We start from the raw sequence: 57,671 nt of genomic DNA, 5'->3' as shown, positions 1-57,671 counted from the left end.
TCCACTTCTTTTTTGGGAACAACTAAAGTATGTCCTTTTACCAAAGGCATTGCATCCAGAAAAGCGATAAAGTTTTCATCCTCGGCAATTGTATATGAGGGAATTTCGCCATTGATGATCTTTGTGAATATTGTACTCATTTTCTTTGTGTTGAGATTGATTTTTTTTACTGAATTAAAGGGTAATTTCTAATACTTCAAAAGAAAGTTTATTGCCGTTAGGAAGTGTAATGTCTGCGGTTTCGCCAACAGCCTTACCTAAAAGCCCTTTTGCAATCGGGGTATTCACAGAAATTTTTCCGGCCTTAAGATCACTTTCATTATCAGGAACCAAAGTAAATACCTGTTCTTTTTTAGTGGCATTATTCATCAATCTTACTGTGGTAAGAATAGAAACTTTTGAAGTATCCAGCTGACTTTCATCTATGATTTTGGAAGTAGCAATAACATCTTTCAGCTTAGAAATTCTCATTTCAAGCATTCCCTGGGCTTCTTTCGCGGCATCATACTCTGCATTTTCAGACAGATCTCCCTTGTCTCTTGCCTCTGCAATCTGCTGGGTGATTTTTGGTCTTTCCACAGTTTCCAACTGTTCCAGCTCAGCTTTCATTTTGTCTAATCCCTCCTTTGTAACATAGCTTGCCATAATTTTCAAAATTTAGTTTTAGTATAAAAAAATAATCCGACATTTGCCGGACAATGTTTTCGAATTGTAATCGTTTAATTTCTACAAATATATAAAAATTTAAATTGAAATGAAAAAAACTTTTTCAATATTATCTTTAATAACATTATTGATTTTCAGCAATTTAGCAATAAAATCCTGTGGCAGCACCGAAGACACCGTAAGTTGCTTCCCGAATAACCCCATCAACCTTACGCTTAATCTTAATCTTCCTGCCTATTACCCGCTGAACCAGGTTGGCGGGTGGGTATACATCAATGAGCAACAATCCGGTACTAGAGGACTTATTATTGTAAGAGCTTCCGATACCACATTTAAAGTGTACGACCGTAATGCTCCGCACATTTGTCCCGACAGCAATACAACCTTAGAAGTACAGGATAATATCAGAATCGTTTGCCCGAAAGATAATGCCCAATGGATTTTATTAACCGGACAGCCTACCGCGGTAGCCAATGTACAGCCTAAAACGTATCTTTATAATTATGATCCTTCGGGGAAAATTTTAAGTGTTACATACTAATGAAAGCAGTCATTCAAAGAGTTTCAGAATCTCATGTAAAAGTTGACGGGAATATTGTGGGAGAAATCGGAAAAGGCCTTATGCTTCTTGTCGGAATTGATGAAAATGATACAAAAACCGATGCAGACTGGCTCGTTCAGAAGATTCTTAATTTACGGGTTTTCGGGGATGAGGACGGGAAGCTCAATCTTTCGGTACAGGATATTAAAGGTGAAATTCTCTGCATCAGTCAGTTCACCCTGATTGCCGATTATAAAAAAGGAAACCGCCCATCTTTCATTAAAGCTGCAAAGCCTGATAAAGCGATTCCTCTGTTTGATTATTTTAAACAAGAGCTCTCAAAATCCGGACTCAAAACCGAGAGCGGGGTCTTTGGTGCCGATATGAAAGTTTCATTAATCAATGACGGACCGGTAACAATTGTGATGGATTCCATTATAAAAGCTTAAATTCGCAAAAAAATATATTTATAATCAATGAAAAAAACATTATTTACGTTAGTTCTTTTAGCAGGAGCACAACTTGCATTTGCTCAGAAATCTTATACCGATGAGCAAAAAGCCTCTTATTATATCGGGCAAGACATCGCCGAAAACATGAAAAAACAAGGCTTTCCGGCAGATCCTGAACTGTTGGCGCAAGGATTCAAAGATGCTTTCGGAGAGAAGGCAAGTTTATTTCCTAAAGAAGAAATGGCTACTTTCATGCAGAATTTCATGCAGAAGCAGAACGAAAAAAAGCAGGCTGAAGCTAAATTAAAAGCAGAAGAAAATAAAAAGAAAGGTGCAGACTTTTTAGCAAAAAATAAGCTGAACAAGAATATTAAAACCACAGCAAGCGGCCTGCAGTATGAAGTTTTGAAAGAAGGTGACGGAAAAACAAAACCAACAGCAACCAATACAGCAACCGTAACGTATACCGGAAAACTTATGGATGGAACCGTATTCGATTCTACGGATAAAAACGGCGGACAACCAATCGAACTGAATCTTTCAGGAGTGATTAAAGGATGGACAGAAGGAATTCAGCTGATGTCGAAGGGAGCAAAATACCGGTTTTATATTCCATCTGACCTTGCTTACGGAGATAACGGAGCCGGCGGTGTGATTCCTCCGGGAGCAACACTTATTTTTGATGTTGAACTCGTTGACTTCAAATAGTTATAAAGTAGCATTCACAAAATAAAAACGTCTTTCAGTACCGAAAGACGTTTTTTTAATAAACTTTTATAAAAAATTAATTCGCAGGAATACTGCTGAAGTTAAGTGCTATCCTAAGGTTCATATCCGAGCTTGTCTGATTCTTCAGCTCATAAACTGTTCTTACGGTCACTCCCGTACTTTTTACTACTTCATCCAAAAACCCCGAATTTTCCAGATCAAGCGTAAGGCTTGAAGCATCCGTTGAAATATTAGTTCTTGAAGCAACCAATCTCTCGCCAGTTCCGCTGGATGAAATATATACTTTAATTGATTTAAAGGCACTTAGATTTCCTCCTGAAGGTGTCACAACAGAAACCTTAGCATCAGAAATTCGTACGTCTTTTATTTTGGCATTGTTATTTCCCCCGAACCAGGTCTGAACATTAGATGCCGTGGCGGTAGAAGAAACTTCTTTATCTGCAGGAACGCCGGTTGAAACCAAAACATTAGCTGTATAAGGAAATGTATTCTGAACCAACGACTGCACGGTGCCGCAGCTTACCAAAGCAAGTGAGGCTACTGCCGCTGTCAAAACGATATTTTTCATAATGATAAATTTTAAAAGTTGAAGCAGAAACTATACCAAATTGTTTAAATTATTCTAAGCTTACTGTAAAGCTTCCTTTTGTATTTCCTGAAGCCATATTGCTTTTTCCGATAATGAGCCAGACTTCACCTTTTTCTTTAATATCGTACGTAAGGTCACGCCCGAAAGGCCCGTCATAATCGCCATTCGGCAATTTTATCTGGTTAAATCTGATATTAAAATCCTTTTCTTTTGTAGAAATTTTCGCGTTTATTTTTGGCTGATTGAAGTTGATGATTTTAAGAACAAATTCCTGCCCGTCTTTTGTGAATTCTTCTCCCAAAGTAAGTGGAAACCGTTCTCCATCAACTGTTCTTATAATCTGTCCGTCCTTAACTTCTCTCATAACACCGGTACGCAAAACTTCTTTCGTTTTCGGGGCATTGTTGATCACAGAATCTTTCATTTTCAATACTGCAGAATCAGTTTTTTCTGTTGTAACCGGTTGCTGAACAGCAGCCAATGAATCTGTATTCTGTGTTTCAGTAATGGATGACTCTTTTTTACATGAAAATATAACAAGAGGAATAAGCAAAAATAATTTTTTCATAACAACTATTTTTTTGAATGGTAATAAGCCAGCGGCTTTTTAAAGTTTATTGAGAAGCGAAAATTGTTCCATTGATACATTATTTTAAAAGAGAAAAATCATGCTTTATTGATTTTTGGCAGCAACAGTTTGCCTGTCAATACTTTTTACAGATTTCATCATGAAATACATAAAATTAAGCATTACCCCCATGAATACAGTGACGCCCCAGGTTTGTGCATGGTTCATAGGATAAACAATTCTAACCAAAATGTCGTTAAAAAGACCAAAAGGATTATTGATAACATCCCAACTGTTCCATCGCAAAAATCTCCCCAGATAAACACCAAACCCGGTAAGGAATAAAAATGAAATGATGATGATCCTGATGGTTGATTGTTTAAAATAAGCTAAAAGTAATTTTTCAATATCGAAAAGACTTATAAAACCACAAAACAATCCTGTCCATGCATAAGAAAGAATAACTACCAAATCGTACCATACCGGTATGGAATTTCTGCTTTTCAGATGAAAAAGGTCTGTCAGAATATATGGTGAATTCGGAAAGAAAAGAATCCACACTGCTATTGCTGCAACAACAGACAGCTTACTTCTGATCTTAAAAAGCATTAGAAAACTGCTGATAACAAACGGGATCCACGCAAGAAACAAATTCCAGTTGAGAAACAAAAACACTTTCGTATCACTGATATAATATCTGAAAACTGAAAGACTAAAACAAAACAATGTCATTAAAGCCAACAAAAAAGTGATTTCAAATCTTTCGATTTCTTTTAATTTTCTAATCATTTTAAATTTGATTTAATTTGTAATACATCATCTGTCATTTAGAATTTTTTCAAAATTTATTTTAAACTCTGGTAATACAGAACTTTAGAAAGGAATTTTTCATTCTGCTGGAATTTTACTCTTTCCAGTTCCAAAATTTCAGATTTCAAAAGGTAATTCCTTTTTTCTCCGGCATATTTCAGGAGAGGCTTTTCGCTGAAGTTTATTTCCCTCAAATGGTATTCTGCATTGAAATCCTTACGTTTCATATTTTCGAAAGTGATTATTCCGCCCCAATTAATGTAACTGCAAACGAGGATCACCCCGTAAATATACCAGGCCATGGTGTTGAAAAGGAAAATATTTCTTTTTTGTTTCTGAATTTTAATAAATGTGGTAAATAACCCGATCAACGCTAAAATTAAAAATGCATAAACGCCCAACCTTTTATAGGTAAAACCATAATTCATAATATATTCAGAATTCTTCACCATAGCAGATATGACGAGAACAGCATTCAGAAAAATCCAGATTTTGGCTAAAATTTTCATAAGCCCGGCTTTCGGATCAAAATTGAAGCTGGACTTGAAGTAAAACATAATGACCAGAATCGACATGATGATGGATATAATTACGGCATTGACTCTTTCATGCGTTTCCTCGGAAAGTTTAACCGGTGTTTTTGTGAATTCGTAAAATTGTTCATAATTGTAAGTAACGATAAAAAACACCAGCAAAATATTCAGCGCGAATAAAGAAATAACTCCGCTCATTCTCTCTGCATCCAGATCAAGAAAGGAATAAGTCGCTTCCTGAATTTTATCTTTTTCTCCAAAATTATTATCCAGCAATCTGTTGCTTTTGTAGATAAATCGTTCAACAGCGAAATTCCAGTAATTGAAGGCAATAAAAAATCCCAAAACAATCATTGCCAAAAGTTGCCAGAAATTGATATCAAGCTCAATATTTGTAAACAGGCCGGCAAAATGATCGCTTCCTGCGGAATAAATTCCAAAGAAAACAGAAATCAGAATTAAAGGAATTATTACAAAAGCCAGTGTTTTCTGCCAAAGCCCGGAAACATTTCTTTTCGGAAGCCAGGCATCAAAATTTAAAATCCTGAAAAATTCGGTAAAACAATTCGTTACAAATACCGGAACAAGCAAAAGAATTTTCATCCTGCGGTTTCTTGAGCGGTAACCTAATAATAAAAGCGAAGTTGCCACCGCTAAAAAAGAAGGAAAATCTCCGTACCAGGCAAAAGCTGCACTCGAGAAAATGCTTGTTATAAAAAGAAAAACGAAGGTTTTGGTTCTGTTTCTTTTTGGTGTCCTGAAAAGTGTAAGTACGGCATAAATAATTCCGATAATTCCGAGATTAAGACCCACATTCTGGTCATAAAATACAACAATAAAAAGCAGTGTCGTGAGAAGTATATAGTGATGTGTTTTCATAGTTTAGTTTTAGTGTAGTACGGTTGTATTTTTCTGTTGGATAAAATCTTTCAGGTGCTCAAAATTCTGCCAGAGCAGTGCCTCGAAATCCCACTGGTGAAAAGGGCGCATGTTTTGTCCTTTTTTATACGCTTTGATGTAAATTTTATAATATTCCGGTAAGATGATGCTTCCCAAAACAATAGCCGCCAAAAGATGGGCATTCAGCTTTCCGTTTCCCAACAACAGGAACTGCATGGCGATTTCATCCTCGAAATTGGTTCCGCAGCCAGTAATCAGGTGATGAACGTCGTGGTTTTCCATTTTCGGGATCATAGAAAAACCGTGGTTTTGATAAAACTCGCCCAACTTTCGGCCCAGAGAATCTTCCTGAAATTCCAGCAGCTGCTTTTCGGTAAACTGCCACTGCCTTTTCTTTTTCTTAAAATATTTCCTGTAGAGTTTCTGGGTTTTATTGTAGACGAACAGAAGAAATTGTACGCGTATTTTTTTCATAGTTATGGGTTTAAAAAATTTGTGGAAACCAGTTGAATTCCTATAAAAATATAGATGATAGCGATCGGCACATTCATTAACATGATTGCAGAAGATTTAAGACAGGAATCAAGTTTACTGTTATGAAAAATGCCGTAGGTAATGAGAATAAATATCGCTCCAAGATTAATTAAGAATCCCCATTGAAGCACTAAGAATCCACCATTTACAAAGAATTTATTTCTGGTAAAAATATAACCGAATAGGCAAATGTTTCCTGATAAAAGTGAAGTCCAAAACAGAGTTTTTCCGACGGTTATGATTGTTTTTTCACTCATATTTTTCAATTTAATCTACTTTTAGATAATAATGATTCATATCTGCGTTCAAAATAATCTTTGTTTTTTCAAAAAGTTTATTCGAAAAATAAGTATTACCTAATGCTGGTTCTCCATCACTTATATAATGCAATATAATTCTGGAAACAATTCCATTACTTACCTCAAACCGTCCTTTCCCATAAAATTCACTTTCAAAATGTCCATCACGAAATAAAATTAAAGTATCAGGTTCATGAGGAGCTTCAACACAGCAAATCGGATTTTGGTAATTATAATTGGCATACCTTCCGTAAAGTTCTTTTTCTTTTAAAGGAAAATTTATATTTAAAATTATAATCACAAAGATTCCCAAAACTGCAAGTGATATTATTCGCTTCATCATTGATCAATTAACTTCCCGCGAACGGAGTTCCGAAAATCCCAACAGCCAGCTCGATCCAAACTAAAGCCAGCAGCAATAAAATAATGAAGCAGATTATCAGTTTCGTAAGCAAGGGCTTTTTTGACCGGATAACCAGATTAATAAAGAAAGCGGTCCCGAACAGTAAAACTGCAGCCATTGTAAAATCGAAAGGCGACCAGTTCCAGCCTTCTACAAAAAGATTTGCGAAAAAAGCTGTGATCATTAAAAGGATAGGCACAGCGAAAATGATTGTTGTTTTTTGTTTTTCTAAAGTCATAATTTTCATTTTAAATTATTAAAAGTACTTTGTATTTCAAAGTTTAAATTCAAAAAAATTTTATTTTCCCAGTAATTTTTCCAAAGCATTAATGTGTTCGGTAAAGGCTTCCCTTCCATTCTGGGTAACACGATAGGAAGTTTTCGGTTTCTTTCCGACGAATTCTTTTTTTACTTCTATATAACCTGACTTTTCAAGCGCATTGCTGTGGCTTGCCAGGTTGCCATCCGTAATTTCAAGCAGGCTTTTCATCTCGGAGAAATCAACCCAGTCGTTAACCATAAGAACAGACATAATGCCCAATCTTACACGGCTTTCAAATTCTTTATTGAGTTGATTTATTTTTATCATTTTAAATTATTTAAGATACAGCTCATCTGGCGCGCTATTTATTTTGTGAAAGCTAAAGCATAAAATCAATTGCATCATCTATACTTTTTATGCATAATCAATCCGTACACAATATGCAAAGCCCCAAAACCAACGGTCCAGAACAGCAGTCCCCATCCTAAAAAGAACAAAGAAATCAATCCTAAAATAATCTGGCAATATCCTAAATATTTTATATCCGTTAACGTATATCGTTCTGCACTTACCAGAGCCAGTCCGTAGAAAAGCAATGTTGCCGGAGCAATCAATACAAAAAGATGATGATAAAGCAGCGCCAGACAAAAGAAGCCTCCCGTTACTAAAGGAATTGCAAAGGTAACCAAAAGTCTTCTTGTAGTAGCATCCCATATTTTCAAGCCTTTTCTTTTACTTTTGTTGGCCGTAAAAATATATCCGCTGAGAATAGCAACTACCAGAATCGCAATTCCGATTGTTACCAGTTCTTTAACAAGAGAGGGTGAAAAAACATTCCGTTCGCCATCAAAATAATCAATCCCTTCTCTCTGAAATACAAAATAAACATATACCGCTCCTGCAATTGCAGCCAATCCTGCGACAACTCCGGACAAACCGCTCAAAGAAATAAAGCGGGAAGAACGCTCCATCATGGTGCGAATGTGTGATAAGTCTTCGTGATAGTTTTTTGATTCCATAAAAAGAACTTTGAATTACAAAGTTATTATTTATTTTCAATCTGCAAAATATTTTTTGAAATTATTTGCAGACAGATTAAGGCGTAAAAAAACCGCTGGGGAATCCGGCGGCATATATTGTTGTATAGAAGGACAGCTATTTCGCTCTCAGGCTTTCCTTAATAGATTCAATATTTTTCTTTGCAGAATCTTCAAGGATCAAACTAGCACTCATGTGAATTCTTGCCGGCATCAGCTCATTAAAATGATCGGTTCCTTCCCACGAAACTTTTTTAATCAAAGCTAATGCATCACTGCTTCTTGAAGCAAGAGTCTGGAGGAAGCTCTCCAGTTTAGCATCCATTTCTTCAATGGTTTCTGAAACGGAATGATAAATATTATGCTGTAGTGCCCATTCTGCCGATCTGAAATCTGCATCAATAGCCATTGCCGAAAATTGCGACTTTCCTATTTTTCTTTCTACATAAGGTCCGATTACGAAAGGTCCGATTCCTAAATTGATTTCCGTTAGAGCTAAGGCAGCATCCTTTACAGCAAAACAATAATCGGCTCCGCAGGCAATACCCACTCCTCCTCCTGTAGTTTTACCCTGTACTCTTACCACTACGATTTTTCCGCAGTTTCGCATTGCATTCAGAACTTTTGCAAAACCTCCGAAAAACCTGGTGGATTTTTCCAGTTCTTCAATTTCCAGCAATTCATCAAAACTTGCTCCTGCACAGAATGCTTTGCTGCCTTCACTTTTAATAAGGATGGCTTTTACTTCCTCTTTTGTTCCTTCCTCAAGAATGGTTTGTGCCAGTTTTTCAAGAATTGCCCCCGGAAGGGAGTTGCTTTTCGGGGTCCCGAAAGTAATTTCAGCAATATGGTTTTTAAGTTCAGATACTACAAATTCGCTCATTTTTAAATTTAATTGGATAAAAGCAAAAATACTAATACAAAGTGTTTTGGGAAAATAAATTTTTATAAAACTCTAAGGACATTTTATAAACGAATTGATTATAGCTAATTATCAATCATATAATATTTATTGACAAAATAAAGATGAGATAATACAGGTACCATATTATGAAAAGCAATCAATAAATTATTTATTTTTGCCGAAAATTTAACACTTCTCTATTATCCGTAGAAATACGTAATGTACAATTTGGTATTTTTTACTCTATAGGAAAAGATGCGATTGTTGTTAATTTGAACTCTAAATAAAGTATAATATTTAATTAAAGGCGGAAACCGAAAAGCCTGAACAGAGTAGGAAATTAATTAAAAAAATTAATAATCATAAACGAAAATTCCTGGGAATTTCGAAATCACACGACTTCAACTTCCCGATAATGTGAAATATTGTGCATTCATCAATCAAGTCATACCAATTCCTATCCGTATTAGTATCATTAGGAAGCCCAGCGCCCAAATTTGCTTTTTGATAATGCTCTTATTTTCCAATTATATATCAATATAATCATTTACCAACTAAAAAATACATATCAACCTTAAATTTAAAATTATGAAAAGTACTTTACTTTCTACCCTTTGCGGTCTGTTTGTTTCAATGCTTACATTTGGGCAAACCAGTACAGAACAATTTGAAACAGAATCCAATGGGAGCTCAAGCTTCACGGATAACGGAGTAATCTTCAATATCCTGTCTGTTGTAAACAGCTATAAGGTATCTGGCGCTAATCCTACTGCAGGATGGAACGGAACTTCTATCGACAACAGGTTTATTGATAATTCAGGAACGGGAAACCAGTCGGCGGGAACAGCATTCAGTATCAAAACAACTTCAAACCTTTTTAAGGTAAACAGATTCTGGGTTTCTGCAGCAGCTGCAAACGGCACATTGGGTGTAGCCGGTACAATTACCGTTACAGGAAAATTGTCTGGAGTAACGAAATTTACACAGACTAAAACCACTGGTTTTAACGGAACAACGGCTGTTACCAATGGTTACACATTAATTGACATGACCAACCTTAACGGCCAAAATTACAGCAATATTGTAATTGACCAACTGCAAATTACTGCCGGAGGAAACTTCCAGTATCTTAAATTTGATGCTTTCACATGGGTGAAAGACAGCGGAATTGTGTTGGCTGCCAATGAAGTAAAATCTTCTAAAAAAGAAACAAACATCTATCCAAATCCAACAAGCGGTCCCCTAACAATTAAAGCTGCTGAGAATACAAAGTTTGATATTTACAGCGAAGCCGGACAACTGGTAAAAACAATCGAAGCGAAAAAAGGCACAAACCAGGCAGATATCACAGAACTACCAAGAGGAGTTTATATGGTAAAATCTGCTTCAGAAGCTTACAAAATCATTAAACAATAAGATATTTATTATCTAAACTAATAACCATAACCAACTGTTAAATAACTTATTGTTTGTGTGACGGTTCTAATGCATAAGTGTGATTAATCCCTTGAATTTTTCGGGGGATTTATTATTTTAAATTAAATAGCAATTTTTACTTTGTCCATTTATACATATGCTCTATCCTCGCATCCTTATCTATTAAAGATTGAAATCTGAGTTTTAATAATACTTTTCTTCCAGCCGGCGTTCTGGTAAAAATAAGATCAGATGGACAAAAAGTTTTACTCCAGGTTTCACGGAAAAATTCCGCACTGTTTTTATTTTTTCCAAAAACTTCCGGAACAGAAAAATAAATATCCCTTTTAAATAATAAAAATCTATTTTTTTGTTTTAATAAATATCGAGGATTATCATTCTGCGAAATTATTTCTTGCAATGCCGATATAAATATTGATTTTTCAAACTTGCTGCCTCCCTCTAAATAACAAACAGAATTTTTGTAAAGATCATCTGAAGTGATAACTGTTAACTTCTTCTCAGAAGTTTTAATGATACTCTCCCTTATAAGAGATTTTAAAACTACATTTCCAATTAATTTAAGATATTTTGCTATATTTTTATACTTATAATATTGTCTGGCTGCCCTTATGAACTTACTACCGAAAGTAAAAATTCCTAAAATACCGATAACAACCAAAACTTTGAAAAGTTCTTCCATAGAATGAATATCATCATATGATTTCACAACTTCAGAAACCACTTCATAAAGAAAAAGTAAAAAGGTAGATACCAGGATTCCTAATAAATCTCCTAACATCTTTTTCAGATAGCCAAGCTTGATATCTTTGCTTTTCTGCATTTTTATTTCAGGGATTTTTATTTCTTCGATCAGAAAATTTCCTTTATTTAAAGCAATATTCCATTGGTTAGAAAGATTTTCACGGTCTTTAGCAATTGTATAGGTTTTGAAATTAATTAAAGCAAAATCTCTTTTATTTTCGTGGATTTTAATATTCAGTCGCTCAAAATTATTTTCGATTGTAGGATCATTACTGTGTGAAATTCCCACAAAAGTTTTAAATCTTTTTTTAAGAATATCAAAATCATACCCACCATTTTCGCTTTTATCATCAAAGCATACCAGATGCCAGATATTTCCCGTTTTATGGGGCGTATCTTTGTCAGTTCTTATTACTCTGCCTCTCATCTGATTGGAAAGCACAAATGAGCTTACAAAACTTGCAAGAATAAGAGTATTCATTTTTGGCGCGTCCCACCCTTCGCCTAATAGTGACTTTGTACCAATCAGTACATGGATTTCTCCAGACTGAAATATTTCCGTTACAATTGCAACAACAGCATGTCTTATTGCATCTGAAATAGTAACTAGCAGAAATTCATTATCATAAGAAAGCTCTGTAGTTGAAACAGCTGTCAGATTTTTTTTTAGACATAAAGAATTGAATATTTCTTCTGACGTTTTGGGAATGATAACAATATCTCCGGTAAGAACTCCCAATTTTTTTTTATCCGAATTTTCTCTCCGAAGTTTCTCAAAAATAGGAATAGCTCCAATTTTATCCGGCTCAACGTCATTTGGGTATTTGCCTGTTAAAAATTCTTTTTTGATAAAGTCGGTAAGGATAACCATTTTCAGATCATCTTTCAGTACAGAGAATTCAAAATCAACAATATCTTTTATTCCCTCAAGTTTTCCCATGCTTAAACTAAAGAACTGGTTTAGACTTTTGTTATCAAAAAAACTTATCCTTTTCTTTTCAAGAAATCCGTTTCTTCTCAATCTGCTTTCAAGATTCGTACGGTGTTCCCTAAAATCGCTAAAATAATTATCAAAAGTAAAAAAGTAAGAATACAGCAATTCTTCAAGCCAGAAAAAATTAAATGCCGGAACAATTTTTCGTTGATCATCAATTATTTCAAAATGGATATCTGCAATTTTTTTTTCTTTGAAATTTAAATAGGCCAAACCCGAAGTATATGATGAAAGATTTTCATAAATCCATTCAAGATGCATCTCAGGATTTTGATAGACAGGATGATTTTCAAAGGCATACAATAAAATCTTATCTGTTTTTAATTCCTCAAAAAAAATTCTCGCGGTTTCATAATACCTTTCAATAGCATATTTTTCTTTTTTAGTAGGAGTCGCGAAATATACCAAATCCTGATGCGGACAAAGATCTCCTTCAAGCATTAGCTCAGGAACCGATATTTCAATATCCACAGAACCATTCAGCTGAATATATCTTTCCCATTCCGGTCCGGAAACGTCAAAAGGAGGTGTTGCCGTGAGCGCAACGATAGTGGGTGAAATTATTTCTTTAATATCTGTAATACTCTTCCACCAAGAACTTTTCAGATGATGAGCTTCATCCAGAATAAAAGTCGAAATATTCTGCTTTTTCAGGATCTTAATTATTGACGAAATATCGAATTTAGGATCCGGATAATTCTTGTTGATAGTTTCGGTTTTGCTATTACATGCCGCATGAATTGCCTGATACGTGGTTACAGTAAGAAGACCCGGATTTTTAATATCTGTTGAAATCCATTCAGGTATTACTTGTTCATCAAGAAACAATTCACAGAATCTTTGTATCCATTGGCTTCGGATGGCTAAATTGGGTGTGACAATTAAAGCAGGTTTATTCAACCTTAACATGATTTCCAATCCCAAAACTGTTTTCCCAGAACCGGGAGGAGCAACAATATGAAGATGCTTATCTGGAAAATAATCATCAAGATGATCTAATAAGTTTTGCTGATACTTTCTCCAGCTATATTTAAATTGTATCCCTTGTGGAAATGAATTCATTAGGTATTTTTTAAAGCTAAAATATATTTATCAATATACAGTTGTTTCTCTTTTGATTTATATTGCTGAATATACCTGGGATGTTCCAGCACGGTCATTTTTCCAAAAAGTTGAGCTTCCTGATTAAGTTTCGAAATAAAGTCTGCATTTTTTTTACCCATGATAAAAACTTCGGACGTATCCAGGTTAAGGCTGATGTGTTTTTTTAAAGAATCAATCATAAAATCTTTAACATCATTAAATAGAGCTTTATCATCGTAGTAATTGGCATTAATCCAGCTACCTTTCGATTTTCTGACAATGGCCAACGGAAATGGTGAATTAATGTAAATTTCTTTATAAAATTCTTTTGCACCACCATATTCAGAAATCATATCATAGACAAAAACGGATGAAACTTCATGCGTATAAGCAGAAATCATTTTTATGCCGCAAACACTTTCCAGACGTTTGGTATCCGTGAAGGGCACACCGGTAACTCCGGCTCCATGGCGACTGGGATTGATTCCAACTAAAAATTTCCTTTGATGATTGTCACTATAATATTTATGATAAAACTCTTCCATCACCAGTAACGTTTCGGGATTATCAAGATAAGGATTCAGTACATGAAAATCATCGGGAAGATTTCCGTTATAGCTTAATTTTTTATTAAATTCTATGACTTTTTCTCCGAAGTTCTTCATAAGATATCAAAATTCCAAAGGTTTATAGTTTTTATATGTTCTGTAAAAATCTTCGTCATTACCAGTAAATATTTTTTCTTCGATAATTCTAAATTTCCCTGAAGAATCTTTTTCTTCAACTAAAATTTTGTCCGACACATCTACTCTTGCAAACTCATCTAAAGAATCTCCCTTAATTCTAAGAAAACTGGTAGTTGTAGATCCCGTTAAAATAAGAGAATTAATGCAGTTTAATGTTGAATTGTAGCTTAAGTTTGGAAAAGAATCTGAGTTTTTAATAAGAGTAAAATTTTTACTTTCGGGATTATAGATAAATAGTGTCTTGATAACATTTCCGCCTCTTGCTGCTATTCCGCTTTGAAAAGTAAAATCCTTAAACCCATCATTGTTGAAATCTGAAATTTCGGCATTTATTCCTGTAAGACCATCTTTATCGAAGTAGTAACAATGGGTTTGTTCCCAATGATGAAAATAACCATCTTTTGTTTCAACCCAGCTTTTTTTCAAATCATAAAAGACTACTAACACAAATGTATCTCTGGTTTTTAGATTGGTAAATTTTTTAACTTCAACTTTTGATTTTGATTGTCTGCCAATATGTACATTATCAACAAATTTCTCTTCTAAAATATATGAATCATTATATTCCTCTTTTCGACAAGAATTAAAAATGATTGTAATAAATAATGCCGCAAAAAAAGTCTTTATATGATTCATATTAAAATCCCTTCCAGAACAATGACTGAAAGGGTTTATAAATTTATTAATTATTTTCAATTAAATCAATCCAAACTGCTCAAAATGATGGGTAAAATGTTTTCTGTGCATTAATTCCCACATTTCTTTATTCAGTTTCCCGAACACGAAATTCATATGCTCAGCCTGTGGATTTTCTTTATAATAAATTATGAATCTCTTAAGATTGTCCAGGAATGATTGTTTAGCCGCTTCCAGATTTTTATGTCTTAATTCTAAAAGTTTTTCATCATCCGCTAAGAACGGAGCAGGGAAATCTTTCGGCATTTTCCGGTGATTGTACAGCGAATCCTGCCATTTTTCCAGATTTTCTTCAGGCGTGAAGCATTTATCAGCTTCCGGTTCTCCTAAACTTACTAATACGCCATGCTCCAGATGTTCGATCATTTGCTGAGGCGACATTTTCCCCCATTCCGGCTGAGTAGATTCCGTTAAACCATTTAATGCTTTCTGAATATTTTTCAGGTTTAACTCAATAAAAGGAGATTGTTTTGCTACTAATGTTAAAATTGTAGCCACACAAACAATTTCATCTCTTTGATTAACAACCTCAACCAGCCATTTTACAACACCAGATGGAATATTTCTTCCTTTTACGCCTCGGTTGATCTTTTCTTTCGCTGTTAAATACACCGTGATTGTATCTCCGGCATAAACAGGCTTGAAGAAAGAACAGTTTTCCAGTCCGTAATTCGCAATAACCGGCCCTTTTTTCCCGGAAACAAACAATCCTGCTGCCGCAGAAAGAATAAAATATCCGTGAGCAACCGTTTTATCGAAAATAGTTCCCGTTAAACTTGTAGCATCGGTGTGCGCATAAAAATGATCCCATGAAACATTGGAGAAATTTACGATATCCGCATCCGTTACGGTTCTTCCTGCGGTTTCTAAAGAATCTCCAACTTCAACTTCTTCAAAATATTTCCTGAAAGGATGTTTGTCTGAATATTTTTTCTCAGCACCCTGCTGATAAATTTTCGTAATTGCCGTTAAAATATCCGGAGAACCCTGAATTGCCGTTTTCTGAAGGAAAAAATGAAGACCGTTCAGTCCGCCCATTTCCTCACCGCCGCCTGCTCTTCCCGGGCCGCCATGCATTAAAGTCGGAAGCGGCGAACCGTGACCTGTACTTTCTTTCGCACTGTCTCTGTTCAACACAAAAATTCTTCCGTGCTGAGATGCCATTTTCCATGAGGTTTCTGCAACGAAGTTATTATCATAAGAAACGATGGAACCAACCAGACTTCCTTTTCCTCTTTTTGCCAACGCCGCAGCTTCTTCGGCATCTTTGTAAGGCATTAACGTAGAAACAGGACCAAAAGCTTCGACATCGTGAGAAATATTTTTCTCGAACGGTTTATCATTTAAAAACAGTTTCGGGCTCATGAAGGCTCCGTTTTCGTAATCGGCATCTACCAATTCATGTTTTCCGTCATAAATAAGCTCGGTTTCTGCTTTCAGCAAATTGATTTTTCTAACGACTTCATCATACTGCTGCTTTCCTACCAAAGATCCCATTCTTGTTTCTCTGCTTAACGGATTACCGATTTTTGTCTGGTCTAAAGCTTTAGATAAAGCATGCTGAACATCGCCTATCAAATTCTCAGGTACAACAATTCTTCGGATCGCTGTACATTTTTGCCCGGCTTTAGTGGTCATTTCGTTACGAACTTCTTTGATGAACAGATCAAATTCCGGAGTTCCCGGCTTTGCATCCAAACCAAGGATTGAACAGTTCAGAGAATCTGCTTCCATATTGAAACGGACCGCATTTCCTGCAACCGAAGGTAACGATTTTAATTTTCTTCCTGTATTGGCAGAACCTGTGAACAACACAGAATCTCCATCCTGAACGTAATCCAGAATATTTCCAGGCTCACCACACACAAGCTGAACGGCTCCTTCCGGAAGCAATCCGCTTTCGATCATATCGTGGAAAACGGCGTTCGTTAAATATGAACCATAAGGTGAAGGTTTTACAATAGACGGAACACCTGCCAATAACGAGGTAGATAGTTTTTCCAACATTCCCCAAACCGGGAAGTTATAGGCATTGATCTGAATAGAAACACCTTCGCTTGGTGTTAAAATATGCGTTCCCAAAAAAGTTCCGTTGGCAGAAATCTTCTGAGTTTCCCCATCTACCCAAAAAGGCGTATTCGGAAGCATTCTCTTTGCCAACCCTGAGTAGGTAAAGAAAGTACCGAAACCGCCCTCAATATCTACCCACGAATCTACATGAGTTGCTCCTGTTTTATAAGATAAATCGTAATATTTTTTCTTTCTTTCTAAAAGGTAAAGCGCTACTTTTTTCAGCATTTCTCCACGATCGTAAAATGTCATGGACGAGAGGTTTTTGTAGCCGACTGTTCTTCCATAGTCCAGAGCCTGTTCAAAATTCAAGCCTTCCGTATCAGAAACAGCAACCTGTTCTCCTGTCACAGCATTGTACAAAGGAATACCATTTCCGGTTCCTTCGACCCATTCGCCGTGAATATAGTTTTTTAACTTTTCCATAAAATTTAATTTAACAATGTAATAATATAACAGTTTACCAATTAATTGTTACATTTCTTACACTGGTATATTGTTATATTATTTAATATCATCCCAAATGCTGTAATCAACAACTTTCGTAGGAATCTGCTGAACGTATTCTGTAAATGGCTCACAAGGCAAAATAGCATCTTTTCCTTCTCTCGCCAATTCCTGATATAGTCTTGTCCCTTCTGTTTTCCATTTAATCATTTCATCCGAAACATCACGGATAATTTTTGCTGGGCTTCCAACGATCAGTTTTCTTGGTTCACAAGTAAAATTTGCAGGTACAAAAGCCAAAGCGCCAATAATACATTCGTCACCAATAACGGCTTTATCCATTACGACAGCATTCATTCCGACTAAGCAGTTTTTTCCGATATGCCCGGAATGAATAATGGCGCCATGACCGATATGTGCAGATTCTTCCAAAATGGTTTCAATCCCGGGAAAAACGTGAAGCGTACAGTTTTCCTGAACATTAGCGCCGTCTTTGACGATAATTTTACCCCAGTCCCCACGGATCACCGCGTTGGGACCGACATAAACTTCTTCGCCGATTTCCACATTGCCGATAATTACCGCCTGCGGATGAACGTAAGCGGAAGATTTAATGATTGGTTTGATTCCGTGGTATGAGTAGATATTCATAAATTTTTTGTTAAAAATTTAGTTTAACAATGTATCAATCTAACAGTTTACCAATAGATAATTCGACAAGTTACTATACTTCATTACAATGGAATTGATACATTGATACATTTCTATATTGTTACATTATTGAAAAAGTTATACTTTTTCAATCACCATCGCATACCCTTGTCCGACACCGATACAAAGAGTACACAAGGCATATTTTTTATTTTGTTTTTGCAATTCCATTGCGGCAGAACCAACAATTCTTGCTCCCGAAACACCAAGTGGATGACCAATAGCAATCGCTCCTCCGTTTGGATTCACTCTTGAATCGTCATCTTTTAGGCCTAACGTTCTGGTTACTGCCAAAGCCTGCGCTGCGAATGCTTCATTTAGTTCGATAATATCCATATCGTCTAACGATAGACTGACTCTTTTTAATACTTTCTGAGTAGCTTCTACAGGACCGATTCCCATGATTCTTGGTTCCACACCAGCAACAGCTGAACCTAAAATTTTTGCAATAGGATGAAGTCCGTATTTTTGTACTGCTTCTTCACTGGCTAAGATCAATGCAGCTGCACCGTCATTCATGCCGGAAGCATTTCCAGCCGTTACCGTTCCTTCTTTTCTGAAAGCAGGACGAAGCTTCCCTAAACCTTCCATTGAAGAAGCCGGTTTAATGAATTCGTCTTTATCAAAGATCTTCGGTTCGCCTTTTTTCTGAGGAATTTCAACTTTTATGATTTCTTCAGCAAGCCTTCCGCTTTCCTGGGCTTTCGTTGCTTTTTGCTGTGACCAAAGGGCAAATTTATCCTGATCTTCACGGCTGATATTGTGCATATCCGCTAAGTTTTCTGCGGTTTCGCCCATTCCGTCTACCCCGTACATTTCTTTCATTTTCGGGTTGATGAATCTCCATCCGAAAGTGGTATCAAACATCTGGCTGTCTCTTCCGAAAGCTGTGCTGGGTTTTGACATTACGTAAGGCGAACGTGTCATATGCTCCACTCCGCCGGCAATATAAATTTCACCTTCTCCAGCTGCAATAGAACGAAATGCATTGGCCACCGCAGACATTCCCGAAGCACATAATCTGTTTACGGTTTCCCCGCCGATTTTATACGGAAGCCCTGCCAATAAAAGACCCATTCTGGCTACATTTCTGTTGTCTTCACCTGCCTGATTGGCACATCCGAAAATAACATCTTCAATTTCTTCAACCGGAACTTCAGGATTTCTTGCTATAATTTCTTTAATAACAATGGCAGCCAAATCATCGGCTCTAACTTCTGAAAGACCACCGCTTAATTTTGAAATGGGTGTTCTGATGTAATCTATGATGTATACGTTGTTCATAATGTTTTTAATGTAACAATCTAGTAATGTAACAGTGTAACAATTATTGATATATTGATAAACTGGTACATTGCTAGATTAATTTTTTAAACTTGTACTTAATATTTTATATATAATTTTCCCAATCTCGGCAACCTGAAGTTCTAACTTTTCATTAAAAGGATAAGTTTTTGAATGCTTACAGAGATAGAGCCAATATTTTGTTTCTTCTAATTCTTTTGCTGCGATTTTCATTTTATTGATAAAATCACTCTTGCTATGTGGGTTTTGTGCTTCAAATGAGTTGGCTCCTATGCTTGTCCCAGAGCGTAACAATTGTTTAGCAATAACAAATTTTCTTTTTTCATCTAACAGTTCACAAAATTCAATAATATCTAAAGAAAATTGAACTGTTTTCTCAATTAATGGATTGTTCTCGAAATTTATCATTTGTGTTCATTAATTTTATTTCATCATTGTTAAATTGTTATACTGATAAATTGTTACATTGAGTTACAGCTCCGTTACTTTCTTTCCAATTTTATATACTGTTCCGACAAATTTTGCAATCAATTCTTTATTTTGATTTGTAATTTTTATATCGTAAACAGCAGTTTTTCTGGTGTCATTTACCAAAATGCTTTCTGCTCTGAAAACATCGCCTTCTTTTCCTGCTTTGGTAAAATTGATGATACAGTTCAGGGCTACGGCAGCATCTCCGGAGTTGTTGGATGAAAACGCCAGTGCCGAATCTGCAAAAGCAAACGTAACACCCCCGTGAACGGTTTTCAGCCCGTTAATCATTTCTTTTTTAATGGGCATTTCTATTAAACAATAATTTTCTTTAACATCAATCAGTTTGATATTCATCCATTGGGAAAAAAAATCCTGATCGAACATATATTCTGCAACCTGTCTCGGATTCATCTTTAATTTGTACTTGTTATTTCGTCATATAATTCATCAACCAATTTGTCATAAATACTCATAGTTCTACCTAAAATGATCTGTTCATAAGTAAGACTTTCCGATTTTGATGGATTTTCTGTTTGAAAAGGCTCATTTAAATCAATTCCAAATTCATTGGATAACCTTTTAATTATTTCACGATATTTTTCATTGAATTTCCCCAATGATTCAAGTTTTTCCTGATAATCATTTATCGAAGAAAGCTTTTGAACAATATATTGTTTTTCAATGCTCAATCTTGTTTCCAGTTCGGCTCTGAATGCATTTATATCCATTAAACATTTATTTTATCAAATCTTTTGGATTAGTCTTTTAAAAAAAATTATCAGTTTATCCATAAAGAAATTAGTTATGAACATTGCTAAAAAATAAATGATTACGAATCCCCAACTAAACATTTTATCACCGTCAATCGGTTTAAAACGAGTATCAGTTAAATAAAATATACCTCCTATAAAAATCGTTGAAAAAAATGCAACTATAAAAGATGAGATCAATTTCTTTTTAATCATAATTTATTATTTTTTACAGCAACAATCTATAAATAAACAGGTTACATTCTACGCAACAATGGACTTTGTCTGTATCTGTCTTCCTGATACTCATCATAAAGATTTTCAAGGACCTCAGTTACCAGATCGTATCCTATTTCTTTTCCCCATTGTAAAAGACCTTTTGGATAATTTACACCTTTCTGCATGGCTAATTCAATATCTTCATCACTGGCAATTCCCAATCTTTTTGCTTCAACAGCTTCATTGATAAGCATGGAAAGAATTCTGTGAAAAATATCATCGTACAATACTTCATCCTTTTGAGGAACAGGATTTTGTGCACCTTCAGAATAATCATAGAAGCCTTTCCCTGTTTTTCTGCCATGAAGTTTGGCTTCAGACATTCTTTGCTGAAGGAGAGACGGTTTGTATTTCGGATCGTAAAAATATTCGTTGTACACGGTTTTGGTTACGGAGAAATTGACGTCAACACCAATAAGGTCCATTAATTCAAAAGGTCCCATTCTGAAATTTCCTAATGTTTTCATGGCTTCATCTACCTGTTCTACCGTTGCGATGTTCTCTTCCACAATTCTTAATGCTTCTCCATAATAAGGACGGGCAATTCTGTTTACGATAAATCCTGGAATATCTTTAGCAATAACCGGTGTCTTTCCCCAATCTTTCATAAGATTATAGATTTTTCCCGCTAAAGATTTTTCTGTTAATAAAGATGGGATGACCTCAACCAAAGGCATCAACGGAGCCGGGTTGAAGAAATGAATGCCAATGAAACGCTCCGGTTTCTGTAATTCCGCACCGAGAGAGGTGATGGAAATGGATGAAGTATTGGAACCAATAACACAGCTTTCTGAAACGTGTTTCTCCAATTCTGTGAAAACTTTGGTTTTGATTTCTTTGTTTTCGATGATGGCTTCAATGATTAATTCGCAATCTTTGAAGTCTTTCAGTTCAGTAGCGATGGAAATATTGTTTAAAATTTCAGTCATTTTTTCTGCTGAAATTTTTTCTTTGTCGACCAGTTTAGTCAATGTTTTTTCCAAACCTACGGTTGCCGTTTCTACTTGTTTTGCATTCGCGTCATAAATCCAGACTTTGCATCCGTTCGTTGCGGCTACTTGTGCAATGCCGATTCCCATTGTTCCGGCACCGATAATTCCTACATTTTTCATGTTTATAATGTAACAATCTAACAATGTAGCAGTTTACCAATGTAAAAAATTTTGGTCATTGTTACATTGCTAGATTACTACATTGTTATATTAATTCTTATTTTCCTTTATAATCGGGTTTTCTTTTTTGTAAAAAGGCACTTACTCCCTCCACGAAATCTTCTGTACCTGCTGCTTCCTGCTGTAGATCTGCTTCCAGTTCCAGCTGTTCTTTCAGTGTATTGTTGTAAGAATTGGCGAAAGCTTTTTTGGTAAGTTTAATGGCTGCCGTCGGCATATTTGCCATTTTCTCAAGAATTTCCATGGATCTTGATAGAAATTCTTCTTCATTAAAAACTTCAGCCACCAATCCGTATGATTTTGCTTCTTCAGCCGATAATTTTTTTCCTGTAAATGCTAAATAATTTGCAAGCTGTCTACCCATTAATTTTGGTAAGAAATAAGTTCCTCCCGTATCCGGTATAAGGCCGATATTAGAAAATGCCTGTGCAAAGTACGATTTATCAACCGCTAAAACGAAATCAGAAATTAACGCCAACATCGCTCCTGCTCCTACTGCGGGACCATTAACCAAAGCCACTACAGGCTTTCTGCAGCGCGTAATTTCCATAACCAGAGGATTGTAGTAATCTTCCACAATTTTTCTGATAATATCATTATCATGATGCTCATTTCCCTGAACAAAAGCATCATCCAAATTCTGACCGGAACAAAAAGCTCTTCCTCTTCCTGAAATAGCAACACATCGTACCTGAGGATCTTCACTGCATTCTTTTACAAAATCTTTCAGATCTGATAATGATGGCTTTGTAAGCGCATTCATGGTGTCAGGTTGATTCAGGTAAGCAATTTTAAGCTTTCCTTCGAAGTGGCTCTCAATATCGAGTTGTGTGTACATAGTATTAATTTTTTAATTTGAAAATTATATAATTTGAAGATATTTTTTAAGCAATTTCTATTAATTAACTCATTCTCAAATTTACACATTTTCAAATTGATTAATGGCATTTAAAATAATCAAAAGGCTCTAAACAGTCTAAGCATTGATAAGAAGCCTTACACAAAGTAGACCCAAATCTGCTGATCTGTTTTGAGTTCATAGAACCGCAGCGAGGGCATTTTTTTGGTTTTCCGATATGGTGTTCGTCGGCTCCTTTTTCGGGAGGCGTGATTCCATAAACGCGAAGTTTTTCTCTTGCTTCATCAGTAAGCCAGTCCGTTGTCCAAATCGGAAACATCTTGGTCACTACTTTTGCCTCCCACCCGTTTTGTTTCATGATCTTGATGATATCTTCCTCAATGGTAAACATAGCGGGACAGGCTGAATAAGTAGGCGTAATCGTTACTTCACAAGAATTCTCGCCGGTAACTTTTGCTTCTCTTACAATGCCCAATTCCACAATATTGATTACCGGAATTTCCGGATCAGGAACGAGTTCTAATATGTCTAAAGGATTTTTCATAATTAATTTGAAAATTTGAAAATTTGGGTAATTTGAAAATTTATGGCACTCCTCAATTTTCAAATTAGCACATTTTCAAATTAACTCATTGATTTTTTTACCAAGTACAACCAGGATACGCTCTCTGCATATATTGTAATTCACAAAGAATATATCCAAAATATTCCGTGTGATAACCTGTTCTTGATTTTGGCTGCATAAAAGGATTTGTTGGATATTCCATCCCGAAATCTGCAAAATCTTTTTGGGTGATCGCTAAAAATTCTTCGTAAAGAACATCTGTATTTGGAGCAATATTTAAAGCTATCAAATCATCTTCACCTTCTGTTTTTGCAAATAAACCTTTTGTATATTCCCAGATATTCTCAACGGCCTTTACCAGCCGGGTTCTACTTTCTTCAGTTCCCTGAGCGAAAATCTTCATCCAGGAAGCAGCATGAGTATAGTGATATCTTACTTCTTTCAAAGACTTCTGGGCAATAGCAGAAAGTTCTTCATTTGCAGAATTTGACAATGCTTCGTACATTAATTTCTGATAGACTGCAAAAACGTATACTTTTAAAATCGTCTGTGCATAATCTTCGTTGGGAAGCTCTGTCCAATGGGCATTTACGTATTCATGTTCGTATCTTAAAAAGGCAAGATCATCTTCACTTTTTCCGTTGTCTATAACTCTTGAAGCGTATACGTAAAAGTTGTTGGCCTGTCCAAGTTCATCTAATGCGATATTAGTTAATGCGATATCTTCCTCCAGATAAGGACCTTCTCCACACCATTCGGACAAACGTTGTCCCATGATGAAGCTGTCGTCTGCCAGTTTTAATAAATAATTGTATAATGGGTTCATTATTTTTTAATTTGAAAATTTGAGAATTAGTTATTTGAAAATTGGGTGAATTGTCTTAATTGAAAGTTTGAAAATAATTAACGTGATTAAGGTCATTCCCAAATTTTCAAATTAGCACATTTTCAAATTATTAATCTACATATTTTTTACATCATTCGGAATTTCGTAGAAAGTCGGGTGACGGTACAACTTGTCATCAGCCGGATCGAAGAACGCTTCTTTGTCCACCCCTTCCGAAGTCACAATATATTTACTCGGAACCACCCAAACCGAAGTCCCCTCTTTTCTTCTTGTATAAACGTCTCTTGCATTCTGCAAAGCCATTTCTGCTGTTGGTGCCTGTACCACTCCAACGTGTTTGTGAGATAATCCCGGTTTAGTCTGAATAAACACTTCCCACATATCTAAATTTGCCATAATTAATTTGAAAATTTGAAAATTGGTTAATTTGAAAATTGATTGATCAGTTTAATTGAAAATTTGAGAATAATTAACTTGGTTAAGGTCATTTCCAAATTTTCAAATTAGCACATTTTCAAATTATATTACTTCTTTTTGTTGTTTTTCTGCGAAAGCTGCTGCAGCTTCTTTTACCCAAGAATTCTCTCTTTGAGCTTTTCTTTTGGTTTCGATACGTTTTTTATTGCACGGTCCGTTCCCTTTCAGGATTTCCATGAATTCATCCCAAGGAAGTTCCCCGAAATCATAGTGCTGTCTTTCTTCATTCCATTTTAAATCTTTATCCGGAATGGTTAATCCTAAAAACTCAGCCTGAGCAACAGTAACGTCAACAAATCTCTGACGAAGGCTGTCGTTACTTTCTCTTTTCACCCTGTAATTCATAGAGATCTTAGAATTTGGTGAACTGTCGTCATTCGGACCAAACATCATTAACGCCGGCCACCAGAAACGGTTTAATGAAGCCTGAGCCATTTCTTTCTGCTGTTTTGTACCACGGCAAAGCGCCATCAAAATCTCATAACCCTGTCTTTGGTGGAAAGATTCTTCCTTACAGATTTTAACCATCGCTCTGGAATAAGGGCCGTAAGAATTTCCCATCAGCATTACCTGATTCATAATTGCCGCTCCGTCTACCAGCCAGCCGATGGCGCCGATATCTGCCCAGCTTAATGTCGGATAATTGAAGATACTGGAATATTTTGCTTTCCCTGAAAGCATATCATCATAAGTGGCATCTCTGTCGGCTCTCACCGTTCCGTCACCTAAAGTTTCTGTTGCAGAATAAAGGTATAAACCATGACCTGCCTCATCCTGAACTTTCGCCAAAAGCGCCATTTTTCTTCTCAACGAAGGCGCTCTGGAAATCCAGTTGGCTTCAGGTAACATTCCCACAATTTCGGAATGGGCGTGCTGGGAGATCTGACGAACCAATAATTTCCTGTAATCGTCAGGCATTACATCTTTTGGTTCTACTTTATTTTCGTCGTGTACGTATTGTACAAATTTTTCTAAATCCATAATTAAAATTTTTCAAATTTTAAAATGTAACAATGTATCAATTTAACAGTCTAGCAATAATTGTTACATTGGTAAACTTTTACATTGTTATATTAATCACACGTCATAATTAAGCATCACCACATTCGTTGTAGGATGACACTGGCAGGTAAGAACATAACCTCTGGCTACTTCTTCTTCGGTAAGTGCGTAGTTTTTTTCCATGAAAACTTCACCTTCTAAAACTTCAGCTTTACACGTACAGCAAACTCCTCCTTTACATGCAAAAGGTACTGGAAGATTGTCTTTCAATGCTTTATCTAAGATACTTTCTTTTTTAGAATTCAGGTGGAACGAATATTCATCATCATCAATGATTACCGTTACCATACTTTCGATATTGGCAATCGCTTTGAATTCATCACTCATTTCCTCCGTGTTTTCTTCATCCGGAGCGGTGAAATATTCAAATAAAACCTGAATGGCCGGTACTTTTTTATCTTTCTTTAAATAATCGGCAACACTCTTAATCATCTCTGAAGGGCCACAGATAAAATATGTAGATTCTTTAACATCAATTTGAGGATGCCTTTCAAAAAGCTGCTCCAGTTTATCCGGACAGATTCTTCCTTCAAATAATTGGTCTTCATGCTTTTCACGGCTAACCAAATAGATAACTTTCAGTCTTCCGTTGAAGTGCTCAACCAATTTATCGATCTCAGCCTTTTTCATTACATGATTCATACTTCTATTGCTGTAGAACAGATAAGCGTTTGAATTCGGTTCCTGGTAAAGACTTTCTTTGATGTTGGACAATACCGGGGAAATTCCGCTTCCTGCAGCAAGACCGATATACGTTTTAACATTTGTTGGGTGATAAGATGTGTTGAAACCGCCCATTGGAGGCATCACTTCCAGCATTTCATCCATGTGAAGATGCTCGTTGAAGTATCCGGAAACTTTTCCGCCTTCCAATAATTTTACCAGTACTTCCAGCGTGTTACTTTTCTCGCTTGGTGCGTTACAGATAGAATAAGACCGTCTCTCTTCATTTCCGTTGATTATCATTCTGAAATTAAGATACTGCCCCTGCTTGAACCTGAATTTATCCTTCAGTTCCTCAGGAATTTCAACGGCTACATTTACTGCATCGTTGGTATCTTTTTGAACCTTAACCGTTTTTAGTTTATAAAATGAATTCATTTATTTTTTAAGTATTCTGTTAATTTTTCCGCCTTCGCATTTCGGAAGGCTGTCCTGAGCATGAATTTTTACTTTCGTGGTGATTCCTACCCGCTTTTTAATTTCGTTTTCTATATTTTTTCCGAAATTTCCGACAAAAATAGCATAATCGTCGGTATTTAAACTTAAATTTTGCGCCCTTACCAATTCATCATCTACTTCCACATCAATATCCAGCGCGACACACATTTGTTCTTTTTCAACCGGTGTTAAATAATAATTCGGAACAACACCTTTTATATGAGAAAACGCTTCCTCGATCTGGCTTGGATAAACATTTACTCCTCTTACGATCAGCATATCATCTGCTCTTCCAAGAATTGGTTTCATCTTTACCATGGTTCTTTTACCATTTTCATCATAGTAAAGACTGGTAATATCATTTGTCCAGTAACGTAACAGCGGCATTGCTTTTTTCGTTAAAGTCGTGATCACCAAAACGCCTTCTTCTCCAAATGGTACCGGTTCTTTCGTAATCGGATCTAAAATTTCAGGATAAAAGTGATCTTCCCAAATGTAAGCTCCTCCTTTTTCCTCAAAATCCTCCATAGAAACGCCGGGACCGATAATTTCACTTAAACCATAAATATTGGTCGCATGAACGCCAAGCCTTTCTTCAATATGATGCCTGATCAATTCCGTCCAGGGTTCAGAACCTAAAACGGCATATTTCAAGCTGATTTCATCCGCAGAAATTCCTCTTTTTGCAAATTCATCCGCCAGCGTTAAAGCGTAAGAAGGTGAACAGCAAAGAACTTCCGGCTTAAAATCTACAATTAAATCTACCTGCCTCGCTGTCATCCCTCCGGAAATAGGAAGAACGCTCATTCCTAATTTTTCAGCGCCATAATGAAGTCCCAACCCACCAGTAAAAATCCCGTAACCATAGGCATTGTGCAACTGCATTCCGGGTTTTGCCCCTGCCGCATTCAAAGATCTCGCTACGACTTCGCTGAATAAATCAACATCTTCTTTGGTGTATCCAACAACCGTCGGCTTACCTGTTGTTCCGCTTGAACAGTGAATTCTCTGCAGTTCATTTTTAGAAACGGTAAATAATCCGAACGGATAATTGTCTCTCAAATCCTGCTTGTAAGTAATAGGAAGTTTCGTAATATCTTCAATAGACCTGATATCTTGTGGAACTATTCCTTCTTCATTAAACCTTCTTCTATAAAACTCCGACTTCTCTCCAAGATAGCCTACCAAATTCATCAACCGCTCAGACTGAAGCTGTCTCAACTGGTTGAGCTTTAAATATTCAACTGAAAAATCCATATAACTAACTAACACTTGTTAGGTGTAAATGTAAAAAGATTTTTTGTTTCTGCCAAATATTTATTATTTCATCATATCACTAATTAAAATAATACAACATTTCATAAAATAATTGGTTTAAATACGCTATAAATATGACTTCTTTTTAATATACTTTTATAACATCCGTGCTAAATTGATGTATCTTTGTACGTCCGATTAAAGCTGTATAATATATTATTTAAAGTAAAAACAATACTGGAAAGAGGTTGTGTTGAATTTTACTTGTTAACAGCTGATAAATAATAAGATGAGTAATATTTGATTACTGTTTTTCATTATTTTTATGTTAAATTAATTGATTATAAAAAAATTTTAATGAGAAGATTAGTTTGGGGATTATTGCTTCTGGCTTCATGGCAATTTTCTGCTCAGGAGTTGTATATGCCAAGAAATATCAAGAAAGCATACGCCAATGGTACGCGCGATTTATCCGGAGCACCTGGAAAAAATTACTGGCAAAACAAAGGGGTTTATAATGTAGAGGTAAAAGTGGATGCTAATTCGAAAATCGTTTCCGGAAAAGAAACGATTCTTTACAGCAACAACAGCCCGGACAATCTTACGGAACTTGCTATCCGGTTCGTAAATAATTTACATAAACCGCAGGCTCCAAGATCGGGTATGGTTTCCAAAGATTTTTTAACCTCGGGACTGCATATTAAATCATTTATTGTAAATGGCGAAAAATATGCTGTTAACAGTGAAAATTGGGGAACCGTTGAAAAGATAAAATTGAATTCCGCTTTAAAATCTAAGTCCAAAGCTGAAATAAAGATTGAATGGGAATACCCGCTATCTGTAGAGAGCGGAAGAGAAGGTCAGATCGATCCTGAAACTTTTTATGTTGCCTATTCTTTCCCGAGAATATCTGTGTATGATGATTATAACGGATGGGATATGCTCCCACATTCCGACAGGCAGGAATTTTATAATGATTTTAACGATTACAGCTTTGCTATTAGCGCTCCAAAAAATTATGTAGTCTGGGCCACGGGAGATTTTCTTAATCCCGAAGCCGTTCTTCAGTCTGAGTATTTAAAAAGATACAAAACCTCTTTAAAAAGTGACAAGGTGATTCATGTGGCTACTCCACACGAAATGAAATCCGGAAAAGTTACGAGGCAGAATAAATGGAATGTGTGGAAATTTAAAGCCAGCCATATTACAGATTTCTGTTTTGCACTAAGCAGCCACTATGCCTGGGATGCATCAAGCGTTCAGCTGAAAACAAAAAGAACCAGTGTTCAGGCTGCATACGGACCTGAAGCTAAAGATTTTGAACATTATGTTGAATGGATGCGCTACAACCTGGACTGGTTTTCCAAAAACTGGCCCGGCGTAGAATATCCCTACAATGTTATGACTGCCGTACAAGGATATGCCGATATGGAATACCCGATGATGATCAACGATACCAGCATTCCTGATGATTTCCAGGATGCCAGATTAACGGCCGATCATGAAATTGCGCATACGTATTTTCCCTTCTATATGGGAATCAACGAAACGAGATATGCTTTTATGGATGAAGGCTGGGCAACCACATTGGAATATCTGATCGGAATCGATGAAAATGGTGAGGCTAAAGCCAAAGAATTTTATAAAAATTTCAGAGTGAAACGATGGATCAATGATCCTTCAGCAGAACAGGACCAGCCCATTATCACCATGAGCACACAGGTAAGCGGTGCAGGATATGGAAACAATTCGTATGTAAAAGCTTCATTATCTTATCTTGCCTTAAAGGATTATCTTGGAGATGACCTTTTTAAAAAAGCATTGCATCACTACATGAATAACTGGAATGGCAAACATCCTATTCCATGGGATTATTTCTATTCCATGAACTCGGGTTCCGGAAAAAACCTCAACTGGTTTTTCAACAACTGGTTTTACACCAATAATTATATTGATCTTAAAGTAGCCGGAGCCAGCCAGATGAATGATCTTTTAACGGTAAACATAGATAATGTAGGCGGTTTTGTTATTCCTTTTTCAGCAGAAATCACCTATGAAGACGGAACAGCGGAAAAGCTTCATTTCTCGCCTTCCGTCTGGGAAAAAGACCAAAGACAGACCATGCTGACCATTCCAATTACCAAAAAGGTACAATCGATAAATCTCAATGGCGGAATTTTCATGGATTATACGCCAGATGACAATAAGAAAACTTTATAAAAAGCTATAGAACAAGTCCGGCTGTTTCATTCTGAAACAGCCGGACTTTCGTATTTATGAAAAGGTATTACGCAATTAATACAGTCTTAATCCTGACCTTGCTCCTGATGAAGCTACCACAGACTGCATTCTTGTTTTCTGTCCTGATGAGAACATAAACATGGCAGCATCATCCACATAGTCCATATAATTCATAAACATTACAGATCTTTGTACACCTCCGCAGGTATTATATAACGGATAGCTTGGCTTTCCATAGTTTGGACCCGTTTGGGTAGGAGTATCCGTAACAAGATCATTTCCGCAGTTAGCATCCCCCCAGATATGTCTGAGATTTAAATAATGCCCTACCTCATGCGTAGCGGTTCTTCCTTGGTTAAATGGCGCTGAAGCCCCTGTTTTCCCGAAATAAGAAGCAGCGATTACGACTCCGTCATTCCACAGCCCTGAAGATTCCGGAAATGTAGCATATCCAAGGATCTGTCCCATATTTCCTACAACCCAGATATTAAGATAATTGGCAGGACTTGTAGCATCAATTCCGCCGCTTGAAGATCTTTTCATCGCGTCATTTGTGCTCCAGCTCGTTTTGGTAGTAGATTTTCTCACGGTGTTTGCCAGCCTGAATCTTACTTTAACATCTCCGGCTTTTACCCCCTGAAAAGCAGTCGGGATTTTAGAGACATCCGTGTTTGTCCCTCCGTAATCTGCATTCAGAACAGCAATCTGCTCTGCAATACGGGCAGCGGAAATATTTTCTGCTGAGGTTCTGTATAAGACATTTACCACCACAGGAATTTCAACTGTTCCATCGGAAAGTACTTTCCCCAATTTAAGATCATTGGTAAATTTTTCTGTATTGGCTTCAAGCTCAGAATATTTTTGTCTGAGTTCAGCACTGCTCTGAAGGGCAGTTTTCCTGATGTCTTCAGACGGACATCCTCTTTTAAAGGCAGATCCGCCTAAATTTTCTGTGTTGTTTGAGGACTCTTCAGTCTGGTTGTTAATGTTGTCACTGTTACACGACAGGAAGCTCAGCATAAGAACTCCGAATAGTAGTTTTTTCATATAAATATATTTTGTTACAGAAAATGAAATTAAAAAATTCAGAATTATTACACAAGTATTTCACCAATATGTTACTTAATTTTATTATTCAATCAATAACATTTTTAATATTACTATGAGAAAACATTAATTCAGACAATAATTTATTGCATAAATATCACATTAATCAAAATTTTAATACATCCTAACTTTTAGCCTGCGAATCCATTTTTAATAGCAAATACAGCCAGCCCTACCCGGGTTTTGAGATCAAGTTTATCACAAAGCTGATCCCTGTAGCTTTCAACTGTTCTCGGACTGCAGCACATTTTATCGGCAATTTCTTTATAGCTAAGCTCAGTAACTGTGTATTTAAGAAACTCTTTTTCGCGTTCGGAAATTTTAATGCTGTTTGCCGACTCGTCGTTATTCATATTGGAGAAAATAATTTTTGAAGCCCAGTCGGGGTAGAAGAACCCGTCTGTGCTCAATCTCACGAGTGCATTTTCAAGCTCTTTCGGATGTGTATTTTTCAGCAAGTAGCCCTTTGCCCCGTTTTTTATCATTTTAATGACGCTTTTGTCGTCACCCTGCATGCTCAGCGCCATTACCTTAACACCCGGATGATTTTCCCTAAGCCATAATACAGTTTCAAATCCGTCCATGATCGGCATGCTGATATCCAACAAAATAATATCCGGAATTCTGCTGTTGTTTTCAAATTTCTGAATAAGATCTTTACCATTCTCTGCCACATAAACCACTTCAAATTCAGCAAAATTATCGATGATTCCTTCTAATGCTTTTGCGATAAGTATGTGATCATCAACGATCACTATTGTCTTTTTCATGACTGTTTCTTTAAAATAATATTGAGTGTGGTCCCAAAATTTTCGCGGCTTTCAAGGCAGAAATCAGCTCCAATAATTTCGGCTCTGTTCTTCATATTGGTGAGACCGATGCCGTTTGATTTGATTTTTGACTGGTCGAAACCGATGCCATCGTCCTGAATATTCAGTTCCCAAAGTGCTTCTTCAGAAGTGTTCAGGGTAATCCGTATATTTTTGCAATTTGAATGTTTTATACTGTTCTGAATAAATTCCTGAGTAATTCTCAGCAGCACATTCTTATGAGCAAACCCTAAATCAAGCTGCCTGAAATTGCATTTGAATGACACCTTGCATTTTTTAAAAGCATTGGTATTGTCTACTTCTTCCTGTATTAAAGTTACAATTTCCTTTTGATTGATTTTATCATCAGTGAGTGTTTTTGAAAGGCTTCTGAGATCCTGCAAAGACTGGTTGATAATCTGCGAAACCTGATCAATTCTTTCACTGACTTCAGGAACTTTATTTTCATACAGAAGCTGCTGGGTGTAAAGACTTACGAGGGTAAGTTTCTGCCCGATATTATCATGCAGTTCACGGCCGATCTGCTGCATGGTAGCCTGTTGTATCTCGAGTTGTGTAGCCAGAAGTTCACGCTTGTGAATCTCATTTTTCACTTCAATTTCATGCAGGTATTCTTTTTTACGCTGCCTGTATTTGCGGATGTACATCATCACTGCTGCAACAAACAACACAAAAAACATGTTGAATAAGATAATTGTTATCAGGAGCTCTGTTTTCCCCATATGAATGAAATTGAAAATAACATGTACATAATAATTCCTGAAATAAGAAAATACGCAAAATAAATGTTGAATATTTCACGATACTGCTTAATAAGTTCCAGGAAAGTCCAGAACGGCAACGTTCCAATATAAAACAAGGTTACCCCGAGATTGATATAAAACATTCTGTTTTTATCAAAATTCAAAATATCAGAATCGTTAATCTGTTTATAATATTCCATAACTACAAGAATCATTAAAATCAGGCATCCAAGTGTATAGTTAAGAGAAAACATTACTTTATTTTCGGAATATAAAAATTCACTTGGGATAAATGAAAGGAGGTAAACGGAAGAGAGAATAAGAAAAAGATTCATTTTCCCGAAAGACCTTGCAGCATACAGCCAATAGAAAAAAATGAACTGTACAGGAATTACAAAATAATTGTAAAAAGCCTGTTTATTATACTCAAAAAAAAGTCCGCCCCATCTTCCGATGCTTTCACTTAAGAAAATAAAAATGAGATAAAACACAAAGTATTTCCAGTATTTATCTTTTATTCTGCTATAAAATATAAGAGAGACAGCAGCTGAAATCCCTTCTGCCCAATACATAAATTCGAATGCTATTCTTTGGAAATCACTCATCGTGCTTACTGTTAAAATTTCTTTTTTGATAAGAATATTAAAATAATTCAGTTTTTGTACTGTCTGGTGGTATTAAAGCTCCATGATTCTGGCAAATTACTTCACAATCGGAATTTGCATTTTTTGCGGAAGCCATTGCAAGTACTTTTCCGTCCCCGCTCAATGCCAGTGGATTGAAATCGTAACTCAGCATTTCTCCGTTTTCATCCTGTCTTTTTATGGTAGGAATCATTACCAATGTATGTTTTTCAGCATATTCTCTTCCTATTGGAGTATTGTTCATAACATCCCAGTTTTCAAGGTTCGGATATGCAGCATAATAAAAACGAATTCCTAAATCTTCCGGATTGGTTTCCGGATTATTTGCGGAGGCTAATGTTTCAATATCAGCAATAAATTTTTTCAGCGTGTTAAGGTCAAAATGAATGGAATGTGCATCATCAATGCCCATTTTATCCTTTACAGATTTCAGTTGATTATTTCTGTAATTATTCACCAGGATCTGGATAAAATTCTGAGCCATCGTATTTGGCGGCAGGTTAAGATCCAGTGTTTCAGTTTCGGAGGTAGGTTGTGTTTTCATAAGCTAGTTTTATAATGTTAGTTGATGATGCAAAGTTCGCAAAAAAACACATTGCTGCGACATGGTTTTTTTCCTGTTTATTTTCAGGGATTTTACGGATTGTATATTCAGGGCCAAATCTTATGAAAAGTACTATAATAAAATAAGTGCTGCAGAAAACAATCTACAGCACTTACTTACAAAATAATATATATGAAAAAAAACTACTTATAATTCCGCAGGTCTGAAAACAAGGCCCGTTTCCTCGAAATAATCCAGTGTAATCCGGTCTCCGTCATTTACATTTCCGGCGAGAATTTCCCTTGATAATTTGTTAAGCACTTCTTGCTGAATTACTCTTTTTAAAGGTCTTGCTCCAAATGCAGGATCATAGCCTTTGTTCATCAGATAATCTACAGCGTCCTGAGTGGCCGTCATAATGATATTCCGTTTTGAAAGCATATCATTGAAACCTCTCAGCTGATAGGTAACAATTTTTCCAATCTCTTTTTTTCTTAACGGCTGGAATAACACCACCTCATCAATTCTGTTCAGGAATTCCGGGCGTAAGGTTTGTTTCAGCAAATCGAAAACCTCATCTTTTGCTTCCTCCAAGGTCTCAGGACTGATGTTGTCATCTTTGTCGCGCTGAGCAGAGTCAAAGCGTTCCTGAATTAAGTGCGAACCTAAATTCGAAGTCATGATGATGATTGAATTTTTAAAATTCACCACCCGTCCTTTATTATCTGTTAAACGACCATCATCTAAAACCTGTAACAATGTATTGAAAACATCCGGATGCGCTTTTTCAATTTCGTCTAAAAGAACCACAGAATAAGGTCTTCTGCGAACCGCTTCCGTTAATTGTCCGCCTTCATCATATCCTACATATCCCGGAGGCGCACCCACCAATCTCGAAACGGAATGACGCTCCTGATATTCACTCATATCAATTCTCGTCATATTGTTTTCATCATCAAATAAAAACTCCGCCAAAGCTTTTGCCAGCTCGGTTTTCCCGACTCCGGTTGTTCCCAGGAATAAGAATGAACCGATCGGTTTTTTATCATCGCTTAATCCCGCTCTGTTTCTTCTGATGGCGTCCGCAACGGCGGTAATCGCTTCGTCTTGTCCTACAACTCTGTGATGAAGTTCTGTTTCCAGATTCAATAACTTTTCTCTTTCAGACTGAAGAAGCTTGGTTACAGGAATTCCTGTCCATTTGGCGATGACTTCAGAAATATTTTCAGCAGTCACCTCCTCTTTAATCAATTCATTCTGATGATTTTGCATCTCCAGTTCAAGCTTGGAAAGCTCTTCCTCTTTTTCGCGGAGTTTTCCATATTGGATCTCTGCTACTTTTGCGTAATCTCCGGCTCTAGAAGCTCTTTCGGCTTCCAGTTTCAGAGACTCTATATCTTTTTTAATCTGGGTTAAATCCTCAGATTTTTGTTTTTCTTTCAGCCATTTGGCATTGATTTCATTTCTCTGCTCGGAAATTTTCGATATATCTTCTTTTAAGTGATCGATTTTCGTTTGGTTTCCTTCTCTTGAGATCGCAGCCAATTCAATTTCCAGCTGCATCAGCTTTCTGTCTAAAACATCAAGTTCTTCGGGCTTAGAATTGATTTCCATTCTCAATTTGGCAGAAGCTTCATCAATAAGGTCAATCGCCTTATCCGGTAAAAAACGATCTGAAATATATCTCTGCGACATTTCCACCGCCGCGATAATCGCTTCATCTTTAATTCTTACTTTATGGTGTGCTTCATATTTATCTTTAATTCCCCGAAGAATAGAAATAGCCGATTCTGTATCAGGTTCTTCCACCATTACTTTCTGGAAACGTCTTTCCAACGCTTTATCTTTTTCAAAATATTTCTGATATTCATTGAGGGTTGTTGCGCCGATAGCTCTTAATTCTCCTCTTGCCAGTGCCGGTTTCAGAATATTGGCAGCATCCATTGCGCCTTCACCGCCTCCGGCTCCCACCAAAGTATGGATCTCATCAATAAAAAGAATAATCTGTCCGTCTGATTTAATGACTTCATTTACAACGGATTTTAAACGCTCTTCAAACTCACCTTTATATTTTGCACCGGCAATCAAGGCCCCCATATCCAAAGAATACAAAGTTTTGTCCATCAGGTTTTCAGGAACGTCGCCGCTGATAATTCTATGGGCAATTCCTTCAGCGATGGCTGTTTTACCTACACCGGGTTCCCCGATAAGAATTGGGTTGTTTTTTGTCCTTCTTGAAAGAATCTGTAAGACTCTTCTGATCTCTTCATCACGTCCGATTACGGGATCCAGTTTACCTTCTGCCGCTAATTCGTTGAAATTTTTAGCATATTTGTTTAAAGATTGGTAGGTTTCTTCCGAACTTGCAGAAGTTGCCTTGCTTCCTTTTCTTAATTCTTTGATCCCGCCTTCCAGAAGGCTTTTTGTAACACCCATATCTTTCAGCATTTTTGAAACTTCTGAATTCGTTTCTAACAGCGAAAGCCAAAGATGTTCTATCGTCACATATTCATCACCCATTTTTTTTGCGATGTTGGGTGCATCAAGCAAAACTTTATTCGCCGATTGTGAAAGGTAGATATTTCCACCTTGTACTTTCGGAAGTTTCTCTAAATTTTCACGGTTGCGCTCTCTTACCAAAACAGCATCAGCTTCTGATTTTTTTAATAAGAAAGGCGAAATATTTTCATCCACCTGAAAAATACCTTCAAGAAGATGTTGAGGCTCAATACTCTGGTTGCCGAATTCCATGGCTACCTGTTGAGCAGCCTGGATGGCTTCCTGCGATTTTACAGTATATTGGTTTAAGTTCATATTCTATATATATTTTTGATTTAATTCGGTTTTCATTTGTATAATTTCAGACATCAGATTTCAGACCATAAGAGTGTAATAAATGTTAATTTTTTAAATCTGATTTTCTAATTTCTGATGCCCTCCATCGTATTTAATCATTTAATTCAAGAGCTATATCGCAAAAAGTGTTCAATTATTGATTTTTCAAAAAACATAGACAAAATTTCCGAAAAATGCATTTTAAACCTGATTGTAACAGACAAAAATTCCGGTTAGCTGTTTTAGAGTAAAAAATCATGGAAGAAAAGTCAGATTTGGAAAAATTCAAAAAAAAAGAAGTTTAAAATTCCTTTATCAAGTTTAAAACGAACATAATAAATTTAGGCTAAAGGAAAGTGGAAAATTTTTATATTTTAAATGGGACTAAAATCCGTTCCTATTGAAGACAAAATCATCCGTTGAAAAACAAAATATTACAATCAAAATAATTACTTTTGCGTTTTACCAGATGGAGCTTAAAGAAAAACAGAAGAAAATATTAGATGTTGCCGTAGAACTTTTCAAAGAAAAAGGGTATATGGGCAGCTCTGTACGGGATTTGGCGACAAAGCTCAATATCAAGGCAGCTTCATTGTATGCCCACATCCGTTCTAAGGAAGAAATTTTAGAATGGATCTGCTTCGGAATTGCCCAGGAATTTTTCGATGAACTTCAGGAAGTAAAAAATACATCTATTCCTCCAAAGGAAAAGCTCAACCTTTTTATTGACAAACATTTATCCGTAGTTCTTAAAAATCGTGATGTTACGCATATTTATTCCAATGAATGGAAACACCTGGAAGAACGTCTTCCTGAATTTATTGCGCTTCGGAAAAATTACCAGCAGGAAGTAGAGGAATTGATTTCCGAGATTTACCGGGCGGAAAACTGGGAATTGCGATCATCCTCATTTACAACAAGATTTATTCTCCACACTTTAAATAATTCTTATTTCTGGTTTAAAAGAAATACAGAATCTACCTCCGAAATCACTGATGAAATAAGAGATAAGATCCTGTATGGATTATTAGGAAAGGTCTCTTCTAAAAGCTAAATCACATTTTCAGTTGTTATATCAATTAAACTGCAGATCTGCCAATACCGGAAAATGGTCTGAAGGATACAGCAGATTTTCCCTCCTGTCATTGATGTGTCTGTGGGACTTAATTTTAAATCCTTTTACAAATATATAATCGATTCTGTCTTTTGGGATTTCATTGACATTAAAAGCTGTAAATGTTCCTTTCGGACCGTAATGTTTTGTTTCTGAATGATAAAAACTGTCCTTCATATTTTGTGACATGATTTTTATCGGTTCCGAATCTTCGGTTAAATTAAAATCGCCGCTTACGGTTACCGGTAAATTTTTAGGATTCAGTTCTTTGATCTTTTTTAAAATCAGTTCAGAAGATTTTACCCTGGCCACATTGCCAACATGATCGAAATGGAGATTCAGCGCCATAAATTCTTTTTTCGACTTTTTGTCTCTAAAAAGCGCGTAGGTACAGATTCTGTTTAAAGCCGCATCCCAACCTTTTGATGGTTTTTCAGGAGTTTCAGAGAGCCAGAATGTCCCTGATTTTATTACCTGAAGTCTTCCTGTATCGTAGAAAATAGCTGAAAACTCACCTTTTTCTTTTCCGTCATCTCTTCCTACTCCCACATAATCATAATTCTTCAATCCGTTTTTTATGTCTTTCATCTGTTCCGGCAACGCTTCCTGAACCCCGAAATAATCCGGATGATAATAAGAAAGAAGATCTGCAACATCCTGCTTCCTGTTCGTCCATGAATTTTCTTTGTCAGAATCTACATTCAGCCGGATATTAAAACTCATTACTTTAAGATCCTGCGAAAAACCTAATGCAAACATCATCATCGTTAAGATTGAAAATCTGAAATTCATAATCATATATTTTAGTTACAAAACAAAAATAAGGTTTATCCAATAGAAAGCATACTTCGCTGGTATCTTTAATAAATAATTAAAATCATATTATTAAATCTCAATATTTTTATCCTCTTCCACAGAAATGAAATAGGCTTCAAAATCTTTCTGGTAAACCGGCTTTTCACTTTCTAATTTTACTACTCCAATAGATATATAGTGAGGCGCCGGTTTTATATTGTTCTTTTTCAGTTCGTTTTCAAGTTTTTTAATATCAATATCTTTTTTCAGAACTGCGATATAGGTTTTCATAATTATGCCTGTATTAATCCGCTACCGATATCCCTGTATTTCAGTCCTTCGATTGGTTTTGCTTTCGTTTCTGCCAGTTCCCAGATTTCTTTTGCCGATTTTTCGGGAAACTGCTCCATGTACAATGCCATCATTCCGGAAACATGAGGCGTTGCCATACTTGTTCCACTCATTGCGTAATAATTGCTGCTTTTATTTTTGGTATTTTTCGGATATGCGCTGATGATGTCTACTCCCGGAGCACAGATATTGACAGAGCCTCCCGTTGCGGGATTCAAGCCTGCATTAGAGAATCTGGCAATCTTCATTTGTCCGTCTATCGCGCCAACTGCCATTATAGATGAAGTATTTGCAGGAGAAGATACCGGCTTTGGGAGTGATGGCCGGCTGCTGTCATTTCCGGCAGCGGCAATAATGATACAGTTATTTTCCAATGCCCTTGCACCTACGGTTTCAAAAAGAGGGGAAGGGAAATCATTTAATTTTACTGCAGAAGCCAATGATAATGATAAAATCCTGAACTGCTTTGTAATAGCCCAGTCTATGGCATCGATTACGCTGCTGGTGGTTCCTTTTCCAGAATCGGAAAGCACTTTGGCAATTTTTAAATTGGCATCTTTGGCAATTCCGTACCGCTTTCCGTTGTCCAGTCTGATATTCCCGGCTGCTATTCCTGCACAATGTGTTCCGTGGCCATTCGGGTCGCGGTCCCAGCTTTCTCCGCTGATGAACGATTTTCCTTCTATTTCTCTTCCTGAAAAATCGGGATGTGACAATTCTATCCCTGTATCCAGAATACAGATATCGATACCCTTACCGGTGTAGAGGGAATTTTCAATACCAAGCGCTTTTAATCCCCATTCCATTCCTATGAGGGATTTTTGCGGCAAAGGTTTATTTGTAATATATTTTTCCAGCTCTGCTATTTTATCGGTGATTTCGGCGGATTGCTTTTTTAGTTCATTGATGATTGATAACTCGTCGGCAGAGAAGAATTCTCTTTCTTTTTCAAAATAAATGATGGGATTAGAATCATTTTTAACGGCACTTTTCAATTGCCCTTCATCCATATTTTCCACGACCAGAACGCCTAAATTTTTATATAGGACACCGTTATCATTATCAATTACCTCGTAAGAACGGTTTTCCGATGAAAGAAATTCTGACGAAGTAATGGTAACCTCAAGTTCATTTTCTACTTTCTTGAGGGATTTTTTCTGCTGATCTTCGAGCACAACAATATATCTTTCTTTTTCCATGGTAGTGGTTTATATTAATTTTAAAAGAACTTTCTCAATGACCAGGAATATATCTTCCGAAATCATGCTGAGTCTCAGTTTTTTGTTAATTCCTAAAATCTGTGTGTTGTGGTTAACAAGTGAATTCCAGAATATTTCAATTTTCGGGATTGTATTGATATCTTTTACTTTGTCTTCATCTAAAAATCCGTTCTGGTATAATGAAACAATAAGTCCTGAAAGGATTTCTTCCGCTTCATCCAGTTTTTTTTGTTCCTTATTGTACATTTCTGTCAATAATCCGTGGACACTTTCCATTGCACTGAATGAAAAACCCCACTGAAGCTCACGTTTTGCATTGGTAATTTTTTCCATCTGAACGGGATTGAACCCTCTTTTGACGGTTGAAATCATATTCATAACCTTCAACACGTCAGATTCGCAGGTGGTATTTCCTTTGGTTTTCAAATATTCTAAAAATTCGTGAAGAAAAGCTTCAAATTGTCCGTCAAAATCGAAAGATTTCGACAGATACAACTCCTGAACTTTATTAAATTTCTGAAAGAGTTCCTGAATTTTCTGTATCGTGTGATGAACAAGTTCCTGCATTATTCAAAAATTATCTGTTCGATTTCTTTACCGTCTTTATCTTTGTAAGACATGATCCTAATACCCTCTTCTTCCATTTCCACATGAAGATTGATGAATAATTTATCTTTATCTTCGGCGGAATTGGTATTCGGGTCAATATAAATGTTGTTCAATTTTGAATTGATCAAACTATACCTGTTCAGAACTTCGGTATAAATTTGTCTCAATGCTGCAGACTCTTCTTCCGTGGAGGTACCTTCTATAGGTCTCTCAACAGGTTTTTGCGGAACGGCAGCGATAGATTTTGCAGTTTGCATCCTGCCTGCAGGAGCCTTCGTTTCATTCTCAATTTTCGGCAGCCTCAAATATTCCAGACCTCCGCCTCTTACGGAATTCAGTAATGTTTTGAAATCTTCCGTCTGAATGTTTTTCGTGGAAATCGGCTGAATATTCATCTGTTTTTCTTTGTTGACCGTATAAATTCGTTCGTTGACATCGCGAATTAATTTGAGTTCATTTATCGGAAAATTCCTGTCGGCATCGGCATCAATATCGGTGATTTTAATAGGAATATCCATTTTCACACTGGGAAGCGAATATCTCGGAACTTTAAAATATTTTAAGTACTCGTGCTGAGCATACTCTTTTGCTATGGCAACTGCATTTTCGTCTGCTTTTTTACGAGCCTGAATTATCTCATTATTGAGATAATCCAGGTAATCTGATAATTTAATCATGATCTCGTAAAAGTTTTATTGTGCAAGTAATCCCAGAACTTTTTCCAGTCCTGCAGGCATTTCGTCATTAGTAGCTTTCACTTTTACCCCAAGAGAATATTCTTTTTCCACTTTAATTCCCGTGCTGGAAGTTCTCTTGTAAGATACATCGACGTTGAATTTTACCGGACCAAAACCTCCCGAAGCACCTGCTTTAATTCCGAATTCATCGCTTACGTCTTTGGTGTAGGTAGAATTTAATTTCACATTAAAATCTACATCACAGGTTTCGATTCTGAAGCTCGGCACATTTAGTAAAGCAATGAAAGGAACGGAAATTTCCACATCCTGCTCAATGGTAGCGTCTACATTCGGGGTTTCTTCTTCGTTTTTATATTCAGGATTCGGGACATGTTTTTTGTATTTGAATTCTGCCATACGAAGTTTGTTTTCCTCTCCGTCTTTTTCAAAACCAACCTGCTGAATGAAGTTCACCGTGCTGATAGCTGCGTTGGACTGTGCTTTAACACATGCGTCAAGCGGCCCGCCAATAATTTTTGCAAAATCAATGCTTCCCAGCTCTGCGGCAAAGTCTGCACTTTCAGCACCTGATGTTTTGAACACATGGTCATCAGCAGCTATTTTTCCTGCAATCATTTTCATTACTTCCGATGAAACTGCGGCAAAAGATTTTTCCCATTTCTCATCGTAATTTTTTTTGAAGTCATCAATAATGCTTATTAATTCTTTGTTTGATAAAGAAGCCAGTTCGGATGTTTCAATTCCCGAAACTTTTTCGTACACTGCAGGCGTTAATGATTTTTCCAGTCCTGTTAAAAGGTCAATTAATTCGTTTTTTGATTTTTTGGTGTGGTTTGCTTCCAACACCGACTTTAATGTTTCCATGTTTTTGAATTTGTTTTAGTAAAAATTTCTACTGCAAATTTATCTCGCTCAAGAGTGAACTATCTCAGTAATTCAACGAAACTTCAACCGTAGAATCCCCCAAATAAAAAAAGTAGATTCCCGATAGAGAATCTACTTTACTTTTACCTAAAGCTTTTTACCTTCATTTAACCGCAAAAGAAAAAAGCTATTTTTAACCTTACTAATGAATATGCTAACTTACAATCAAATCTTTGTGATTCTAGTAAGACCTAAAATTAATTTGATTTTTTTGCCTTAATCATTGCTTCCAGGGCATCCCACATTTCCTGCGGAATATCCTCCAGCATGTTAAACTCTCCCGCTCCCTGAAGCCATTCACCACCATCAATGGTTACCACTTCTCCGTTTACGTATGCGGAATAATCCGAAACCAGATACGCCGCAAGATTGGCCAATTCCTGATGTTCTCCTACTCTTCTTAGCGGAACTTTTTTTCTCATGTCGAATTTTTCCTGCAGATCTCCCGGAAGCAACCTGTCCCAGGCTCCTTTTGTAGGAAATGGTCCCGGAGCAATCGCATTGAAACGGATTCCGTATTTTGCCCACTCCACCGCTAAAGATCTTGTCATCGCCAACACGCCTGCTTTGGCACAGGCGGACGGAACAACATACGCTGAACCTGTCCAGGAATAGGTGGTTACGATATTCAGAACGGTTCCGGGTGTTTTGGAATTGATCCAGTGTTTCCCGACAGAAAGGGTACAATTTTTTGTGCCTTTTAAAACAATATCCAGGATGGAATCGAAGGCTGAATGCGTCAGCCTTTCTGTAGGAGAAATAAAATTTCCGGCTGCATTATTCAATAAGATATCAATTTTTCCAAACTCTTTTAAAGCAGCTTCTTTCATTGCTTCCACCTCATCCCAGTTTCTAACATCACATGCCACGCTGAGAACTTTTCCACCGGTTTCGTCTTCCAGTTCTTTGGCTGTCGCCTGTAATTTTTCAAGATTTCTGGAAGTAATTACCACTTTTGCACCTAACTGAAGAAAATATTTTGTCATGGCTTTTCCAAGACCGCTTCCGCCACCGGTAATGATGGCTACTTTGTCTTTTAAGGCATCTTCGCGTAACATGGGTTGTGTATATAAGTTCATATTGTTTATTTTTCTTAAAAATACTAAATATTGAATTGCCGTTCTTTAAAATAACCCAAGAAATAATGCACTAAATAATTATTTTATTTTACCGCAAAAGAATTGACGATGAAACAATTCAAAAGGTTACAAAAATTCAGAGGAAGATGATTATCTATTTCCTGGAAAAAATAAATTTTTTTTGAATGCCTGAAATTGAAATGATGACTTCGATCCTAGCCCGGATTGCAGCTTTGTCTGAGCTCATTTTACTATTTTCGGCGGCGCGGCTTCGCGCCGCCGAAAATAGTAAAATAGCGAGTGCGGAAAGCCGGAAAAGCTTCAAATAGAATAATATAACTTTCGCTGTATTTATAAAGCTCCTAAAAATAAAACAGCGTAACCAGTAATGATCACGCCGTTTTTTATATTGAACAAGATTAAATTAATAGAAATTAAGATGCAACAACCGTGCCTTTGAAAGAAAGCGTTTTAGGAGTTTTGCTGTCGCTGGTGGTAACATTTACCGTCTTCATGAAGGGACCTGCACTTGCAGCATTATAACTCGCTTCTACGAATCCTTTTTTTCCGGGAAGAATAGGAGTTTTGGTGTAGTCTGCCGTTGTGCATCCGCAAGATGGCGCCACATTTTCAATGACAATAGGTTTTTTGGATGTATTGGTGAATTCAAATCGGATCACTTTAGGTTTTCCCTGAGGAATATTTCCTACATCAATAGATTCTGATTTCCATTTAATGGCATCTGCAAGTACTTTAACAACGGGATTGCTGTCAGCAGGAAAAACTCCCGCATAGAATGGAGAAAATGCCAACACTGCTAAAAGAGCTGTAATTTTTAATTTTTTCATGATATAAAATTTTATTAATTGTTACAAGAAACGTATTATGTCTTTTGATATAGCAAATGTAAAGGTGATAACAAGTTTTGCGTGTTAACCGGTTTCAAACATTTGTTAATGAGTTGTTAATAGCCAAAGATAAATAAATATTTTTGGATAATATTGTTTGATAAAATGGAAATAAAAAAACTCAATATTATCATTACCCTCGGATTTGTGGCAATTATCGGGATCTTAATTGCCCAGCTGATGTGGACCCGGCAGGCGTATAATCTTGAAGATAAAAAATTTAATCAGACCGTGAACATTGCCCTGCTCGAAGTGGTAGAAAAATTGTCCGGTGGAAAAACGTCTTTCAGCGAAAGTCCGGTACAGAATATTTCCAATGATTATTATGTGGTAAACATTAATAATGAATTTCATCCTGAATTACTGGAATATTATCTTAAGACCGAATTTAATCGCTTCCAGATCAACACCGATTATGTGTATGCACTGTACAATTGTCACAGCGATCAGATGCTTTACGGGAAATTCGTCTCGAAGCATCAGGAAAGCCCAAACGAGAAGATCATTAAATTTCCTAAACACAAAAATCTCGTTTATTACTTTTCTATCCGTTTTCCTGATAAAACGACGTACCTTATCAGCTCATTGCGTTTTTGGTACGTGCTCACTTTTGCATTAATCATTATTCTTTTAGTATATGTTTATTCGATCTACACCATTATCCAGCAGAAAAAATTTGCAGAGCTGCAAAGGGATTTCATTAATAATATGACGCATGAATTCAAAACACCACTTTCTTCCATATTGCTGGCTTCAGAAGCATTAACCAAACAGGATATCGTAAAAGACAATCCTAAATTGCAGACTTATACCTCAATTATTACCGATCAAAGCTATAAACTTAACCGACATATTGAAAAGATATTAAATATTGCCAAGAATGACGCTTCAGGGTTATCTTTAAAGCCGCAAAGAATTGTGTTGCTTCCTTTTATCCAGGAAATCATTGATAATATAAAGCAAAAAAACGAAGATCTTTCCGTGCAAATAGATATTGAGAGCAATCTATCCATCGTTGCCGATGAGTTTCACTTTACCAATATCGTTTATAATATTTTAGATAACTCTATAAAATACTGCGGTACCAAACCCGTCATTTTTATTTCTTCATTAAAAGACTCAAAAGCATTATATTTAAAGTTTAAAGATAACGGAATTGGGATTCCTGCTAAAAACATTCCTCATATATTTGATAAATTTTACAGAGTGAATACCCCAAAAAGCGATGAAGTGAATGGTTTCGGGCTAGGTTTATTTTACGTGAAAAAAGTTGTCCAGCAGCATAACTGGAAAATTTCGGTTGAAAATAACGCCGATAAAGGAATCACCATTACCCTTACTCTGCCACTTTAATATTTGAAAGAGATGGAAAAATCTAAAATTCTGTATGCCGAAGATGATGAAACGATTGCCTTCCTGATTCAGGACAGCCTGGAAAATCATTACAACATTTCATGTTATCGTGATGGGAAATCAGCACTTGAGGCATTTAATAAAGAGACTTTTGACATCTGTCTTCTTGATATCATGATGCCCGAACTTAACGGCTTTGAACTGGCAGAACGGATCCGTGAGAAAAACACTGAGATTCCAATTATTTTCATATCCGCAAAAGCGCTGAAAGAGGACCGAATCAAAGGATTAAAAATCGGGGCCGATGATTATCTGGTAAAACCTTTCAGCATTGAGGAATTGATTCTGAAAATCGAAGTTTTCCTGAGGCGCTCTAAGAAAACGAATGCTTTTCCATCAAAATTCAAAGTAGGAAAATATACTTTTGATCCTAAAAACTATACGTTGCAGGACGCCCAAAACATGATTACCCTTACCCAAAGAGAATCTGATCTGCTGTTTTATTTTATCCGTAATAAAAATACCGTCCTGAAAAGACAGGACATTCTGAAAGCCATCTGGGGCGATGATGATTATTTCATGGGCCGAAGTCTGGATGTATTCATTTCCAGATTGAGAAAAGTATTGGCAGAAGAAGAAAATATTGTCATTGAAAATCTGCATGGTATTGGCTTTCGTTTTTCTGAAAAATAATTGATTAATCAAAAACCATAAATCATTATCATTCGATTTTATCTAAATTTATGCATCGAAAAAATTCTTGCATGAAAAATCCCGGAACTTTTGTTTTTATTCTTTTGCTTTTCGGCGCATTTACCAATGCCCAAAAATCTGAAAAATTAATACAATTTGTTAATCCTCTGATCGGTACAGAAAAAATGGGCCATACCTATCCCGGAGCCACTGCACCCTTCGGAGCCGTTCAGCTAAGTCCGGAAACCGACACTATTGCTTATGAACTCAATGGGAAATATAATGGCGAAGTCTATAAATACTGCGCCGGTTATCGTTACGAAGATAAAACCATCGTAGGGTTTAGCTCGACCCATTTCAGCGGAACAGGACATTCAGACTTGGGAGATTTTTTAATAATGCCGACTATCGGGAAGTTACAGTTGAATCCCGGAACTGCAGACCATCCTGAAAATGGCTACAGAAGCCGATTTTCCCATAAGGACGAAAAAGCAGAAGCCGGCTATTACAAAGTAAAACTGGAGGATCATAATATTTTAGCCGAATTAACCTCAACAACAAGAGTTGGTGTCCATCGATACACTTTTCCGAAGTCGGATCAGGCGCATATTATTTTTGATCTGATGTCCGGAATCTATAATTATGAAGGAAAAAATATCTGGACTTATGTTCGGGTAGAAAACGAAAACACTGTTACCGGCTATCGTCAGACCAACGGCTGGGCAAGAACGAGAACCGTTTATTTTGCCATGAAATTCTCAAAGCCTTTCAAATCTTACGGACAGAAGAATTATGATGGGAAGCAGGTTTATAATGGCTTTTGGAGAAAATTCGACCAGACTAAAAATTTCCCCGAAATCGCAGGAAAAAACCTGAAAATGTATTTCGATTTCGATACGGAAGAAAATGAAGCCATTGAAATTAAATTAGCCATTTCACCGGTAAGCCAGGCCAATGCCCTTGAAAATTTAGAAAAAGAAGCCGGAAATTTATCTTTTGATCAGGTAAAAGCACAAACCCAGGAAATATGGAATAATGAGCTTAATAAAATAGTCATTAAAGGTTCAGATACTGAGAAAACGAATTTTTATACGGCAATGTACCATACTTTTATCAATCCGACCACGTATATGGATGTAAACGGAGAATACAAAGGTTTGGATCAAAATATTCACCGGGTAGAAAGCTTCACCAATTATACTACTTTTTCCCTTTGGGATACCTATCGTGCACTACATCCCTTTTTTAATATCATCCAGCCAAAAAGAAACGGCGATATGGTGAAATCTATGATGGTGCATTACGATCAGTTTTCTATGAAAATGCTTCCGATATGGTCACATTACGCTAATGACAACTGGTGTATGAGCGGCTATCACAGCGTAAGCGTTGTCGCAGATGCCATTATTAAAGGAAATTATGACGGTGACGCAAAAGCAGCCCTATCAGCCTGTGTTGCTACAGCTAACAAAAGAGATTATGAAGGCATCGGGCAATATATTGATTTAGGATATATTCCTTCGGAAAAAAACGGAACTTCGGTTTCCAACACGCTGGAATATGCTTATGACGACTGGGCAATCGCACAACTGGCGAAACATTTAGGCGAAACAGAACTTTATAATCAGTTCATCAAACGCTCCGAAAACTGGAAAAATAATTTTGATAAAAGTAATGGATTCATGCGTCCCCGCCTTGCAGACGGAAGTTTTAAAAAAGATTTTAGTCCGCTGAGTACGCACGGACAGGGCTTCATTGAAGGAAATTCGTGGAATTATACTTTTTTTGTACCGCAAAATCCGGGTGAATTAATTCAGCTTATGGGTGGCAAGAAAAAATTTGCCTCCAAGCTGGATGAATTGTTCACCATGCATTTGCCTGACGAGTTTTTTGCAGATACAGAGGACATTACAAGAGAAGGCATTATCGGAGGCTACGTCCACGGAAACGAACCGGCACATCACGTGGCTTATCTTTATAATTGGGCAGGACAGCCCTGGAAAACCCAGGCGCAGATCAGAAGAATTCTTGAAATGCAATATAAAGCAACTCCAGATGGATTAGGTGGGAACGACGATGCGGGACAAATGAGCGCCTGGTATATTTTGAGTTCGCTTGGATTTTATCCTGTTGCTCCGGGTTCGGAAGAGTATGCCATTGGAAGTCCGGCAATCGACCATGCGATTTTGAATTTAGAAAACGGAAAAACTTTTGAGATCGAAGCGATTAATCAAAGTCCAAAAAATGTGTATGTTCAAAAAATCCTGTTGAATGGTAAGGAAATTAAAAACTTTACATTAAAACATTCGGATATCATAAATGGTGGGAAATTGAATTTTTATATGGGTTCGAAACCAAAGAAATAGCTTTTAAACACTATTTTCAATGATAAATGAGATTAAATTCTGCTCATCTGTAATTTGCATACGACAATCAGCGTTTTGCATACATCAGGTTCTTAATTTCTCTTCAATTTTGTATCAATAAAAATCAACAATATGAAATTGAATCAGGTAAAATTAGGAAGCCAGGGACTCATCATCCCGAATATTGGTTTAGGATGTATGGGAATGACAGGATTTGGAGATGCCAATATGTATGGTCCTGCAGATGAAGCAGAAGCTATTGCCACCATTCACCGTTCTTTGGAACTGGGCGGAAATTTTCTGGACACGGCAGATCTGTACGGTCCTTTTAAAAACGAGCAGCTTATTGCAAAAGCAATTGAAGGCAATCGGGACCAATATATCATCGCCACCAAATTTGGTTGGGAAATTGATGACAACGAACAGATTACCTGGAAAATCAACGGAAGTAAAGACTATGTTAAAAAATCTGTTGAACGCTCACTCAAAAATCTGAAAACCGATTACATCGACCTGTATTATATGCACCGACTGGATAAGAATGTTCCGGTAGAAGAAACGGTTGGCGCCATGAGCGATCTGGTAAAAGAAGGTAAAATCGGTTATATTGGTTTATCCGAAGTATCTTCTGAAACCGTAAAGAAAGCACATGCTATTCATCCGATCTCGGCAGTTCAGAGCGAATATTCTTTGTTTGAAAGAACCGTTGAAGAAAAAGGCGTCATCAAAACACTGAATGAATTGGGAATTGGTTTTGTAGCTTATTCACCGTTGGGAAGAGGATTTTTATCCGGACAGATTCGTTCCATTGATGATTTGCCGGAAAATGATTTCCGAAGAGGAATTCCAAGATTTCAGGGACAGTATTTTCATAAAAATATTGAGCTGGTGGAAGCAATTGAAGCCATGGCAAAAGAAAAAGGAATTACGTCTTCTCAACTCGCTCTGGCGTGGATCATCAGCAAAGGAATTGTTCCGATCCCGGGAACGAAACGCAGAAAATATCTTGAACAGAATATTGAAGCAGCAAGCATTCAGTTAAGCGAATCTGATATTGAGAAGCTTGAAAGTATTGTGCCGTTGGGAACGGATACGGGAGCGACATACGATGAATTCGGGATGGGACTCTTAGATTATTAGTATTTTCTTTTCAAAAGTTAAATCTTTAAAGTAAAATTCGTAATAATTCAAGCCTAACAGGTTTTTGAAACCTGTTAGGTTTATAAGTAGTACTTTTATGCGCCCCGGCTTGAACGGAGCTCTTTTTGCGCAACGAAGTGAAGCAAAAAAGCGGGAGTGGAAGACGGAAAAAGGCGCCCAAATCCAAGACGGTTTGAAGAATCCAAATAATTGTTACCTTTACTATTATAAACCTTAAGTATGAACACCATACAATCTATTTCCCATTTTCACAGACTTTTGTCGTTACCGGAACCGAAACATCCAATGGTAAGCGTTATTAACCTTTCAGAAAGTATTTTTATCGAAGATGAAGTATGGAAAGGTTTTGTGAGCCATTATTACTGTGTAGCCCTGAAACGAAACGCTACAGGAAAAATAAAATACGGACAACAGCATTACGATTATGATAAAGGGGTGTTGAGTTTTACAGCGCCCAACCAAGTTCAATATCTGGATCTGCAGACGATGGATTGCAAAAACACAGGTTACCTGTTGATTTTCCACGAAGATTTTCTTCTGAAACATTCCCTAGCAAAAACCATTTCTTCCTACGGATTTTTCTCTTACGCCGTTAATGAAGCGCTGCATCTCTCTGAAGACGAAGAAAATGATTTGCTTGAAATCTTATTTAAGATTGATAAAGAATGCCAGCACATCGATCATCATACCCAGGAAATTATTCTGTCGCAAATTGAGTTATTGCTGAATTATTCCAAACGATTTTATGAAAGACAGTTTATTACCCGAAAAAGTGGAAATCATCATCTTCTGGCAAAATTTGAAGCTTTTCTGAATGATTATTTTAATGATAATTCAGCTGAAAAAGAACTGCTTACTGTTCAGCAAATCGCAGAAGCCATGAATCTTTCGCCCAATTACCTGAGCGATCTTTTGAGGGTTCATACCGGGCAAAATACGCAACAGCATATTCACGAAAAGTTGATCAGCAAAGCAAAAGAGAAACTCTCAACAACAGAGCTTTCGATAAGTGAAATTGCCTATGAGCTGGGATTTGAGCATGCGCAGTCATTCAGTACGCTTTTTAAAAAGAAAACGAAGATGTCTCCTTTGGAATTCAGACAATCTTTTAATTAGTTATAAACAAAACAGACTTTACGAAACATTCCGCGAATTAAAGCATTTCTTCCTTAATTTTTCGTTTATGCGTTTTTCCCCATTGTGACAGCGACATGATCACAGGCTTTAAAGTATGGCTATAATCTGTTGATATATACTCTACTACAACAGGCATCTGTTCGGCATGCACCACCCTTTTTACAAATCCGTTCAGTTCCAGATCTTTGAGCTCGTTCGATAAAACCCTTGCGGAAATACCGGGAATAAGTCTTTGTAACTCATTAAAACGAACATTTCCCATTTCCTGCAGAACAATAATGATTTTGAGCTTCCATTTTCCTGCGATCACATATAATGCATCTTCCACCGCAGCAAGATTTTCACTGCACGCAGCCTTACATCCATTTTTACAGACCTGATCCTGATTTTCCATATGATTAAAAATTAACAACTAATAAAAAGGTTAGTACTAACCTTTTGTTCACTACTTACTTTTCATAAGCAAATGTACATAATTTTGTTGAAGAAATTTTAATCATTCAAAAAATGAAAAACGTACTTCATATTATTTCAAGTCCGAGAACCAATGGTTCGGCAAGCAGAACACTGGGAAACGCCATTGAAGAAAAATTGCAGGAAACGTATCCTGAACATTCCATAACAACATTGGATCTGCTGAAAAACCCTTTCCCTCATTTGGGCGAAGAGCAGGTAGATTCCTGGTTTATTCCGGCTGAAAACAGAACACCGGAACAAAACGCAGCAGTAAAACGCTCGGATGACGCAATTGCACAATTGCAGGCGTCAGATATCATCATCATTTCTGTTCCTATTTATAATTTTGGAATCCCTTCTGTTTTAAAAGCTTATATTGATCATATTGCACGAGGCGGAATGACTTTCCGATACTCCGAAAACGGATTTGAAGGTCTGGTGAAAAATAAAAAAGTGTATATCGCAGTAGCGAGTGGCTCTATTTTTTCAGAAGGCGATTATCAGGCTTATGATTTTGTAGTACCTTATCTGAAAAGCGTGCTTGGGTTTATCGGGATTACCGACATCAGTGTTTTCCGGGCGGAAGGCCTGGGTCTTCCTGTTATCCAGGATACAGCTTTATCAAAAGGAATTGAAAGTATTGTAATTGCCTGAGTTCAGTCACCAACTTTAATATAATAGAAAAGCATTGATCTTATTTGCAATATTAATGCTGAAAGATTATTACGATTACGGGCGGGCTAAAGCCCGCCCGTAATCGTAATATTAATTTAAACCTTTTTATTCCTGAACTTCAAAAAGCAGTCGCTCCCCGAATTTCTGTTCATTAATCTTTCCGTTTTCGTAAACTAAATTTCCATTTACAAAAGTATGGGTTACCTTAGAATGGAAACTCATTCCTTCCAACGGACTCCAACCACATTTGTAAAGGATATTTTCTTTTTCTACTGTCCAGTTCTCATTCAGATCTACTAAAACCAAATCAGCTTTATACCCCTCTCTGATGAAACCTCTTCTTTCAATTCTGAATAAAATTGCCGGATTATGAGCCATTTTTTCAACGATTCTCTCTAAAGAAATCTTTCCGTTTTTATAATTTTCAAGCATCACCACCAAAGAATGCTGCACCAAAGGCGCTCCAGAAGGACATTTTGTGTAAACATTCTGTTTTTCTTCCCAAGTATGAGGCGCATGGTCAGTGGCAACCACATCAATTCTGTCATCAAGCAACGCTTCCCAGAGTCCGTCTTTATCGTGTTGGGTTTTTACAGCCGGGTTCCATTTGATGAGCGAACCTCTTGTTTCATAATCCTCATTGGTGAAAGTCAAATGATGAACACAAACTTCCGCCGTGATTTTTTTATCTTTTAATGGAATATCGTTTCGGAAAAGCTCCAATTCTTTCGCCGTTGACAAATGGAAAACGTGCAGCCTCGCTCCTGTTTTTTTTGCCAACTCGACAGCTTTTGAAGAAGATTTATAACAGGCTTCTTCACTTCTGATCAAATGGTGGAATTTCACCGGAATATCTTCTCCGTACTGATCAATGTATTGTTGCGTATTGGCTCTGATGGTTGCTTCATCTTCACAGTGAACGGCAATCAGCATTTTCGTATTGCTGAAAATATTTTCCAGTGTTTCCGGATTATCAACCAGCATATTTCCTGTAGAAGAACCTAAAAATAATTTGACTCCCGGAACGTTTCTCGGATTGGTCTTTAAGATTTCTTCGAGATTATCATTTGTCCCTCCCATCATAAAACCGTAGTTGGCATATGATTTCTGAGAAGCAATTTCATATTTATCCGCTAATAATTCCTGGGTTACGGCATTGGGAACCGTATTAGGCTGTTCTATAAAGCTGGTGGTTCCACCTGCAACAGCTGCTCGGGATTCACTTTCAATATCACCTTTATGCGTAAGGCCAGGCTCACGGAAATGCACCTGGTCATCAATAACTCCCGGTAAAAGATACTTTCCAAAACCATCAATTGTCTCATCTGCCTGTTCTGAAATATTAGTATCTATTTTGGAAATTATATCGTTTTCTATTAAAATATCGCCTTCAAATATTTTTCCTTCATTAACGATTTTTACATTTTTGATTAAGGTCCTCATTTTTACTTTTAAATTAAGTGGTGGTAAATTATCCAACTTTGTCAAAGTTCAGAAATTTCACAAAGTTTTTCAAAATTAAGGTTTATGAATGAATTTAATATCGTCAATAAAAAATCAATTTCTAAATATTTACATTTGCATAAAATTTCAGATTTTGAAGAAACTCCTCAACGAAACAATTATCTACGGAATTGGCGCTATTATGCCGAGGATCATTGTTGTACTGTTAAACTATCTCTTTATAAAAAATATTGATAACAGTTCGTTTGCCATTTTCACCAATTTATATGCACTGATATCTTTTGTTAATATCGTGTTATCTTTTGGTTTTGAAACGGCTTATTTCAGGTTTTCATCCGATAAAGATAATGAACAGAAGGTTTTCAATACTTCTTTCTGGTTTTTAACAGGTTTATCAACTGTTTTTCTGGTGTTGGTATTGCTGTTTAATCAGCCCATTGCCAATGTTTTCGGATATTCTGAAACGCCGGAGTTTATTCGCTGGTTTGCATGGATTGCATTCTTTGACAATATTCTTGTAATCCCGCTGGCCTGGTTCAGATTTCACAACAGACCGATAAAATATACTGCTGTAAGAGTGATTCAGGCTGTCTTCCAGAGTGCTTTTGCTATTGCATTATTTCTTTATATTCCGCAGGAATTCAGTTTAAAATTAGGCTTAAAGGAAAAAGTTTCGTATCCGTTTTACAGCAATCTTGCGGCGAGCTTTTTAGGGGTCATATTGGTCTTACCGGTTATCCTGAAGGTGAAGCTGCAGTTTTCAAAAGAACTCTTCTTCCAGATGCTAAAATATTCTTGGCCGATTATGATTGCCGGACTCGCCTTCATGGTGAATGAAAACTTCGATAAATTCATCCAGAAATTTATCATTGATGACGGTGATGCAGGAGCATATGGCGGATGTTATAAAATGGCCGTTTTAATGACACTTTTCGTTACGGCATACCGAATGGGAATTGAACCGTTTTTCTTTAAACAGATGAACAATGAAAATGCAAAGAAAACCTATGCAAAAGTAACCGAATATTTCTCTTTTTTCGCATCTGTAGTTGCTTTGGGAATCATTGCCAACGTATCCTGGCTTAAGCTTTTACTGGTGCCCAACAGTTCATACTGGGTTGCCATTAACATCATTCCTATTATTGTTATTGCTAATCTTTTTTTCGGGATATATTACAATCTTTCCACGTGGTACAAAGTAACTGACAGAACGAGAGTTGGAACCTATATTTCCTGGATAGGGGCCATTATAACAATCGTTTTGAATCTCTTTTTACTAAGGCAATATGGTTTTATGGTTTCGGCCTGGATCACATTAGGTGCTTATTTTACCATGATGGTCTTATCTTATTTTTTAGGTCAGAAATACTATCCTATTCCTTACAGAATGAAGAAAATTTCCTTTTTCGTTATGCTTTTGGCTGTATTCAGCTATATTATCGTAGAATTTTTTGATTATAATCTTTGGATCGGAAACTTATTATTCATCATTTATGCAGGCATATTGATGTATTCTGAAAAAGAGATGCTTCTTTCAAAAATCAGAAAATAAATTTGGTCTTTAATTTGCTGCGTATGGTTTCTGTTTTAATATTATGCAAAACTCCTGAGATTATACCACAAACATAGTTTTATTGCTATCTTTATAAAAAATTATAACCTAATAAAAAAAACATACTAATATAATTTATGAAAATTATCGTTCCTATGGCTGGACGTGGTTCCAGATTACGCCCACATACTCTTACCGTTCCGAAACCTTTGATTCCGATTGCCGGAAAACCTATCGTTCAAAGGCTGGTAGAAGACATCGCCAAAGTCGCAGGAGAAGAAATTGAAGAAGTTGCTTTCATCATTGGAGATTTTGGCCCCGAGATTGAAAAATCCCTTATCCATATTGCTGAAAAACTGGGAGCGAAAGGAAGTATTTATTACCAGACCGATCCTCTTGGCACTGCTCATGCGATCAAATGTGCAGAGCAATCAATGAGCGATAATATTGTGATCGCTTTTGCCGATACTCTTTTCCGTGCAGATTTTATTCTGGATAAAAATTCGGATGGTGTAATCTGGGTAAAAAGCGTAGAAGATCCTTCAGCTTTCGGAGTTGTAAAATTAGACAACTACGGGTTTATTACAGATTTTGTTGAAAAGCCACAGACTTTTGTTTCAGATCTTGCCATTATCGGGATTTACTATTTCAACAGTGCTGAAAAACTGATGGATGAAATCAATTATCTAATGGATAACGACATCAAAAATGGTGGAGAATATCAGCTTACCACAGCCCTGGAGAATCTCCGCGCAAAAGGAGCGAAATTTACCTTAGGAAAGGTAAACGATTGGATGGACTGCGGAAATAAAAACGCTACCGTAGAAACCAACAGTAAAATTCTCGCCTACGAACAAGAAGCAATGGCCCAATATCCGGCTTCAGCACAAATCGAAAATTCACTGATTATTCCGCCGTGTTTTATTGGTGAAAATGTCAAAATCTCCAACTCAAAAGTTGGTCCCGGAGTTTCATTAGGAAATAACACGGTAGTGGTTAATTCTAATATTGAAAACTCTCTGATTCAGGAAAATACACAAATCAATCACGGAAACCTATCGAATTCTATGATTGGGAATTCTGCGCAGTATTTCGGGGTGTCGAGAGAAATTTCCTTGGGAGATTATTCCGTTCTTGATTTCTTATCGAAATAATTCTGTCAAAATAGATAATTCAACGCAAATAAGTATCTTCAGACCACACAAAATGTTTTGTGTGGTTTGGCGTTAATATTGCAACGTAATTTTATAAATTGAAAGGTAAATACATGAAAAACTGGATCATAGTACTCTTATTGCTTTTTGCTGTAACATCCTGTAAAACGAGAAATGCAGGCAGAAAAGCCAATAAAAATATAAAAACCGACAGTACGTTTGTACTGGAAACCGACCAGAATCCGAGAGATGTGAATGAACCCATCAGAAATAAACTTCCGTTTTTCGAACATGTAGTTCCTCCGCCACAGTTTGAGCAGATTAAAATCAGCAGTAAAGTAAATGTAGAAACCGGAAGCTTTATCCCAACCCTTGATGCTACAATATATATTGAAAAAGACAAAAAAGTATGGATGAATCTTCAGGCATTTATCATTACAGTAGCCCGGGGAATTGCTACTCCGGAAGGAATAAAAGGGCAGGATAAAACCAGTAAAACGTATATTGATTCCGATTTCGAGTACCTTAATAACCTCCTGAATGTTAATTTCATCGACTATAAATCTTTAGAGAAAATTTTACTGGGAAGGACTTTTGTTAAAATAAACGACTCGCAGTTTACCCTTACCCAAAATTCCAAGGGGTTTAAAATGGCA

General features: G+C 36.6%; 61 protein-coding genes (2 of these 61 running past the window's edge). 15 read left to right on the top strand and 46 right to left on the bottom strand.

The window, feature by feature from the left end; all coding sequences use genetic code 11:
- Together M0D58_RS14000 and greA are read right to left on the bottom strand one after the other, a co-directional pair.
- On the bottom strand, nt 1–140 hold the start of the coding sequence (locus tag M0D58_RS14000; protein WP_248390627.1) for an HIT family protein. 250 nt of this gene lie to the left of the window's left edge; only the first 140 of its 390 coding nucleotides appear in the window; it begins with the start codon at nt 138–140; the stop codon falls past the left edge of the window.
- Nucleotides 141–174: 34 nt separating this feature from the next.
- Complete coding sequence (greA, locus tag M0D58_RS13995; RefSeq protein ID WP_072886125.1) at nt 175–645, bottom strand: transcription elongation factor GreA; 471 nt, start codon at nt 643–645, stop codon at nt 175–177.
- 109 nt (nt 646–754) lie between these two features.
- Here greA and M0D58_RS13990 point away from each other — a divergent pair, with 109 nt between their 5' ends.
- From M0D58_RS13990 to bamJ, 3 genes are read left to right on the top strand one after another with little or no spacing between them, the layout of a single operon-like run.
- Nucleotides 755–1,207 carry a hypothetical protein gene (locus M0D58_RS13990; RefSeq protein WP_248390625.1) on the top strand — a complete coding sequence of 151 codons (453 nt, stop codon included), beginning with the start codon at nt 755–757 and terminating at the stop codon, nt 1,205–1,207.
- The gene (gene dtd / locus M0D58_RS13985) at nt 1,207–1,656 is read left to right on the top strand and encodes a D-aminoacyl-tRNA deacylase (protein WP_248390622.1); all 450 of its coding nucleotides are present in this window, start codon (nt 1,207–1,209) and stop codon (nt 1,654–1,656) included. The genes M0D58_RS13990 and dtd overlap by 1 nt, the downstream gene beginning before the upstream one ends.
- Before the next feature lie 27 nt (nt 1,657–1,683).
- Nucleotides 1,684–2,367, top strand: a complete 684-nt coding sequence (gene bamJ, locus M0D58_RS13980) for a BamJ family beta-barrel-assembly machinery protein (RefSeq protein ID WP_248390619.1) — start codon at nt 1,684–1,686, stop codon at nt 2,365–2,367.
- Between the two features lie 76 nt (nt 2,368–2,443).
- Here bamJ and M0D58_RS13975 read toward each other — a convergent pair whose 3' ends face one another.
- The 11 genes from M0D58_RS13975 to M0D58_RS13925 form a co-directional block, all read right to left on the bottom strand.
- Nucleotides 2,444–2,956, bottom strand: coding sequence for a hypothetical protein (locus M0D58_RS13975; RefSeq protein WP_248390616.1), 513 nt, complete (start codon nt 2,954–2,956; stop codon nt 2,444–2,446).
- Between the two features lie 49 nt (nt 2,957–3,005).
- Complete coding sequence (locus M0D58_RS13970; protein WP_248390613.1) at nt 3,006–3,545, bottom strand: hypothetical protein; 540 nt, start codon at nt 3,543–3,545, stop codon at nt 3,006–3,008.
- Between the two features lie 105 nt (nt 3,546–3,650).
- Nucleotides 3,651–4,334 (bottom strand): DUF1361 domain-containing protein, encoded by a 684-nt coding sequence (locus tag M0D58_RS13965; RefSeq protein ID WP_248390610.1) that lies wholly within the window; start codon nt 4,332–4,334, stop codon nt 3,651–3,653.
- A 56-nt stretch (nt 4,335–4,390) separates the two neighbouring features.
- A complete protein-coding gene (locus tag M0D58_RS13960) occupies nt 4,391–5,767 on the bottom strand; it encodes a DUF4153 domain-containing protein (RefSeq protein ID WP_248390607.1) in 1,377 nt (458 codons plus the stop codon).
- Between the two features lie 9 nt (nt 5,768–5,776).
- Entirely contained in the window at nt 5,777–6,262 is a 486-nt protein-coding gene (locus M0D58_RS13955; protein WP_248390604.1) for a Coq4 family protein, read from the bottom strand.
- Between the two features lie 2 nt (nt 6,263–6,264).
- On the bottom strand, nt 6,265–6,579 hold the full coding sequence (locus tag M0D58_RS13950) for a hypothetical protein (RefSeq protein WP_248390601.1): 315 nt from the start codon (nt 6,577–6,579) through the stop codon (nt 6,265–6,267).
- 10 nt (nt 6,580–6,589) lie between these two features.
- Nucleotides 6,590–6,964, bottom strand: coding sequence for a hypothetical protein (locus tag M0D58_RS13945; RefSeq protein ID WP_248390599.1), 375 nt, complete (start codon nt 6,962–6,964; stop codon nt 6,590–6,592).
- 7 nt (nt 6,965–6,971) lie between these two features.
- A complete protein-coding gene (locus M0D58_RS13940; RefSeq protein ID WP_248390596.1) occupies nt 6,972–7,262 on the bottom strand; it encodes a hypothetical protein in 291 nt (96 codons plus the stop codon).
- 60 nt (nt 7,263–7,322) lie between these two features.
- On the bottom strand, nt 7,323–7,613 hold the full coding sequence (locus M0D58_RS13935; RefSeq protein ID WP_248390593.1) for a winged helix-turn-helix domain-containing protein: 291 nt from the start codon (nt 7,611–7,613) through the stop codon (nt 7,323–7,325).
- A gap of 74 nt (nt 7,614–7,687) precedes the next feature.
- Nucleotides 7,688–8,305 carry a hypothetical protein gene (locus tag M0D58_RS13930; protein ID WP_248390590.1) on the bottom strand — a complete coding sequence of 206 codons (618 nt, stop codon included), beginning with the start codon at nt 8,303–8,305 and terminating at the stop codon, nt 7,688–7,690.
- Nucleotides 8,306–8,441: 136 nt separating this feature from the next.
- Nucleotides 8,442–9,206: an enoyl-CoA hydratase/isomerase family protein gene (locus M0D58_RS13925; RefSeq protein ID WP_248390587.1), complete on the bottom strand. Its 765-nt coding sequence runs from the start codon at nt 9,204–9,206 to the stop codon at nt 8,442–8,444.
- A gap of 609 nt (nt 9,207–9,815) precedes the next feature.
- Between M0D58_RS13925 and M0D58_RS13920 the strand changes: the two genes are divergently transcribed.
- On the top strand, nt 9,816–10,643 hold the full coding sequence (locus tag M0D58_RS13920) for a T9SS type A sorting domain-containing protein (RefSeq protein ID WP_248390584.1): 828 nt from the start codon (nt 9,816–9,818) through the stop codon (nt 10,641–10,643).
- A gap of 136 nt (nt 10,644–10,779) precedes the next feature.
- Here M0D58_RS13920 and M0D58_RS13915 read toward each other — a convergent pair whose 3' ends face one another.
- The 17 genes from M0D58_RS13915 to M0D58_RS13835 form a co-directional block, all read right to left on the bottom strand.
- Nucleotides 10,780–13,464, bottom strand: a complete 2,685-nt coding sequence (locus M0D58_RS13915; RefSeq protein WP_248390581.1) for a DEAD/DEAH box helicase family protein — start codon at nt 13,462–13,464, stop codon at nt 10,780–10,782.
- Entirely contained in the window at nt 13,464–14,150 is a 687-nt protein-coding gene (locus M0D58_RS13910; protein WP_248390578.1) for an SMUG2 DNA glycosylase family protein, read from the bottom strand. The genes M0D58_RS13915 and M0D58_RS13910 overlap by 1 nt, the downstream gene beginning before the upstream one ends.
- 6 nt (nt 14,151–14,156) lie before the next feature.
- Nucleotides 14,157–14,867: an XAC2610-related protein gene (locus M0D58_RS13905; protein WP_248390575.1), complete on the bottom strand. Its 711-nt coding sequence runs from the start codon at nt 14,865–14,867 to the stop codon at nt 14,157–14,159.
- Nucleotides 14,868–14,927: 60 nt separating this feature from the next.
- A complete protein-coding gene (gene paaZ, locus M0D58_RS13900) occupies nt 14,928–17,423 on the bottom strand; it encodes a phenylacetic acid degradation bifunctional protein PaaZ (RefSeq protein WP_248390572.1) in 2,496 nt (831 codons plus the stop codon).
- A 78-nt stretch (nt 17,424–17,501) separates the two neighbouring features.
- Nucleotides 17,502–18,095 carry an acyltransferase gene (locus tag M0D58_RS13895; RefSeq protein WP_248390569.1) on the bottom strand — a complete coding sequence of 198 codons (594 nt, stop codon included), beginning with the start codon at nt 18,093–18,095 and terminating at the stop codon, nt 17,502–17,504.
- A gap of 138 nt (nt 18,096–18,233) precedes the next feature.
- Entirely contained in the window at nt 18,234–19,439 is a 1,206-nt protein-coding gene (pcaF, locus tag M0D58_RS13890; RefSeq protein WP_248390566.1) for a 3-oxoadipyl-CoA thiolase, read from the bottom strand.
- A gap of 78 nt (nt 19,440–19,517) precedes the next feature.
- A complete protein-coding gene (locus M0D58_RS13885) occupies nt 19,518–19,868 on the bottom strand; it encodes a four helix bundle protein (RefSeq protein ID WP_248390563.1) in 351 nt (116 codons plus the stop codon).
- Nucleotides 19,869–19,931: 63 nt separating this feature from the next.
- Nucleotides 19,932–20,345, bottom strand: a complete 414-nt coding sequence (locus tag M0D58_RS13880) for a PaaI family thioesterase (RefSeq protein ID WP_248390560.1) — start codon at nt 20,343–20,345, stop codon at nt 19,932–19,934.
- Nucleotides 20,346–20,347: 2 nt separating this feature from the next.
- On the bottom strand, nt 20,348–20,662 hold the full coding sequence (locus tag M0D58_RS13875) for a hypothetical protein (protein WP_248390556.1): 315 nt from the start codon (nt 20,660–20,662) through the stop codon (nt 20,348–20,350).
- A gap of 278 nt (nt 20,663–20,940) precedes the next feature.
- Nucleotides 20,941–22,074 (bottom strand): 3-hydroxyacyl-CoA dehydrogenase NAD-binding domain-containing protein, encoded by a 1,134-nt coding sequence (locus tag M0D58_RS13870; RefSeq protein WP_248390553.1) that lies wholly within the window; start codon nt 22,072–22,074, stop codon nt 20,941–20,943.
- Nucleotides 22,075–22,171: 97 nt separating this feature from the next.
- Entirely contained in the window at nt 22,172–22,972 is an 801-nt protein-coding gene (locus M0D58_RS13865) for an enoyl-CoA hydratase/isomerase family protein (protein WP_248390550.1), read from the bottom strand.
- Nucleotides 22,973–23,072: 100 nt separating this feature from the next.
- Nucleotides 23,073–23,537, bottom strand: coding sequence for a 1,2-phenylacetyl-CoA epoxidase subunit PaaD (paaD, locus tag M0D58_RS13860; RefSeq protein WP_248390547.1), 465 nt, complete (start codon nt 23,535–23,537; stop codon nt 23,073–23,075).
- Between the two features lie 97 nt (nt 23,538–23,634).
- The gene (gene paaC, locus M0D58_RS13855) at nt 23,635–24,384 is read right to left on the bottom strand and encodes a 1,2-phenylacetyl-CoA epoxidase subunit PaaC (RefSeq protein ID WP_248390544.1); all 750 of its coding nucleotides are present in this window, start codon (nt 24,382–24,384) and stop codon (nt 23,635–23,637) included.
- A gap of 135 nt (nt 24,385–24,519) precedes the next feature.
- Nucleotides 24,520–24,801, bottom strand: a complete 282-nt coding sequence (paaB, locus tag M0D58_RS13850) for a 1,2-phenylacetyl-CoA epoxidase subunit PaaB (protein ID WP_027373980.1) — start codon at nt 24,799–24,801, stop codon at nt 24,520–24,522.
- A gap of 123 nt (nt 24,802–24,924) precedes the next feature.
- Nucleotides 24,925–25,863 carry a 1,2-phenylacetyl-CoA epoxidase subunit PaaA gene (paaA, locus tag M0D58_RS13845; RefSeq protein ID WP_248390541.1) on the bottom strand — a complete coding sequence of 313 codons (939 nt, stop codon included), beginning with the start codon at nt 25,861–25,863 and terminating at the stop codon, nt 24,925–24,927.
- A gap of 96 nt (nt 25,864–25,959) precedes the next feature.
- Nucleotides 25,960–27,045: a 2Fe-2S iron-sulfur cluster-binding protein gene (locus tag M0D58_RS13840; protein ID WP_248390538.1), complete on the bottom strand. Its 1,086-nt coding sequence runs from the start codon at nt 27,043–27,045 to the stop codon at nt 25,960–25,962.
- Nucleotides 27,046–28,362 carry a phenylacetate--CoA ligase family protein gene (locus M0D58_RS13835; protein ID WP_248390535.1) on the bottom strand — a complete coding sequence of 439 codons (1,317 nt, stop codon included), beginning with the start codon at nt 28,360–28,362 and terminating at the stop codon, nt 27,046–27,048.
- 357 nt (nt 28,363–28,719) lie between these two features.
- Here M0D58_RS13835 and M0D58_RS13830 point away from each other — a divergent pair, with 357 nt between their 5' ends.
- Nucleotides 28,720–30,582 carry a M1 family metallopeptidase gene (locus M0D58_RS13830; protein ID WP_248390532.1) on the top strand — a complete coding sequence of 621 codons (1,863 nt, stop codon included), beginning with the start codon at nt 28,720–28,722 and terminating at the stop codon, nt 30,580–30,582.
- A gap of 75 nt (nt 30,583–30,657) precedes the next feature.
- Here the strand turns inward: M0D58_RS13830 and M0D58_RS13825 are convergent, their stop codons facing one another.
- From M0D58_RS13825 to clpB, 6 genes are all read right to left on the bottom strand, one after another.
- Entirely contained in the window at nt 30,658–31,650 is a 993-nt protein-coding gene (locus M0D58_RS13825) for a zinc metalloprotease (protein ID WP_248390529.1), read from the bottom strand.
- Nucleotides 31,651–31,841: 191 nt separating this feature from the next.
- On the bottom strand, nt 31,842–32,480 hold the full coding sequence (locus tag M0D58_RS13820; RefSeq protein WP_248390510.1) for a response regulator transcription factor: 639 nt from the start codon (nt 32,478–32,480) through the stop codon (nt 31,842–31,844).
- Nucleotides 32,477–33,262, bottom strand: coding sequence for a sensor histidine kinase (locus M0D58_RS13815; RefSeq protein WP_248390507.1), 786 nt, complete (start codon nt 33,260–33,262; stop codon nt 32,477–32,479). Before M0D58_RS13815 ends, M0D58_RS13820 begins: the two co-directional genes overlap by 4 nt.
- On the bottom strand, nt 33,241–33,888 hold the full coding sequence (locus M0D58_RS13810; RefSeq protein ID WP_248390505.1) for a hypothetical protein: 648 nt from the start codon (nt 33,886–33,888) through the stop codon (nt 33,241–33,243). Before M0D58_RS13810 ends, M0D58_RS13815 begins: the two co-directional genes overlap by 22 nt.
- Before the next feature lie 37 nt (nt 33,889–33,925).
- Nucleotides 33,926–34,471 (bottom strand): hypothetical protein, encoded by a 546-nt coding sequence (locus tag M0D58_RS13805; protein WP_248390503.1) that lies wholly within the window; start codon nt 34,469–34,471, stop codon nt 33,926–33,928.
- Nucleotides 34,472–34,678: 207 nt separating this feature from the next.
- Nucleotides 34,679–37,285 carry an ATP-dependent chaperone ClpB gene (clpB, locus tag M0D58_RS13800; protein WP_248390500.1) on the bottom strand — a complete coding sequence of 869 codons (2,607 nt, stop codon included), beginning with the start codon at nt 37,283–37,285 and terminating at the stop codon, nt 34,679–34,681.
- Nucleotides 37,286–37,706: 421 nt separating this feature from the next.
- Here clpB and M0D58_RS13795 point away from each other — a divergent pair, with 421 nt between their 5' ends.
- Nucleotides 37,707–38,360 carry a TetR/AcrR family transcriptional regulator gene (locus M0D58_RS13795; protein WP_248390489.1) on the top strand — a complete coding sequence of 218 codons (654 nt, stop codon included), beginning with the start codon at nt 37,707–37,709 and terminating at the stop codon, nt 38,358–38,360.
- 21 nt (nt 38,361–38,381) lie between these two features.
- Here M0D58_RS13795 and M0D58_RS13790 read toward each other — a convergent pair whose 3' ends face one another.
- From M0D58_RS13790 to M0D58_RS13755, 8 genes are all read right to left on the bottom strand, one after another.
- Nucleotides 38,382–39,212: an endonuclease/exonuclease/phosphatase family protein gene (locus tag M0D58_RS13790; protein WP_248390486.1), complete on the bottom strand. Its 831-nt coding sequence runs from the start codon at nt 39,210–39,212 to the stop codon at nt 38,382–38,384.
- Nucleotides 39,213–39,305: 93 nt separating this feature from the next.
- A complete protein-coding gene (locus M0D58_RS13785; protein ID WP_248390483.1) occupies nt 39,306–39,506 on the bottom strand; it encodes a hypothetical protein in 201 nt (66 codons plus the stop codon).
- 2 nt (nt 39,507–39,508) lie between these two features.
- The gene (locus tag M0D58_RS13780; protein ID WP_248390480.1) at nt 39,509–40,765 is read right to left on the bottom strand and encodes a S8 family peptidase; all 1,257 of its coding nucleotides are present in this window, start codon (nt 40,763–40,765) and stop codon (nt 39,509–39,511) included.
- Between the two features lie 9 nt (nt 40,766–40,774).
- Nucleotides 40,775–41,353, bottom strand: coding sequence for a hypothetical protein (locus tag M0D58_RS13775; protein ID WP_248390450.1), 579 nt, complete (start codon nt 41,351–41,353; stop codon nt 40,775–40,777).
- Nucleotides 41,353–42,072, bottom strand: coding sequence for a hypothetical protein (locus M0D58_RS13770; protein ID WP_248390448.1), 720 nt, complete (start codon nt 42,070–42,072; stop codon nt 41,353–41,355). Before M0D58_RS13770 ends, M0D58_RS13775 begins: the two co-directional genes overlap by 1 nt.
- Nucleotides 42,073–42,087: 15 nt before the next feature.
- The gene (locus tag M0D58_RS13765; RefSeq protein ID WP_248390445.1) at nt 42,088–42,957 is read right to left on the bottom strand and encodes a DUF2589 domain-containing protein; all 870 of its coding nucleotides are present in this window, start codon (nt 42,955–42,957) and stop codon (nt 42,088–42,090) included.
- A gap of 257 nt (nt 42,958–43,214) precedes the next feature.
- A complete protein-coding gene (locus M0D58_RS13760) occupies nt 43,215–44,096 on the bottom strand; it encodes an SDR family oxidoreductase (protein WP_248390443.1) in 882 nt (293 codons plus the stop codon).
- 434 nt (nt 44,097–44,530) lie between these two features.
- Entirely contained in the window at nt 44,531–44,944 is a 414-nt protein-coding gene (locus M0D58_RS13755) for a DUF1573 domain-containing protein (RefSeq protein ID WP_248390441.1), read from the bottom strand.
- A gap of 165 nt (nt 44,945–45,109) precedes the next feature.
- Here M0D58_RS13755 and M0D58_RS13750 point away from each other — a divergent pair, with 165 nt between their 5' ends.
- From M0D58_RS13750 to M0D58_RS13730, 5 genes are all read left to right on the top strand, one after another.
- The gene (locus M0D58_RS13750) at nt 45,110–46,357 is read left to right on the top strand and encodes a sensor histidine kinase (RefSeq protein WP_248390439.1); all 1,248 of its coding nucleotides are present in this window, start codon (nt 45,110–45,112) and stop codon (nt 46,355–46,357) included.
- 12 nt (nt 46,358–46,369) lie between these two features.
- The gene (locus tag M0D58_RS13745; protein ID WP_248390436.1) at nt 46,370–47,050 is read left to right on the top strand and encodes a response regulator transcription factor; all 681 of its coding nucleotides are present in this window, start codon (nt 46,370–46,372) and stop codon (nt 47,048–47,050) included.
- Between the two features lie 71 nt (nt 47,051–47,121).
- Nucleotides 47,122–49,416: a GH92 family glycosyl hydrolase gene (locus tag M0D58_RS13740; RefSeq protein ID WP_248390433.1), complete on the top strand. Its 2,295-nt coding sequence runs from the start codon at nt 47,122–47,124 to the stop codon at nt 49,414–49,416.
- Nucleotides 49,417–49,548: 132 nt separating this feature from the next.
- Entirely contained in the window at nt 49,549–50,556 is a 1,008-nt protein-coding gene (locus M0D58_RS13735) for an aldo/keto reductase (protein ID WP_248390430.1), read from the top strand.
- A 240-nt stretch (nt 50,557–50,796) separates the two neighbouring features.
- Nucleotides 50,797–51,693, top strand: coding sequence for a helix-turn-helix domain-containing protein (locus M0D58_RS13730; RefSeq protein ID WP_248390427.1), 897 nt, complete (start codon nt 50,797–50,799; stop codon nt 51,691–51,693).
- A 37-nt stretch (nt 51,694–51,730) separates the two neighbouring features.
- Here M0D58_RS13730 and M0D58_RS13725 read toward each other — a convergent pair whose 3' ends face one another.
- Entirely contained in the window at nt 51,731–52,108 is a 378-nt protein-coding gene (locus M0D58_RS13725) for a winged helix-turn-helix transcriptional regulator (RefSeq protein WP_248390424.1), read from the bottom strand.
- A gap of 113 nt (nt 52,109–52,221) precedes the next feature.
- Here M0D58_RS13725 and M0D58_RS13720 point away from each other — a divergent pair, with 113 nt between their 5' ends.
- Nucleotides 52,222–52,824: an FMN-dependent NADH-azoreductase gene (locus M0D58_RS13720; protein WP_248390421.1), complete on the top strand. Its 603-nt coding sequence runs from the start codon at nt 52,222–52,224 to the stop codon at nt 52,822–52,824.
- Between the two features lie 126 nt (nt 52,825–52,950).
- Here M0D58_RS13720 and M0D58_RS13715 read toward each other — a convergent pair whose 3' ends face one another.
- Complete coding sequence (locus tag M0D58_RS13715; RefSeq protein WP_248390418.1) at nt 52,951–54,288, bottom strand: dihydroorotase; 1,338 nt, start codon at nt 54,286–54,288, stop codon at nt 52,951–52,953.
- Between the two features lie 154 nt (nt 54,289–54,442).
- Between M0D58_RS13715 and M0D58_RS13710 the strand changes: the two genes are divergently transcribed.
- From M0D58_RS13710 to lolB1, 3 genes are all read left to right on the top strand, one after another.
- On the top strand, nt 54,443–55,861 hold the full coding sequence (locus tag M0D58_RS13710) for a lipopolysaccharide biosynthesis protein (protein WP_248390415.1): 1,419 nt from the start codon (nt 54,443–54,445) through the stop codon (nt 55,859–55,861).
- 137 nt (nt 55,862–55,998) lie between these two features.
- On the top strand, nt 55,999–57,015 hold the full coding sequence (locus M0D58_RS13705) for a sugar phosphate nucleotidyltransferase (protein ID WP_248390413.1): 1,017 nt from the start codon (nt 55,999–56,001) through the stop codon (nt 57,013–57,015).
- A gap of 113 nt (nt 57,016–57,128) precedes the next feature.
- Nucleotides 57,129–57,671, top strand: partial view of a lipoprotein insertase outer membrane protein LolB1 gene (gene lolB1, locus M0D58_RS13700; RefSeq protein WP_248390410.1) — the 5' portion only. Its footprint extends 306 nt past the window's final position; the window shows 543 of its 849 coding nt (coding positions 1–543); the start codon lies at nt 57,129–57,131; the stop codon falls past the right edge of the window.

Origin of the sequence: Chryseobacterium nepalense, assembly GCF_023195755.1 — a bacterium.
Classification (GTDB): Bacteria; Bacteroidota; Bacteroidia; order Flavobacteriales; family Weeksellaceae; genus Chryseobacterium; species Chryseobacterium nepalense.
The sequence above is the reverse complement of the archived record's forward strand: the minus strand, read 5'-3'. Positions and strand labels throughout refer to the sequence as shown.

Bases quoted from the DNA above. Each gene is read 5' to 3' on its own strand.
- greA (WP_072886125.1), bottom strand. From the start codon at position 645: ATGGCAAGCTATGTTACAAAGGAGGGATTAGACAAAATGAAAGCTGAG.
- M0D58_RS13990 (WP_248390625.1), top strand. From the start codon at position 755: ATGAAAAAAACTTTTTCAATATTATCTTTAATAACATTATTGATTTTC.
- dtd (WP_248390622.1), top strand. From the start codon at position 1,207: ATGAAAGCAGTCATTCAAAGAGTTTCAGAATCTCATGTAAAAGTTGAC.
- bamJ (WP_248390619.1), top strand. From the start codon at position 1,684: ATGAAAAAAACATTATTTACGTTAGTTCTTTTAGCAGGAGCACAACTT.
- M0D58_RS13975 (WP_248390616.1), bottom strand. From the start codon at position 2,956: ATGAAAAATATCGTTTTGACAGCGGCAGTAGCCTCACTTGCTTTGGTA.
- M0D58_RS13970 (WP_248390613.1), bottom strand. From the start codon at position 3,545: ATGAAAAAATTATTTTTGCTTATTCCTCTTGTTATATTTTCATGTAAA.
- M0D58_RS13965 (WP_248390610.1), bottom strand. From the start codon at position 4,334: ATGATTAGAAAATTAAAAGAAATCGAAAGATTTGAAATCACTTTTTTG.
- M0D58_RS13960 (WP_248390607.1), bottom strand. From the start codon at position 5,767: ATGAAAACACATCACTATATACTTCTCACGACACTGCTTTTTATTGTT.
- M0D58_RS13955 (WP_248390604.1), bottom strand. From the start codon at position 6,262: ATGAAAAAAATACGCGTACAATTTCTTCTGTTCGTCTACAATAAAACC.
- M0D58_RS13950 (WP_248390601.1), bottom strand. From the start codon at position 6,579: ATGAGTGAAAAAACAATCATAACCGTCGGAAAAACTCTGTTTTGGACT.
- M0D58_RS13945 (WP_248390599.1), bottom strand. From the start codon at position 6,964: ATGATGAAGCGAATAATATCACTTGCAGTTTTGGGAATCTTTGTGATT.
- M0D58_RS13940 (WP_248390596.1), bottom strand. From the start codon at position 7,262: ATGACTTTAGAAAAACAAAAAACAACAATCATTTTCGCTGTGCCTATC.
- M0D58_RS13935 (WP_248390593.1), bottom strand. From the start codon at position 7,613: ATGATAAAAATAAATCAACTCAATAAAGAATTTGAAAGCCGTGTAAGA.
- M0D58_RS13930 (WP_248390590.1), bottom strand. From the start codon at position 8,305: ATGGAATCAAAAAACTATCACGAAGACTTATCACACATTCGCACCATG.
- M0D58_RS13925 (WP_248390587.1), bottom strand. From the start codon at position 9,206: ATGAGCGAATTTGTAGTATCTGAACTTAAAAACCATATTGCTGAAATT.
- M0D58_RS13920 (WP_248390584.1), top strand. From the start codon at position 9,816: ATGAAAAGTACTTTACTTTCTACCCTTTGCGGTCTGTTTGTTTCAATG.
- M0D58_RS13915 (WP_248390581.1), bottom strand. From the start codon at position 13,464: ATGAATTCATTTCCACAAGGGATACAATTTAAATATAGCTGGAGAAAG.
- M0D58_RS13910 (WP_248390578.1), bottom strand. From the start codon at position 14,150: ATGAAGAACTTCGGAGAAAAAGTCATAGAATTTAATAAAAAATTAAGC.
- M0D58_RS13905 (WP_248390575.1), bottom strand. From the start codon at position 14,867: ATGAATCATATAAAGACTTTTTTTGCGGCATTATTTATTACAATCATT.
- paaZ (WP_248390572.1), bottom strand. From the start codon at position 17,423: ATGGAAAAGTTAAAAAACTATATTCACGGCGAATGGGTCGAAGGAACC.
- M0D58_RS13895 (WP_248390569.1), bottom strand. From the start codon at position 18,095: ATGAATATCTACTCATACCACGGAATCAAACCAATCATTAAATCTTCC.
- pcaF (WP_248390566.1), bottom strand. From the start codon at position 19,439: ATGAACAACGTATACATCATAGATTACATCAGAACACCCATTTCAAAA.
- M0D58_RS13885 (WP_248390563.1), bottom strand. From the start codon at position 19,868: ATGATAAATTTCGAGAACAATCCATTAATTGAGAAAACAGTTCAATTT.
- M0D58_RS13880 (WP_248390560.1), bottom strand. From the start codon at position 20,345: ATGAATCCGAGACAGGTTGCAGAATATATGTTCGATCAGGATTTTTTT.
- M0D58_RS13875 (WP_248390556.1), bottom strand. From the start codon at position 20,662: ATGGATATAAATGCATTCAGAGCCGAACTGGAAACAAGATTGAGCATT.
- M0D58_RS13870 (WP_248390553.1), bottom strand. From the start codon at position 22,074: ATGAAAAATGTAGGAATTATCGGTGCCGGAACAATGGGAATCGGCATT.
- M0D58_RS13865 (WP_248390550.1), bottom strand. From the start codon at position 22,972: ATGTACACACAACTCGATATTGAGAGCCACTTCGAAGGAAAGCTTAAA.
- paaD (WP_248390547.1), bottom strand. From the start codon at position 23,537: ATGAAAAATCCTTTAGACATATTAGAACTCGTTCCTGATCCGGAAATT.
- paaC (WP_248390544.1), bottom strand. From the start codon at position 24,384: ATGAACCCATTATACAATTATTTATTAAAACTGGCAGACGACAGCTTC.
- paaB (WP_027373980.1), bottom strand. From the start codon at position 24,801: ATGGCAAATTTAGATATGTGGGAAGTGTTTATTCAGACTAAACCGGGA.
- paaA (WP_248390541.1), bottom strand. From the start codon at position 25,863: ATGGATTTAGAAAAATTTGTACAATACGTACACGACGAAAATAAAGTA.
- M0D58_RS13840 (WP_248390538.1), bottom strand. From the start codon at position 27,045: ATGAATTCATTTTATAAACTAAAAACGGTTAAGGTTCAAAAAGATACC.
- M0D58_RS13835 (WP_248390535.1), bottom strand. From the start codon at position 28,362: ATGGATTTTTCAGTTGAATATTTAAAGCTCAACCAGTTGAGACAGCTT.
- M0D58_RS13830 (WP_248390532.1), top strand. From the start codon at position 28,720: ATGAGAAGATTAGTTTGGGGATTATTGCTTCTGGCTTCATGGCAATTT.
- M0D58_RS13825 (WP_248390529.1), bottom strand. From the start codon at position 31,650: ATGAAAAAACTACTATTCGGAGTTCTTATGCTGAGCTTCCTGTCGTGT.
- M0D58_RS13820 (WP_248390510.1), bottom strand. From the start codon at position 32,480: ATGAAAAAGACAATAGTGATCGTTGATGATCACATACTTATCGCAAAA.
- M0D58_RS13815 (WP_248390507.1), bottom strand. From the start codon at position 33,262: ATGGGGAAAACAGAGCTCCTGATAACAATTATCTTATTCAACATGTTT.
- M0D58_RS13810 (WP_248390505.1), bottom strand. From the start codon at position 33,888: ATGAGTGATTTCCAAAGAATAGCATTCGAATTTATGTATTGGGCAGAA.
- M0D58_RS13805 (WP_248390503.1), bottom strand. From the start codon at position 34,471: ATGAAAACACAACCTACCTCCGAAACTGAAACACTGGATCTTAACCTG.
- clpB (WP_248390500.1), bottom strand. From the start codon at position 37,285: ATGAACTTAAACCAATATACTGTAAAATCGCAGGAAGCCATCCAGGCT.
- M0D58_RS13790 (WP_248390486.1), bottom strand. From the start codon at position 39,212: ATGAATTTCAGATTTTCAATCTTAACGATGATGATGTTTGCATTAGGT.
- M0D58_RS13785 (WP_248390483.1), bottom strand. From the start codon at position 39,506: ATGAAAACCTATATCGCAGTTCTGAAAAAAGATATTGATATTAAAAAA.
- M0D58_RS13780 (WP_248390480.1), bottom strand. From the start codon at position 40,765: ATGGAAAAAGAAAGATATATTGTTGTGCTCGAAGATCAGCAGAAAAAA.
- M0D58_RS13775 (WP_248390450.1), bottom strand. From the start codon at position 41,353: ATGCAGGAACTTGTTCATCACACGATACAGAAAATTCAGGAACTCTTT.
- M0D58_RS13770 (WP_248390448.1), bottom strand. From the start codon at position 42,072: ATGATTAAATTATCAGATTACCTGGATTATCTCAATAATGAGATAATT.
- M0D58_RS13765 (WP_248390445.1), bottom strand. From the start codon at position 42,957: ATGGAAACATTAAAGTCGGTGTTGGAAGCAAACCACACCAAAAAATCA.
- M0D58_RS13760 (WP_248390443.1), bottom strand. From the start codon at position 44,096: ATGAACTTATATACACAACCCATGTTACGCGAAGATGCCTTAAAAGAC.
- M0D58_RS13755 (WP_248390441.1), bottom strand. From the start codon at position 44,944: ATGAAAAAATTAAAAATTACAGCTCTTTTAGCAGTGTTGGCATTTTCT.
- M0D58_RS13750 (WP_248390439.1), top strand. From the start codon at position 45,110: ATGGAAATAAAAAAACTCAATATTATCATTACCCTCGGATTTGTGGCA.
- M0D58_RS13745 (WP_248390436.1), top strand. From the start codon at position 46,370: ATGGAAAAATCTAAAATTCTGTATGCCGAAGATGATGAAACGATTGCC.
- M0D58_RS13740 (WP_248390433.1), top strand. From the start codon at position 47,122: ATGAAAAATCCCGGAACTTTTGTTTTTATTCTTTTGCTTTTCGGCGCA.
- M0D58_RS13735 (WP_248390430.1), top strand. From the start codon at position 49,549: ATGAAATTGAATCAGGTAAAATTAGGAAGCCAGGGACTCATCATCCCG.
- M0D58_RS13730 (WP_248390427.1), top strand. From the start codon at position 50,797: ATGAACACCATACAATCTATTTCCCATTTTCACAGACTTTTGTCGTTA.
- M0D58_RS13725 (WP_248390424.1), bottom strand. From the start codon at position 52,108: ATGGAAAATCAGGATCAGGTCTGTAAAAATGGATGTAAGGCTGCGTGC.
- M0D58_RS13720 (WP_248390421.1), top strand. From the start codon at position 52,222: ATGAAAAACGTACTTCATATTATTTCAAGTCCGAGAACCAATGGTTCG.
- M0D58_RS13715 (WP_248390418.1), bottom strand. From the start codon at position 54,288: ATGAGGACCTTAATCAAAAATGTAAAAATCGTTAATGAAGGAAAAATA.
- M0D58_RS13705 (WP_248390413.1), top strand. From the start codon at position 55,999: ATGAAAATTATCGTTCCTATGGCTGGACGTGGTTCCAGATTACGCCCA.